This window comes from Companilactobacillus zhongbaensis, assembly GCF_003946515.1.
GTDB lineage: Bacteria > Bacillota > Bacilli > Lactobacillales > Lactobacillaceae > Companilactobacillus > Companilactobacillus zhongbaensis.
On the sequence record NZ_RHOM01000004.1, the window covers coordinates 57,672 to 115,342 of the forward strand.

General features: G+C 38.3%; 63 protein-coding genes, 1 tRNA gene, 1 riboswitch and 1 other annotated feature (1 of these 66 only partly in view). Of the genes, 8 read left to right on the plus strand and 56 right to left on the minus strand.

Translation table 11 applies throughout. The annotated features are described in order from the left end of the window. The 4 genes in view from EKM69_RS02945 to mraZ are tightly spaced (at most 15 nt apart) and all read right to left on the minus strand, a layout consistent with a single transcriptional unit that may run on beyond the window. Positions 1–759, minus strand: the 5' end (the start) of a protein-coding gene (locus tag EKM69_RS02945) for a penicillin-binding transpeptidase domain-containing protein (protein WP_125707963.1). It extends 1,413 nt beyond the left edge of the window; the window shows 759 of its 2,172 coding nt (coding positions 1–759); the start codon lies at positions 757–759; its stop codon lies off the left edge, out of view. After that, positions 756–1,127 carry a cell division protein FtsL gene (gene ftsL / locus EKM69_RS02950; RefSeq protein WP_125707965.1) on the minus strand — a complete coding sequence of 124 codons (372 nt, stop codon included), beginning with the start codon at positions 1,125–1,127 and terminating at the stop codon, positions 756–758. Before ftsL ends, EKM69_RS02945 begins: the two co-directional genes overlap by 4 nt. A gap of 15 nt (positions 1,128–1,142) precedes the next feature. Beyond that, complete coding sequence (gene rsmH / locus EKM69_RS02955; protein ID WP_125707967.1) at positions 1,143–2,093, minus strand: 16S rRNA (cytosine(1402)-N(4))-methyltransferase RsmH; 951 nt, start codon at positions 2,091–2,093, stop codon at positions 1,143–1,145. After that, on the minus strand, positions 2,083–2,514 hold the full coding sequence (gene mraZ / locus EKM69_RS02960; protein WP_125707969.1) for a division/cell wall cluster transcriptional repressor MraZ: 432 nt from the start codon (positions 2,512–2,514) through the stop codon (positions 2,083–2,085). The genes rsmH and mraZ overlap by 11 nt, the downstream gene beginning before the upstream one ends. A gap of 234 nt (positions 2,515–2,748) precedes the next feature. Here mraZ and EKM69_RS02965 point away from each other — a divergent pair, with 234 nt between their 5' ends. After that, positions 2,749–2,865, plus strand: coding sequence for a DUF4044 domain-containing protein (locus EKM69_RS02965; protein ID WP_125707971.1), 117 nt, complete (start codon positions 2,749–2,751; stop codon positions 2,863–2,865). Positions 2,866–3,377: 512 nt separating this feature from the next. Here the strand turns inward: EKM69_RS02965 and thiT are convergent. The 12 genes from thiT to EKM69_RS03025 all read right to left on the minus strand — a co-directional run bounded on the left by thiT (position 3,378) and on the right by EKM69_RS03025 (position 17,138). Further along, positions 3,378–3,944: an energy-coupled thiamine transporter ThiT gene (gene thiT, locus EKM69_RS02970; protein WP_125707973.1), complete on the minus strand. Its 567-nt coding sequence runs from the start codon at positions 3,942–3,944 to the stop codon at positions 3,378–3,380. Between the two features lie 39 nt (positions 3,945–3,983). Beyond that, positions 3,984–4,083: riboswitch (TPP riboswitch) on the minus strand. Positions 4,084–4,085: 2 nt separating this feature from the next. After that, the gene (gene minD, locus EKM69_RS02975) at positions 4,086–4,886 is read right to left on the minus strand and encodes a septum site-determining protein MinD (RefSeq protein WP_125707975.1); all 801 of its coding nucleotides are present in this window, start codon (positions 4,884–4,886) and stop codon (positions 4,086–4,088) included. A 2-nt stretch (positions 4,887–4,888) separates the two neighbouring features. After that, entirely contained in the window at positions 4,889–5,551 is a 663-nt protein-coding gene (locus tag EKM69_RS02980; RefSeq protein ID WP_125707976.1) for a septum site-determining protein MinC, read from the minus strand. Next, positions 5,548–6,090 carry a rod shape-determining protein MreD gene (gene mreD / locus EKM69_RS02985; protein WP_125707978.1) on the minus strand — a complete coding sequence of 181 codons (543 nt, stop codon included), beginning with the start codon at positions 6,088–6,090 and terminating at the stop codon, positions 5,548–5,550. The genes EKM69_RS02980 and mreD overlap by 4 nt, the downstream gene beginning before the upstream one ends. Beyond that, positions 6,090–6,953: a rod shape-determining protein MreC gene (gene mreC, locus EKM69_RS02990; RefSeq protein ID WP_125707980.1), complete on the minus strand. Its 864-nt coding sequence runs from the start codon at positions 6,951–6,953 to the stop codon at positions 6,090–6,092. The genes mreD and mreC overlap by 1 nt, the downstream gene beginning before the upstream one ends. Positions 6,954–7,006: 53 nt before the next feature. Then, positions 7,007–8,008, minus strand: a complete 1,002-nt coding sequence (locus tag EKM69_RS02995) for a rod shape-determining protein (RefSeq protein ID WP_125707982.1) — start codon at positions 8,006–8,008, stop codon at positions 7,007–7,009. 92 nt (positions 8,009–8,100) lie between these two features. Further along, the gene (radC, locus tag EKM69_RS03000) at positions 8,101–8,739 is read right to left on the minus strand and encodes a RadC family protein (RefSeq protein ID WP_225423821.1); all 639 of its coding nucleotides are present in this window, start codon (positions 8,737–8,739) and stop codon (positions 8,101–8,103) included. An 11-nt stretch (positions 8,740–8,750) separates the two neighbouring features. Next, positions 8,751–10,019 carry a bifunctional folylpolyglutamate synthase/dihydrofolate synthase gene (locus tag EKM69_RS03005; RefSeq protein ID WP_125707986.1) on the minus strand — a complete coding sequence of 423 codons (1,269 nt, stop codon included), beginning with the start codon at positions 10,017–10,019 and terminating at the stop codon, positions 8,751–8,753. A 54-nt stretch (positions 10,020–10,073) separates the two neighbouring features. Beyond that, positions 10,074–12,722, minus strand: a complete 2,649-nt coding sequence (locus tag EKM69_RS03010) for a valine--tRNA ligase (protein ID WP_125707988.1) — start codon at positions 12,720–12,722, stop codon at positions 10,074–10,076. Between the two features lie 55 nt (positions 12,723–12,777). Beyond that, positions 12,778–12,964, minus strand: a binding site (T-box leader). A gap of 39 nt (positions 12,965–13,003) precedes the next feature. Beyond that, a complete protein-coding gene (gene thiI / locus EKM69_RS03015; protein ID WP_125707990.1) occupies positions 13,004–14,221 on the minus strand; it encodes a tRNA uracil 4-sulfurtransferase ThiI in 1,218 nt (405 codons plus the stop codon). A gap of 9 nt (positions 14,222–14,230) precedes the next feature. Then, the gene (locus tag EKM69_RS03020; RefSeq protein WP_125707992.1) at positions 14,231–15,376 is read right to left on the minus strand and encodes a cysteine desulfurase family protein; all 1,146 of its coding nucleotides are present in this window, start codon (positions 15,374–15,376) and stop codon (positions 14,231–14,233) included. Between the two features lie 76 nt (positions 15,377–15,452). Next, positions 15,453–17,138 (minus strand): septation ring formation regulator EzrA, encoded by a 1,686-nt coding sequence (locus tag EKM69_RS03025; protein ID WP_125707994.1) that lies wholly within the window; start codon positions 17,136–17,138, stop codon positions 15,453–15,455. 713 nt (positions 17,139–17,851) lie between these two features. Between EKM69_RS03025 and rpsD the strand changes: the two genes are divergently transcribed. Continuing rightward, positions 17,852–18,460, plus strand: coding sequence for a 30S ribosomal protein S4 (rpsD, locus tag EKM69_RS03030; RefSeq protein WP_125707996.1), 609 nt, complete (start codon positions 17,852–17,854; stop codon positions 18,458–18,460). A gap of 500 nt (positions 18,461–18,960) precedes the next feature. On the opposite strand, the gene EKM69_RS03035 is transcribed toward rpsD, so the two are convergent. Next, the gene (locus EKM69_RS03035) at positions 18,961–19,551 is read right to left on the minus strand and encodes a DUF1054 family protein (protein WP_125707998.1); all 591 of its coding nucleotides are present in this window, start codon (positions 19,549–19,551) and stop codon (positions 18,961–18,963) included. A 57-nt stretch (positions 19,552–19,608) separates the two neighbouring features. On the opposite strand from EKM69_RS03035, the gene EKM69_RS03040 reads away from it, so the two are divergent. The 3 genes from EKM69_RS03040 to EKM69_RS03050 all read left to right on the plus strand — a co-directional run bounded on the left by EKM69_RS03040 (position 19,609) and on the right by EKM69_RS03050 (position 21,737). Continuing rightward, entirely contained in the window at positions 19,609–20,895 is a 1,287-nt protein-coding gene (locus tag EKM69_RS03040; RefSeq protein WP_125708000.1) for a replication-associated recombination protein A, read from the plus strand. Between the two features lie 6 nt (positions 20,896–20,901). Then, entirely contained in the window at positions 20,902–21,183 is a 282-nt protein-coding gene (locus tag EKM69_RS03045; protein ID WP_125708002.1) for a hypothetical protein, read from the plus strand. An 83-nt stretch (positions 21,184–21,266) separates the two neighbouring features. Continuing rightward, a complete protein-coding gene (locus EKM69_RS03050; protein WP_125708004.1) occupies positions 21,267–21,737 on the plus strand; it encodes a universal stress protein in 471 nt (156 codons plus the stop codon). Between the two features lie 101 nt (positions 21,738–21,838). On the opposite strand, the gene EKM69_RS03055 is transcribed toward EKM69_RS03050, so the two are convergent. From EKM69_RS03055 to EKM69_RS03160, 22 genes are all read right to left on the minus strand, one after another. Next, on the minus strand, positions 21,839–22,702 hold the full coding sequence (locus EKM69_RS03055; RefSeq protein WP_125708006.1) for a helix-turn-helix transcriptional regulator: 864 nt from the start codon (positions 22,700–22,702) through the stop codon (positions 21,839–21,841). Between the two features lie 97 nt (positions 22,703–22,799). Continuing rightward, positions 22,800–23,093 carry a glycine cleavage system protein H gene (locus tag EKM69_RS03060; protein ID WP_125708007.1) on the minus strand — a complete coding sequence of 98 codons (294 nt, stop codon included), beginning with the start codon at positions 23,091–23,093 and terminating at the stop codon, positions 22,800–22,802. Positions 23,094–23,110: 17 nt separating this feature from the next. Then, positions 23,111–24,313: an FtsW/RodA/SpoVE family cell cycle protein gene (locus EKM69_RS03065; protein WP_164505829.1), complete on the minus strand. Its 1,203-nt coding sequence runs from the start codon at positions 24,311–24,313 to the stop codon at positions 23,111–23,113. Positions 24,314–24,324: 11 nt separating this feature from the next. Continuing rightward, positions 24,325–24,546 carry a DUF2969 domain-containing protein gene (locus EKM69_RS03070; protein ID WP_125708011.1) on the minus strand — a complete coding sequence of 74 codons (222 nt, stop codon included), beginning with the start codon at positions 24,544–24,546 and terminating at the stop codon, positions 24,325–24,327. Between the two features lie 9 nt (positions 24,547–24,555). Then, a complete protein-coding gene (gene yidD / locus EKM69_RS03075; protein WP_125708122.1) occupies positions 24,556–24,846 on the minus strand; it encodes a membrane protein insertion efficiency factor YidD in 291 nt (96 codons plus the stop codon). 5 nt (positions 24,847–24,851) lie between these two features. Next, the gene (locus tag EKM69_RS03080; protein ID WP_125708013.1) at positions 24,852–25,034 is read right to left on the minus strand and encodes a DNA-directed RNA polymerase subunit beta; all 183 of its coding nucleotides are present in this window, start codon (positions 25,032–25,034) and stop codon (positions 24,852–24,854) included. Between the two features lie 8 nt (positions 25,035–25,042). After that, a complete protein-coding gene (mreB, locus tag EKM69_RS03085; protein ID WP_125708015.1) occupies positions 25,043–26,032 on the minus strand; it encodes a rod shape-determining protein in 990 nt (329 codons plus the stop codon). A gap of 209 nt (positions 26,033–26,241) precedes the next feature. Continuing rightward, positions 26,242–27,564, minus strand: a complete 1,323-nt coding sequence (murA, locus tag EKM69_RS03090; RefSeq protein ID WP_125708017.1) for a UDP-N-acetylglucosamine 1-carboxyvinyltransferase — start codon at positions 27,562–27,564, stop codon at positions 26,242–26,244. 28 nt (positions 27,565–27,592) lie between these two features. Further along, positions 27,593–27,823: a DUF1146 family protein gene (locus EKM69_RS03095; RefSeq protein WP_125708019.1), complete on the minus strand. Its 231-nt coding sequence runs from the start codon at positions 27,821–27,823 to the stop codon at positions 27,593–27,595. A 621-nt stretch (positions 27,824–28,444) separates the two neighbouring features. Further along, positions 28,445–28,876 carry a F0F1 ATP synthase subunit epsilon gene (locus EKM69_RS03100; protein WP_125708020.1) on the minus strand — a complete coding sequence of 144 codons (432 nt, stop codon included), beginning with the start codon at positions 28,874–28,876 and terminating at the stop codon, positions 28,445–28,447. A gap of 14 nt (positions 28,877–28,890) precedes the next feature. Next, positions 28,891–30,342, minus strand: coding sequence for a F0F1 ATP synthase subunit beta (gene atpD / locus EKM69_RS03105; RefSeq protein ID WP_125708022.1), 1,452 nt, complete (start codon positions 30,340–30,342; stop codon positions 28,891–28,893). Between the two features lie 20 nt (positions 30,343–30,362). Further along, positions 30,363–31,277 carry a F0F1 ATP synthase subunit gamma gene (locus EKM69_RS03110; RefSeq protein WP_125708024.1) on the minus strand — a complete coding sequence of 305 codons (915 nt, stop codon included), beginning with the start codon at positions 31,275–31,277 and terminating at the stop codon, positions 30,363–30,365. Between the two features lie 19 nt (positions 31,278–31,296). Continuing rightward, positions 31,297–32,826, minus strand: coding sequence for a F0F1 ATP synthase subunit alpha (gene atpA / locus EKM69_RS03115; protein WP_125708026.1), 1,530 nt, complete (start codon positions 32,824–32,826; stop codon positions 31,297–31,299). A gap of 11 nt (positions 32,827–32,837) precedes the next feature. Further along, the gene (gene atpH / locus EKM69_RS03120) at positions 32,838–33,389 is read right to left on the minus strand and encodes an ATP synthase F1 subunit delta (RefSeq protein ID WP_125708029.1); all 552 of its coding nucleotides are present in this window, start codon (positions 33,387–33,389) and stop codon (positions 32,838–32,840) included. Continuing rightward, entirely contained in the window at positions 33,376–33,897 is a 522-nt protein-coding gene (gene atpF / locus EKM69_RS03125) for a F0F1 ATP synthase subunit B (protein ID WP_125708031.1), read from the minus strand. The genes atpH and atpF overlap by 14 nt, the downstream gene beginning before the upstream one ends. A 66-nt stretch (positions 33,898–33,963) precedes the next feature. Beyond that, the gene (gene atpE, locus EKM69_RS03130) at positions 33,964–34,176 is read right to left on the minus strand and encodes a F0F1 ATP synthase subunit C (protein ID WP_048702666.1); all 213 of its coding nucleotides are present in this window, start codon (positions 34,174–34,176) and stop codon (positions 33,964–33,966) included. A 23-nt stretch (positions 34,177–34,199) separates the two neighbouring features. Continuing rightward, positions 34,200–34,910, minus strand: a complete 711-nt coding sequence (gene atpB, locus EKM69_RS03135; RefSeq protein ID WP_125708033.1) for a F0F1 ATP synthase subunit A — start codon at positions 34,908–34,910, stop codon at positions 34,200–34,202. A 90-nt stretch (positions 34,911–35,000) separates the two neighbouring features. Then, entirely contained in the window at positions 35,001–35,630 is a 630-nt protein-coding gene (gene upp, locus EKM69_RS03140) for a uracil phosphoribosyltransferase (protein WP_125708035.1), read from the minus strand. Then, on the minus strand, positions 35,630–36,652 hold the full coding sequence (locus EKM69_RS03145) for an L-threonylcarbamoyladenylate synthase (protein WP_125708037.1): 1,023 nt from the start codon (positions 36,650–36,652) through the stop codon (positions 35,630–35,632). Before EKM69_RS03145 ends, upp begins: the two co-directional genes overlap by 1 nt. Before the next feature lie 4 nt (positions 36,653–36,656). Beyond that, a complete protein-coding gene (prmC, locus tag EKM69_RS03150; protein WP_125708039.1) occupies positions 36,657–37,508 on the minus strand; it encodes a peptide chain release factor N(5)-glutamine methyltransferase in 852 nt (283 codons plus the stop codon). After that, positions 37,486–38,583, minus strand: a complete 1,098-nt coding sequence (prfA, locus tag EKM69_RS03155) for a peptide chain release factor 1 (RefSeq protein WP_125708041.1) — start codon at positions 38,581–38,583, stop codon at positions 37,486–37,488. The genes prmC and prfA overlap by 23 nt, the downstream gene beginning before the upstream one ends. A 17-nt stretch (positions 38,584–38,600) precedes the next feature. After that, on the minus strand, positions 38,601–39,179 hold the full coding sequence (locus tag EKM69_RS03160) for a thymidine kinase (protein WP_125708043.1): 579 nt from the start codon (positions 39,177–39,179) through the stop codon (positions 38,601–38,603). A 146-nt stretch (positions 39,180–39,325) separates the two neighbouring features. Between EKM69_RS03160 and EKM69_RS03165 the strand changes: the two genes are divergently transcribed. Continuing rightward, complete coding sequence (locus EKM69_RS03165; protein WP_125708045.1) at positions 39,326–40,669, plus strand: Mur ligase family protein; 1,344 nt, start codon at positions 39,326–39,328, stop codon at positions 40,667–40,669. Between the two features lie 43 nt (positions 40,670–40,712). Here EKM69_RS03165 and EKM69_RS03170 read toward each other — a convergent pair whose 3' ends face one another. The 3 genes from EKM69_RS03170 to EKM69_RS03180 form a co-directional block, all read right to left on the minus strand. Then, positions 40,713–41,687, minus strand: coding sequence for a serine hydrolase domain-containing protein (locus EKM69_RS03170; protein ID WP_125708047.1), 975 nt, complete (start codon positions 41,685–41,687; stop codon positions 40,713–40,715). A 73-nt stretch (positions 41,688–41,760) separates the two neighbouring features. After that, on the minus strand, positions 41,761–43,641 hold the full coding sequence (locus EKM69_RS03175) for an ABC transporter ATP-binding protein (protein WP_125708049.1): 1,881 nt from the start codon (positions 43,639–43,641) through the stop codon (positions 41,761–41,763). Next, positions 43,634–45,364, minus strand: coding sequence for an ABC transporter ATP-binding protein (locus EKM69_RS03180; RefSeq protein ID WP_125708051.1), 1,731 nt, complete (start codon positions 45,362–45,364; stop codon positions 43,634–43,636). The genes EKM69_RS03175 and EKM69_RS03180 overlap by 8 nt, the downstream gene beginning before the upstream one ends. A gap of 188 nt (positions 45,365–45,552) precedes the next feature. Here EKM69_RS03180 and EKM69_RS03185 point away from each other — a divergent pair, with 188 nt between their 5' ends. Both EKM69_RS03185 and EKM69_RS03195 read left to right on the plus strand, forming a co-directional pair. Continuing rightward, entirely contained in the window at positions 45,553–46,137 is a 585-nt protein-coding gene (locus EKM69_RS03185) for a CPBP family intramembrane glutamic endopeptidase (protein ID WP_225423822.1), read from the plus strand. Positions 46,138–46,412: 275 nt separating this feature from the next. After that, a tRNA-Glu gene (locus EKM69_RS03195) sits at positions 46,413–46,485 on the plus strand. A 386-nt stretch (positions 46,486–46,871) separates the two neighbouring features. On the opposite strand, the gene EKM69_RS03200 is transcribed toward EKM69_RS03195, so the two are convergent. From EKM69_RS03200 to EKM69_RS03265, 14 genes are all read right to left on the minus strand, one after another. Then, complete coding sequence (locus EKM69_RS03200) at positions 46,872–47,210, minus strand: phage head completion protein (RefSeq protein WP_125708057.1); 339 nt, start codon at positions 47,208–47,210, stop codon at positions 46,872–46,874. Beyond that, positions 47,194–47,484, minus strand: coding sequence for a head-tail connector protein (locus EKM69_RS03205; RefSeq protein WP_125708059.1), 291 nt, complete (start codon positions 47,482–47,484; stop codon positions 47,194–47,196). The genes EKM69_RS03200 and EKM69_RS03205 overlap by 17 nt, the downstream gene beginning before the upstream one ends. 488 nt (positions 47,485–47,972) lie before the next feature. Beyond that, positions 47,973–49,490: a phage major capsid protein gene (locus EKM69_RS03210; RefSeq protein WP_125708061.1), complete on the minus strand. Its 1,518-nt coding sequence runs from the start codon at positions 49,488–49,490 to the stop codon at positions 47,973–47,975. Beyond that, a complete protein-coding gene (locus tag EKM69_RS03215) occupies positions 49,480–50,676 on the minus strand; it encodes a phage portal protein (protein ID WP_125708063.1) in 1,197 nt (398 codons plus the stop codon). The genes EKM69_RS03210 and EKM69_RS03215 overlap by 11 nt, the downstream gene beginning before the upstream one ends. Positions 50,677–50,917: 241 nt before the next feature. Beyond that, positions 50,918–52,636 (minus strand): terminase large subunit, encoded by a 1,719-nt coding sequence (locus tag EKM69_RS03220; protein ID WP_125708065.1) that lies wholly within the window; start codon positions 52,634–52,636, stop codon positions 50,918–50,920. After that, positions 52,633–53,094 carry a phage terminase small subunit P27 family gene (locus EKM69_RS03225; RefSeq protein ID WP_125708067.1) on the minus strand — a complete coding sequence of 154 codons (462 nt, stop codon included), beginning with the start codon at positions 53,092–53,094 and terminating at the stop codon, positions 52,633–52,635. Before EKM69_RS03225 ends, EKM69_RS03220 begins: the two co-directional genes overlap by 4 nt. A gap of 134 nt (positions 53,095–53,228) precedes the next feature. Beyond that, positions 53,229–53,576 carry an HNH endonuclease gene (locus EKM69_RS03230; protein WP_125708069.1) on the minus strand — a complete coding sequence of 116 codons (348 nt, stop codon included), beginning with the start codon at positions 53,574–53,576 and terminating at the stop codon, positions 53,229–53,231. A 3-nt stretch (positions 53,577–53,579) separates the two neighbouring features. Next, positions 53,580–53,807: a hypothetical protein gene (locus tag EKM69_RS03235; protein WP_125708071.1), complete on the minus strand. Its 228-nt coding sequence runs from the start codon at positions 53,805–53,807 to the stop codon at positions 53,580–53,582. Positions 53,808–53,824: 17 nt separating this feature from the next. Next, positions 53,825–54,280: a hypothetical protein gene (locus tag EKM69_RS03240; protein ID WP_225423823.1), complete on the minus strand. Its 456-nt coding sequence runs from the start codon at positions 54,278–54,280 to the stop codon at positions 53,825–53,827. Between the two features lie 282 nt (positions 54,281–54,562). After that, the gene (locus EKM69_RS03245; protein WP_125708073.1) at positions 54,563–55,966 is read right to left on the minus strand and encodes a virulence-associated E family protein; all 1,404 of its coding nucleotides are present in this window, start codon (positions 55,964–55,966) and stop codon (positions 54,563–54,565) included. Beyond that, positions 55,966–56,820: a bifunctional DNA primase/polymerase gene (locus EKM69_RS03250; protein WP_125708075.1), complete on the minus strand. Its 855-nt coding sequence runs from the start codon at positions 56,818–56,820 to the stop codon at positions 55,966–55,968. Before EKM69_RS03250 ends, EKM69_RS03245 begins: the two co-directional genes overlap by 1 nt. Then, a complete protein-coding gene (locus tag EKM69_RS03255) occupies positions 56,780–57,040 on the minus strand; it encodes a hypothetical protein (protein ID WP_125708077.1) in 261 nt (86 codons plus the stop codon). Before EKM69_RS03255 ends, EKM69_RS03250 begins: the two co-directional genes overlap by 41 nt. A gap of 154 nt (positions 57,041–57,194) precedes the next feature. Further along, on the minus strand, positions 57,195–57,416 hold the full coding sequence (locus tag EKM69_RS03260) for a hypothetical protein (protein WP_125708079.1): 222 nt from the start codon (positions 57,414–57,416) through the stop codon (positions 57,195–57,197). Positions 57,417–57,474: 58 nt separating this feature from the next. Further along, positions 57,475–57,651: a helix-turn-helix domain-containing protein gene (locus EKM69_RS03265; protein ID WP_125708081.1), complete on the minus strand. Its 177-nt coding sequence runs from the start codon at positions 57,649–57,651 to the stop codon at positions 57,475–57,477. Positions 57,652–57,671 lie beyond the last annotated feature (20 nt).

Below are 57,671 nucleotides of genomic sequence, written 5' to 3' on the forward strand. Positions count from 1 at the left end.
ATAAACATTTGATCCATTAACAGCTTGTTTTTCAACCACTTGTGATTCAGGCAATTCATTACCTTGAGAATCGATTTTAGTGATCTTCTTGCCGTCTTTACCAGATAAAATGTTATTGAAGTATTTTTCGATTCCCATCAAACCACTAATATTTGTGTTGGGATCATTACTGTTATCTTGCTTAGTAATACCAACTTGATTAGTGGCAAAAACCCCGTTGGGATAAGCTCTTGAAGGGAATTCGTCGAATTTTATTCCTTGTAAATGCAAACTCGAGATTTTATTTTTGATCTCGATCGACAAATTTCGGCCTTCTGGACCAAGTTCAACTTGATATTGATTTTTATTCTTAGGAGTTAAATAATTTAATATTTGTTTCTTCGAAAGTGGCAAATATTTTGATAACTTCTTGGCAGTTTTTTCTTTATTTTGAACATAGTCAGGTTTTCCGTCAGAAGTCTTAGACTTCTTCGACAAGACCGCTACGATATTATAAATACTAGAATTTCCCGCGATCATATCGCCGTTGCTGTCCAAAATATCGCCACGACGAGCGTTAACTTGGTCAACACTTTGATACTTCTTTCGCGTCCGTTCAGCTAAATCGACCCCGTGATAACTCTTACTGGTAGCTATTGACGTGAAACGTTGGGTAAAAACGATAAAAGAAAAGGCCGTCACAATCACTATGAAAAAACCTACTAGATAGTGATTGCGTCGCGCCTTATTTTGGAAGATTGTTTTAAAAAAATTTTTCATTTTGTAACGTTCCTTACGTTTTTATTGCTCATTTTGAGATCATGTTTCTTAGCAAAACTAGATAGTCGATCGTAACTAGTTAATTCAGAAACCTCTTGTTGTAAGTTTACGTTATTTGTGTTGGTTTTGCTAATCTTTGTTGTAACGTCGGTAAGATTGTTTTGAGCGACAGTTTGAGAAACTTTAGTCGTTACGAGTGCTGTCATTAGAACAACTGTCAAAACACCTAGAGCCACTAACAAAAATGACTCTGTTTTAGAAATAGCAACTTTGTGGGTTGCAGTATTAGTCTGTGTTTGAACTTGAGTTTGTGGATTTGATTCCGCTGTTTCATAACTTTGTAAGTTTCTGGCTGTACTTTCTAACATATCCTACACTCCATATTAAATCTTTTCGACAACGCGTAACTTAGCACTGTGTGCTCGATTATTTTCGTTTAACTCAGTTTGATTAGGTAATATTGGCTTTCTAGTAATTAACTTGAGAGTCGGTTGAATATCTTTAGGGATCACGGGAAGTCCTCTAGGTACATCGACTTCCGACATTTCTTTAAATGTGTGCTTGACGATTCGATCCTCTAAAGATTGAAAAGTTATAACACTAATTCTACCACTAGGTTTGATTAAATTTATCGCTTGATCAAGAGAACGTTCTAATGACCCTAATTCATCGTTAACAGCGATCCTAATGGCTTGAAAAATCCGTTTAGCCGGATGACCACCAGTTCTCCGTCGAGCGGCTGGGATAGCATTTTTGATGATATCAGCTAACTCCAACGTTGATGTGATCCGGTGGTCTTCTCTAGTCCGTTCGATCGAACGAGCAATTTGCTTTGAAAATTTTTCATCACTATATTTGAAAAAGATCCTCACTAGATCATTGTATGGCCAATCGTTAACGATCTTCTCAGCATCAAGCTCTTGACGCTGATCCATCCGCATATCTAAGCGAGCTTCTTTCTTATAACTAAACCCACGAACTGCATCATCAAATTGTGGTGATGAAACTCCTAGGTCGTAGACCACACCATTAACTTCAGAAATTCCTAAATCATTCAAACGTTCTTGCATATTCTCAAAATTGTCACGAATTAAGACCAGTTGATTATCTCCAATAATTGACTGGTCTTTTTTAATTTCATCGCCAACTTCGATAGCACTCTCGTCGCGATCAAAAGCATAAATCATACTATTGTGAACTCGACTAAGCAATTCCTTAGTATGTCCACCGCGACCAAAAGTTGCATCCACATAAACGCCATCGTCACTAGGATTTAACATATCGATAGTTTCTTTTAAAAGAACTGTCTTGTGTGTAAATTCATTAGAAGTCAAAGTCTGTCATCTTCTCCGAAATTTCCTCAAAGTTTTCCTCGGCCTCTTCACTAAACTTAGCCCAGTTATCAGCATCCCAGATCTCGATTCGATCAGAAACACCAACAACCACACAATTCTTTTGCAACTTAGAAAACTTGATCAAAGGAGCAGATAAATTGATCCGACCTTGCTTATCAAATTCCACCTCAGTAGCCGCAGAATAAAAGAATCTAGTAAAAGCACGAGCATCTTTCTTAGTTAATGGTAATTTATCAAGTTGAGCTTCAAGTTTGTTCCACTGATCCATAGGATAGCAAAATAGGCAACCATCCATCCCACGCGTAACAACAAAGGATTCGCCAATTTCTTGACGAAATTTAGAAGGGATAATCAGCCTGCCCTTGCTATCAATCGTATGATGAAATTCACCCATGAACATCTAAAGCTCACCTCAAATCTTTAACACTTTCTAATTTACCACAATTAACCACAATTAACCACATTAAGTTAAAATAATAACAAATAGTTTAAATTAATTGCCAAAAACACCATTAAATCAAGGAAAACAGCAAGTGGAGACTGGTGGGGGATAAATTCACACAAGTGGGGAGAAGTTGCATAAAAGTCCCATCTGAAGTAACATTTCATTATCAATACGTAGGTGGTGTCACATTTGAACGAAAAGAAACCAAAAAGTACCCTAGCAAAAATAATCCAAGGATTCGTATGGCTAATGATCATCGTAACCATCCTCGGAGTAGTCCTAGGAATACTACCAAGCTTTCTATAAAAAACACGCAACAAAACACAAATACCAAACAACAAAAAGAAGGTGTCCTGGAAAAATCCAGAACACCTTCTTTTTTCCCCCCCTGTTATCGTTGATCATTGCGAGTTTCACCAGCGACCAGGGGGAGCAAGTGAAAGAGCCAGAAAAGAAAAATGGAGTAACAAAAATAATTCGATGATATCCACCAAATAGATAAACAAGATAAATACCATCGTCAAAATCGCAAGAAGAAAGAAAAAGTAGAAATTTCAATAAAAACCAAACAAGTTAGCACAAAAAAACTAAGTACCGTATCCCCACAAGAAAGGGAGTTTTATTCCACCTTAGGTTCTGCGGGGGGATGGAGAAAATTCGCCGTCAGGTGTGAAATTCTTCTTAGCGACGAAGGAGCTTAGAAGAAGGCTCGTATTGGAGATGTCCGAGGTGCACTTCCTCGGATAGCTTCAATCGATGCCCACACCGTTCCACGGCGAAATTTTCGGAATCCCCCCGCAGAACCGGCAATCAACCCCCTAAACAACAATCAGCTTCTTAAATATTGAATTTAAAACAAAACACAAAATCAAAACCATAAAAACATTAGCAATAAAGCTCCCACCATTAATAACCCCAGAATAAATCCAGGGATTCATCCCCTTCGGTGCAAATGCGGCCCAAAATACCCCACCGGCAAGAAAATGGAAAAAATACTTCACAAAAATACCAAATCCACTAAACAGCAAGATCCACCAGACCGAATTTTTGCCGTCGCGGATCACTTGTTTGGCCTTAGCACTTCCGATACCGATCAAGCCGATTGCCGCAAAGGCCACTGGATATTCCAGAAAACCTTGCAATGGATTTAAGACACTACCACTAGATAGTCCTCGTAACAATAAATCCAAAAGTCCCCAGACTAAGCCGGCCAAAAGACCTGCTTTGAAGCCTCGCCTCAGAGCAAAAATTGCCATTGGGATCAAACCATAAACTAACTCGATCGATGAAACTCCGAATGAATGTGGAATGAAGCTTAAGACTTGTGCAGCTGCGGTAACTAAAGCTCCTTCTGTTAAGATGATCAATTTTTGATTTTTAACCATAAAAAAAACTCCCCTGAATTGTCACCACAAGAGAGTTTTTTCGCTAATAAGACACTGTCCCTACGCATGCATTAACATAACAGGTTTTAAGGGTCTGAATAATTTCACTCTCAGCCAAATGGCTCCCCTAGTGTTGACTATTTAATTATTTTTACCAAACATGCGACTCATGAAGCCACGTTTCTTTGGTTGTTCGAATAATGTGAGCGGAACATTTTCTCCCAACATTCTTCGAGCGATATTTTGATAACCACGTCCAGCTTCGCTATTAGGATCAGATACGATCGTCTGCCCAGAATTAGACGCTGAAATCACTTCATCTTCATCAACGATAATACCGATCAAGGGAATACCTAAGTGATTGACGATATCCTCGATCTTCATCGAAGTACCTTCGTTGATCATATTCTTTCTGATCCGGTTGATGACCAAATGTGGTGTGATCGGCATTTCCAAACTTTCCAAAATACCAACTACTCGATCTGAGTCACTGACAGAAGCAATTTCTGGGTTGGTAACTACCAGAGCTGCTTCAGCAGAATTGACCGCATTCTTGAAACCATATTCGATCCCAGCAGGACAATCGATCATGACAAAATCAAACCGTTGCTTTAAATATTCAATAATTGTATTGACTGAATTACTATCAAGAACGTATTTATCAGAAAATTGTGATGCTGCTAGTAAATACAAATTGTCACCAAAGCGTGGGTCACGAACTAAAGCTTGTGACAATACCACTCTTTGTTGAGCAACATCGACAATATCATAAACGATTCTTTTAGTTAATCCTAAAACTGCATCGAGGTTTCGCAGACCGATATCTAAATCGACCATGCAAACTTTTTTACCCATCGAAGCTAGCTCTGTACTGACATTAGCAGTAGTGGTAGTTTTACCAACTCCACCCTTACCGGATGTCACAACGATAGAAATTCCCATAACTACTCGGTCCTCTTTCTTAGTTCATTAATTACTTCTTTATAATTATTCAAGTCTTCAACACTAATAGTGTGCATATCATCAATGTGAGCAAACTTGAAGTTTTGGAATTTGTCGGCATCATCTTCAGTCACAATTTCCACGACATCGGCGATCCGATACTGAGCAGCACCATTTAAATTACCAACGATAGCAGCATTCGTATTGTCTGGATATCCAGCGTGGACGATTCCATGCACTGGTCCTAACAAATAAAATGTCCCATCGGTCGTAATTTGAGCACCCTCATGCAAAGTTCCAAGAAAGATCACGTCACCTTTGTACTCTTTCTTTTGACCACTTCTCACGATGCCTGTTTCAATATTCATCTTATTGTCTTCAATAATTTGTTCAGATTCAGTTTTTAAAAGAACATCGGATTCAATATCTTTCAATTGAATTTGTGGATATTTTTCGAAGACTACTTCGATTTTCTTCAACTGCTCATCGTTAAAAAGCCGATTGCCTGTTTTAACAGTAAATTGGATCGTATCATCTTCTTGAGTTCCGATAGTTTGCTCGACGATCATATTCTTTAATTGTGCTAAAGCATCATCAAACGAACTTGAATCATCAATGACGACTACGAAACCGTCTTTACTCCCCTTTAGAGTGACATCGCTCATTTAGTTCCCCTCCTATATTTAACCAGCCAATCACTCAGATCAGCAAAAGGAACATACAGGATGAAAAACACGACGATATTCCACAATAAAGTTGGGCCAAGAATGAAGGTAATGAAATCACCAACATCAGCAGAAGCTAATCTAAATAATTTTTCTAGTAAGAAAACACCAGCTTGCAAAGTCGTTAAAGCTAAGAAATAAACTGACATTTCATAGCCGACTGACGACTTAGCAAATAAATACTTATAGTGGTCGATCCCGACTAGGATCAATGGCAACAAGATCGTATAAAGACCGATGATGCCAAAATAGTATGAATCATAGATCAAACCAAAGACGATCCCGTAAGTCAGAATGGTCTTACGACTGTCGATCCGGAAAGTTAACAATACTAAGACCATCAACATCAATTGCGGAACGATAGTAAAATTACCAGTATTCATATTATTCAAAAATGACCACTTGATCAGACCGTCCAAGTAAAATGCTAACAAGATAAAAATCACTTGTCCGATCATCTTGCGAGTTTTAAAAGTCATTATTTTTCACCACTTACCGAAGATTTGATAACTGTAACTACGGTGAAATTACGTAATTCAGCTGCCGGTGTAATGTAAACCGAATTAGTCATACCATAGTTGTCCTTTTTCAGACCATGTACTTTACCAATATATAATCCACGAGGTGTTCTACCACCTAAACCAGATGTAATAACTTTTTGACCCTTTTTGATACCTTTAACTGAATTAACGTTTTCCATGACGATATCACCAGTGCTGTCATCGTAACGACTTACCACACCGGTTACATTTGTAGCATTGTCGTCGAGGATCTCCGCAGCAAATTTATCGTTGATCTCGTTATCAGTTGAGACTAATTCAACTTTGGAACTGACCTTGTCCACTTCGATAATACGACCAATCAAACCTTTACCGGACATAACTGGCATGTTCTTCTTCAAGCCACTCGTTTCACCACGATTGATCGTTAAGTAGTTTTGCCAACTGCTTGGACTACGTGTCAAAACGGAAGCGTTGACCGTATCGTAATCTGTTAAAGTACTGTTTAGTTTAAGTTCTTGTTTAAGCTTCTTATTTTCGTCTTGAACGACTTTTAATTTAGCTTGATTTTGAGCTAAATCATCTATTTTTGACTTCAAGCGACGATTTTCTTGATAAGTGTTGTAAAGATCAGAAAATTCTGATGAGGCATTTTTCACGGCATTAACTGGGTATGCAAAGACACCACCCACAACGCTGACCACATCATTGCCGACTTGTTGCACAAAAGGAGGAGTTTCTTTTTTATCTCTGACGTTGACAGATACCGCCAAGAGTCCAAAAGTCACGATAATGATTATCATTAAAATAATTAACTTTTTATTTGAAAAAAACTTTTGCATTTCTTCCTCCTACCTTTAAACAAAAAACAAATAAAAAAGCGGGGCATCCCCGCTTATTTTTGACGACGCATTACATCGATATTCTTGAGTGATTCTCCAGTACCGATAGCTACACAATCTAGTGGGTCTTGCGCGATAAATACAGGCACCCCAGTTGCTTCAGAGATAACCTCTGGTAAATGATGCAATAGTGCACCACCACCAGTAAGTACGATACCATGATCGATCACATCAGCAGCAATTTCTGGTGATGTTTCTTCAAGAGTTTCTTTGATTGTTTCAATGATTTCTTGAACATCTTCATGGATGGCTGTTGCGACATCTTCACCTTCAAGGGTGATAGTCTTTGGAAGACCTGTCACTAAGTCACGACCACGAATTTGCATTGATTCAAGTTCTTTTGACTTCTCAATTGAAGCTGAACCTACTTGCATTTTAACGTCTTCGGATGTTCTTTCACCGATTTGCAAATTAAAGTTTGTTTTGATATATGCTGAGATCGACTCATCAAATTTATCTCCAGCTACTCTAATTGAACGTGAAGATACGATACCACCAAGTGAAATAGTTGCAACATCAGTAGTACCACCACCAATATCAACAACCATGTTACCTGTTGGATCCATAACTGGAAGTCCAGCACCAATTGCAGCGGCAAATGGTTCTTCGATCACGTAAGCTTCTTTAGCACCTGCGTGTTGAGTAGCTTCGATAACAGCTCTCTTTTCAACTTCTGTAACACCACTAGGAACACAAACCATAACACTAGGTTTAGAATTTCCAGTAGTCTTTTCGATGAAGTATTTCATCATAGCGGCTGTTGTGTCGTAATCAGCGATCACACCATCACGCATTGGACGAATCGCAGATATACTGCCGGGTGTACGTCCGATCATTTCTCTCGCATCAGAACCAACTGCTACGATTTCACCAGTGTTGTTGTTCTTTGCAACTACTGATGGTTCATTTAAAACGATACCCTTGCTTTCGACAAAAACAAGCGTATTTGCTGTACCTAAGTCAATACCAACTTTTTTTGATCCTATACCAAACAATTTTTTACTCTCCTTTAATTGCGCACCACATTTACACTAACCAAAATTATATCATATAACGTGCCAATTTAAAGCAACTGAGCTATTGAACATCAAATTAAATCTTGAGCTTTAAAGCTCAAAAATTCATGCGAAGTAACAATAATATGATCAACAAAATTTATTCCAACCAATTCGCAACACTCTTTGAGGCGATCGGAGAACCTCCGATCTTCCGGAGAAGCTACTAAGCTACCTCCTGGATGGTTGTGAGAAATGATCAGTTGGGGAGCTGACAACTTAAGTCCGACTCGCAAAATATCGCGCGGATGGACCGTAGCTGAATCAACTGTACCAATAAAAATCGTTCTCTCCTCAATGACATGGAATCCATTATCTAAATAAACTGCTATTAATTTTTCCTGTGGTGAATTTCCGATTTTTTTAATGAGATGCTTCCCTAATTTCGACATCGAAATTTGTTCTGTAGGAATCGCATCGCGCTCGACTTTTCTGGCACCTAATTCGATAGCTGCCATTAGTTTGCAGGCCTGAGCACTACCTACACCCTTTTGTTGTAATAAAGTATCCAAATTTAATCTTCTCAGATTATCAGAACCGATCAACACGTTAGCCGAAAGCTTCGTGACATCGCAGCCTCTGGTTCCTTTGCCCAAAATAACTGCGATCAGTTCCTGAGTTGTTAATGCGGTTGTACCATGCTTTTGAAGTTTTTCTCGTATATTTATCATCATGTAATAAATTACGATTTAAATTTGTTTTCTAACTCCGAAATTAAATAAAAAGATCCGGTGATCAAGAAAATCTGCTTCGAAGTCTGTTGACTCATGACTTGGTCGATCTTCTGATGGTAGTCCTCAACAAATTCAACGTTATCAAAGCCTTCTAAATCATAATCACTTTCTTTAGCAGCTCGAGATAATGAGAGATTCGACACATATACTGCTTGGACTTTTGGAGCTAATAAAGTTAAGATATCGGCTCTATCCTTGTCCTTCATCCCTGTATACAAGATAATTATATCTTTTTTAGGCCAGTTTGCATTTAAAGAATTTATTAAATTGTCCACGGCAGCCAAATTATGCGCCCCATCCATTATCACTAATGGGTCGTTTTGGACGATCTGTTCCCTTCCTAACAGTCGATGATCATCAATTGATTCTTTGATCAACCGGCTATATGACTGGGTTTGTGACTGCTGTTCCAAAATAAGAAATGCCTTGATCGCAATTGCAGCATTTTGTGAATCCGTTCGTTCAAATCCAAAGACTTGGATAGCTTGAATTGTAACTAATTTTTCATCATAAGTAAATCGATTTTTAAATTCTTTTGTGCTAAATTTTTCTACAAAAAAATCTTTATCTAATTCATACAAGTCACTATCTTGTGTGTTAGCGCGTTCATAAATTATATTTCTAACTTCATCTGGTAACTCACCACAGACAATGGGAATGTGAGGTTTGATGATACCCGACTTTTCTCGTGCAATGTCCTGGATGGTTGGTCCGATAATCTTTTCGTGATCCAATTCAACGGAAGTAATGATCGACAATTCTGGGTTAATGACATTCGTCTTATCATGTTCAGCGCCGATACCAACTTCGATGATAGCGATGTCGACACGATCACGAAAGTACAAGAATCCCATGACGGTCACGAATTCAAACTCGATCAAGTCGATCCCGGCAGTTTTTTCAATGATGAAATTGACTAGTTTGACCACTTCTTCGTCACTGATCATTTGATGGTTGATCTGGATCCGCTCATTGAATTTCACCACATAAGGTGATGTGAACATCCCTACTCGATCATTAGTTTGTTCCAAAAGGTTAGCCAAATAGTTGACGGTCGATCCTTTACCATTGGTTCCCGTCACGTGGACCGTCTTGTATGAATTTTGCGGATCACCTAACCGTTTAAGGGCATGCTTAATATCTGACAAATCATTACGCTTATGCATTCGTGGTAGTCCGTGAATATAATTGATTGCTTCTTGATAAGTTTTGATCATAACATTTCCTTAAAAAAAACATCTAGTCGTCTCGGCTAGATGTTTTTGTTTTTTTTACTTATTTTTCTTAAGTTGTGCGATACGTTGACTGATCTTATCTTGACGTGATTGATAATCTGCCAACTTAGTCTTTTGTTCAGCGACAACTTTTTCAGGTGCTTTGCTGACGAAGTTTTCATTCGAAAGTTTCTTATTAATACGGGAAATTTCTGAATCCATCTTAGCCATTTCTTCTTCTTGACGTTTGATTTCTTCGTCAAGATCGATCAATTCAGCCAATGGGATATAAACTTCAGTTGCATTAGTTACACCAGTCATTGCTAATTCTGGAGCTTTCATATCAGTTTCGATCTTCAATTCCTTTGGATGAGCAAAACGGTCGATGTATTCTTGGTTATTCAAAAGAATTTCTTTGATTTCTTCTGTTTGAGGCTTGATGAAAATATCAATGGCATTAGAAAGTGGAGCATTTGCTTCCAAACGAATCTTTCTAACTGACTTGATCAAGTCGATCAAGACTTCCATTTGTTCTACTGCACTGTCATCCTTAAGTTCATCATGGTTTTCAGGGTATTTAGCGAGTGAAATAGATTTGCCATTATGAGGCATTGATAACCAGATTTTTTCAGTAACGAAAGGCATGATCGGATGCATCAATCTCAACGTTTGATCTAAGACGTAAGTCAAGATCATTCTCTTTTGAGCTTTGGCAGTTTCGTCATCACCAGTTAATGTAGCTTTACTCATTTCGATGTACCAGTCACAGAAATCGTTCCAAATAAAGTTATAAAGATTTCTGCCAGCTTCACCAAATTCAAATTTGTCGAGCAAGCGGCTAACTTCGTTAACTGTTGTATTAAGTTTAGCTAAGATCCATTTGTCAGTTAAGTCATATTGACTGACTTTAGATAGATCATCCATGGCTGGAGTGTCATCGTCCAAGTTCATAATAACGAAACGACTAGCATTCCAGATCTTGTTGATGAAGTTCCAAGCTGAATCCATCTTATCATAACTAAATCTAGTATCTTGTCCAGGAGTTGAACCGACCATCAAGAACCAACGTAATGCATCAGCACCGTACTTGTCGATAACGTCCATTGGGTCAATACCATTACCTAGTGACTTACTCATCTTTCTACCCTGTTCGTCACGGATCAAGCCGTGAATAACAACGTGTTCAAATGGGCGTCTGTCAGTAAATTTCAAACTTTGGAAAATCATTCTTGAGACCCAGAAGAAAATAATATCGTAACCAGTTACTAATGTATCTGTTGGGAAGTAGCGCTTGTAGTCAGCACTGTCTTCATCTGGCCAACCCATGGTTGAAAATGGCCACAAAGCACTTGAGAACCAAGTATCGAGAACATCTTGTTCTTGATCCCAGTTTTCGATGTCCTTAGGTGCTTCTTCGCCAACATACATCTCACCAGTTTTCTTGTTATACCAAGCAGGGATTTGATGACCCCACCACAATTGACGTGAGATAACCCAGTCATGAACGTTTTCCATCCATTGAGTAAATGTATGTTCAAAACGATCAGGAACAAAGTTAACTTTGTCGTCACCTTCTTGATTCTTCAAAGCTAATTCAGCTAATGGCTTCATCTTAACGAACCATTGTGTTGAAAGTCTTGGTTCAACTTGAGCACCAGAACGTTCTGAATGTCCAACACTGTGAGTGATAGGTTCAACATTAAGCATGTAATCTTGATCTTTAAGGTCGGAAACGATAGCTTTTCTAGCTTCAAAACGATCCATGCCGTTGTACTTACCGGCATTTTCGTTCATAGTTCCATCTGGATTCATAGTATTGATCCGTTTGAGATCATGACGATTACCAACTAAGAAGTCGTTAGGGTCATGAGCTGGTGTGATCTTAACCATACCAGTACCGAAGTCTTTATCTACGTAGTGATCAGTGATGATCGGAACTTTACGATCAACTAGTGGAACGATAACTTCTTTACCAACGAGATCCTTGTAACGGTCATCATCCGGATTAACGGCAATGGCAATATCACCAAACATTGTTTCTGGACGAGTTGTCGCAATTTCAATGTAGCCTGAGCCATCAGCATATGGATACTTAACGTGATAAAAAGCACCTTTATCATCTTTATGGTTAACTTCGATATCTGACAAGGCAGTTTGAAGTTCTGGATCCCAGTTGATGATGTATTCGCCACGATAGATCAAACCTTCGTTGTACAACTTAACGAAGACTTTACGAACGGCCTTTGAGAGTCCTTCGTCCAAAGTAAATCTTTCACGTGAGTAATCTAATGAAAGTCCTAACTTACCCCATTGTGATTTGATAATTCCAGCGAATTCGTCTTTCCACTTCCAAACTTCTTGAACGAATTTTTCACGGCCTAAGTCGTAACGAGAAATTCCTTGTTCACGAAGCTTAGCTTCAACTTTGGCTTGTGTAGCAATACCAGCATGATCCATACCTGGTAGATACAAAGTATCGTAGCCTTGCATACGTTTGTATCTGATCAATGTATCTTGGATCGTAGTATCCCAAGCATGGCCCAAATGCAACTTACCAGTAACATTTGGAGGTGGGATAACGATTGAGTAAGGTTTAGCTTTCTTGTCGCCAGAAGGAGTGAAAACTCCTTCATCCAACCAAGTTTGATAACGTCCTTTTTCAACTTCGGTCGGATTGTATTTAGTATCCATATCGATTTGTCTCATAATTTCCTCCATTGCTCTTTATAAATCCAGTAAAACAAAAAAAGCACCCGTCCCTGGATAGGACGAATGCTCGCGGTGCCACCTAAATTAAGGGTAATAATACCCTTCACTTACAGATAACGGATGGCCCGATCATTATGATAGCTCGCAGGTAACAGTTAGTAGTCTTGATCAAGTAGTTTCCAGATACCCTACTCTCTCTGAGATCAAGAATTATTAACACTCCTGTTCATAGCTGTTGAATTGATATTAAAACAAATCTTGTAAATCGTCAAACAATTTTATAGTAAATCATTAATTTCGTCTTGATCTTTTTCCATGAAGTGGTCGCCATGTTCAATCGTAACGATCTTTACGCCATCTAAGGCACGTTGGATCAAGCCATCGATATCGAGAACTTTTTCAAATTCACGAGTCTTTTCGATACCTGGTCGCGTCTTTGGTGCTGGTGGAGCAAAGACAGTACAGCAGTCTTCAAAAGGCTGGATCGACAAGTTGAACGTGTCGATATCTTCAGCTAGTTTGATGATCTCTGTCTTATCCATCGTTGCTACTGGGCGCAAGATTGGTGTAGTTGTGACATCGTTTATCGCTGCCATACTTTCAAGCGTTTGTGATGCAACTTGTCCAACAGCCTCACCATTAAAAATAGCTAAGCCGCCCTCTTGTTCTCTCAACAAGTCAGTCAAACGGAGCATGAAACGACGTTGGATCGTCATCAAATATCCTTCAGGAACTGAAGCTTTGATTGTCTCTTGAATTTCTGCAAATGGCACTTCGATGAACTTGATGTTTCCACCGTAAACCGTCAACTTGCTAGTTAATTCCTTAGCCTTATTCAAAGCTTGTTCTGAAGTGTAAGGAGGACTGAAGAAATGAACCATTTCAATATCAACTCCACGTTTCATTGCCAAGTATCCAGCCACCGGTGAATCGATCCCTCCGGAAAGCATCAACATAGCCTTACCTGCTGTTCCGACTGGTAAGCCTCCAGCACCTTTAACAGTCAAATATGATAAGTAAATGCCGTCTTGGCGTACTTCAACAGATATCTTAATATCTGGACGTTTCATTTCAACTGGAATATCAGGGAATTCTTCACAAATAGCATCCCCTAATTGCAAGTTGATTTGATTAGTATCCAATGGGTATGAATGATCAGAACGCTTAGTAGCGACCTTAAAACTGTCTCCTGGTTGATAAGCTTCATGCATCATCTCAACAGCTTTTTTCTTAACGTCTTCAAAGTCTTTAGAAACTTTGACACTCAATGAAAAAGTTTGGATCCCGAAGACACGCTTTAATTTTTCCATTACGGGAGTTGCATCTGTCCCATTTAATTTAATGTGCAAACGGTCACGATGTGGTTGCAACTTCAAGTCAGGGAAATCCTTCAAAACTTTCGTCACATTACCGTGTAAACGGCCGATGAAACTCTTTCTATTCTTGCCTTTAGTCGAAAGTTCGCCGTAACGAACCATGATTTCAGTATATTGCATTAATTTCTCCTAGTTTAAAATTTGAAAATGATCGTGGATCTCGTCCAAATTTTTAATAAATTCTTTCATTTCTGCTTCTGTATTATTTTCATCTAAGCTGACACGGACTGCACTTGTAGCAATACTCTCTTGGGTATTCATTGCTTTTAAGGTACTCGATTCGAGTCCTTTTTTGGATGAGCAAGCACTCGTTGTTGAAATGTAAATGTCACGGTCTTCAAAAGTGTGGACGATAGTCTCGCCTCTTACACCATCGAGTGTGAAACAAATAATGTGTGGGGCAAAATCGTCAGCCAATTTTGAAAAAATATGAACGTTATCTAAAGTTTCTAGATGCTCAACTAACATTGTTTTTAACTTCAACATTTCGGCTGCTTTTTGTGCTTCATTGTCTTTGAGCAATCGCAAAGCACGAGCCATTGCAGCAATTGCAGGTGTGTTCTCAGTTCCACTCCGTTGACCCTTTTCTTGACCGCCACCAGCCATCAATGGTTCTAGTTGCTTACCAGTCTTCATATAAATAAAGCCGATACCACGAGGTGCGTGGAACTTATGACCTGAGAAAGTAAAGTAGTCTACTCGAGGGTCAATGAATTGTTCATCTAATCCCTTACCGATTGCTTGAGTACCATCAACGTGAAAACTAATACTTGGATAGTCATCCAACACGCGGGCAATATCCGTGATCGGTTCGATCGAACCAACTTCATTATTAACTGCCATGATCGAAACTAAAATAGTATCAGGTCTAATGGCATTTTTCAAATCAGAAACTCTAACGTGACCAGTTTTATCAACTGGCAAATATGTCACGTCAAAACCCAGTTGTTCTAGTTGCGTCATCGTGTTGATAACGGATGGATGTTCAACTGCTGAAGTAATGATGTGTTTTCCGAATTCTCGCTTCTTAAATGCAGTTCCCTTAATGATCCAGTTGTTACCCTCGGTACCACCACTAGTGAAGAAAACTTCGTGTGGTTGAAAGTTCATTAACTTAGCAATATTCTTTCGCGAAGATTCTAGTAGTTCAAAAGCCTTCAAACCTAGTTTGTGTAAACTTGAAGGATTGCCGAAGTATTGTTGACTCGCGACATTATAAGTATTTAAAACCGAATCCTCAATTTTTGTAGTTGCACTATTATCAAAATATATCATAATTTTCCCACCAAAATAAAAAGGCCTTAGCGGCCTTAATTTTTTTACCTATTATAATTTACAACAAAATGTCCGATCATGCACTAATTGTATCTTTTATTCGAGCAACTGATCCTGGTTCAATCGTTTCGAGTGCCTTAGAAATCACTTCTAGTGCTTGTTCATACTCGAATTCTTCATCGAACAATCTTCTAGCTTTCATTAATTGCTCGTTGAAATCAGCTTCATCAGCGTAACGATTAGCATATTGGAGCAGTTTTTCGTCTAAGAGAACATTTTCTTTAAGATCGCGCGTTTTTTCAACTAAGTTATCGAGATCTTCTTGAGTCACGATGACTTGTTTACTAATATCTTCCATATTAACCCGTTCACTATTCAAAGCGTCGTACAATTTCTTGATCTCGTCGGAAACCATGAAGAAATATTCCAAATAGTCTTCCGGTAGACCACCCAAGTTAAGTTGTTCCAAAGACTTCTTCTGTAATTGGATCCGATGAGCGTACTTTTCAACACTCTTCTTTGAAATCTCTTCACTTGAAAGCATCTGATTCAAGTTATCATTGATTGTCTTCTCACGCGACTCGATCTTGTCTAGCTCAGCAACGATTTCTCTAAAATCAGCTTCAGCCTTAGAAAAAATCATACTCTTATCAGCAATGCTTTGAACATCTTGATCATATTCAGTCATGACCCGACTAAGTGTCCGTCCATGAGCCTTAAAGTCATCCATATCTTGTTCATTCAAAATATAATTTTCTTCGAGCGTTTGAATATACTCATCCAAACGATTGTGCTGGAATTTGGCATGGTTCAAATAATCCAAAACTGGTTTTTGTTGTTTCAAAACTTGTCGTTTAGCGTTGATCTCTAAGCTTAAATTATCGTACAGGTCATTAATATCAGCCTTGATCTTATCATTGACTGAATCAACAATATCAAAATTTAAATCGCTCAAGGCTTGGTTAGACTTTGCGATATTTTGTTGAACAGAACTAATCTCACTATCAATATCGATACTAAAACGATATTGTTGTTGGATCAATTTTTCGTAAACCGATTGGATCTCTTCAATCTGACCAGGAAAAACCTTATCGAGATCTTTAAAAAGTGGAACAATCAATTGAACTTGATCTTTGATCATGGAAAGCTTAACTTTAGCATCATCTAAATATTGACGAGCTTCCAAATGATCTCCTTGACTAGTCAACTTCTTTTCTTCGTCTAAAAATCCGGCAATCTCATTTAATTCTGATTCTAATTTTTCAGTCGCTGGACCATAATTGAAGGACTTAGTCAAAATCTCTTTACGCAATTTCTCATAATCACCGTGAAGGACTTCGCTAGTAGAGGCGTTTTGCTTATTACTTTCTACGATCTTAGTAAAAACAGCATCGATATCGTTGAATTGACTTTCAACATCTTCGACTTGAACTTTGATTTTCTTCAAATCAGAAGCAGCACCAAAAACGTTGAAATTCGAATTACGATTGAGAGCATTACTAATTTGCGCCAATAACTTAGGAACAGTCTCGTTTTGCAACTTGGAATAATCTTGCTTCCCTTTACCAAAACTCTCCAAACTGGCCCCTGTCAGCTTCATCTCTTCTAAAGATTCAATCTGATCTTCAAAAATATCTTCTTTTAACTTTTCAGTACGATCCTTAAACAATTGAAGCTCACTATTGTTGCGTTTTTGAAGAAACCACATGTACCACAAAAACATCAGGATCAATAAAATTACTATTATAATAAATACAAACAAAATTACACCCCTAGCTACTTTACCGAGTCATTTATCTCCGTTATTATACCAAAATAGGTATGTTGAAAATGAATTACTAAGGTTTCATAATAAAGATTTAAAATATTATAAAAGCAGAGAGCGGAAGGCGACGGTCAGCTGCTGAGGATTAACGCGGGTGGTCGAACAAGGTGCGGCAAAGCCGCGCCTCGACCACCCGTGTTAACCGGAGGCCGCTGTCGCCTGGAGCTCGTTTCAGCATCCTTGAGGATAAAGATTAAAATCACCATTCAAATTGCAGCAAGTTTAGTCGATAAAGATGATTATATCTATATGTAACCAACAAATCCGTGCCTGCTCCGTCCCAGAACGCGTTTTCGTATCCTCAAGTATAAAAACCAAAATCCAAACCGCATCATATCAAATAGATAACAATACAGATAACCATCTAATTCAATATATCCATACCAAACAGATAAACCACTCCACCGTTAACACCTCTGCAATACGTTTTCACGAAAAAAATGTTTTGACAATAATACCTAATCACGGTACACTAGCCTTTGTGTAAAATATGCAGCAAAGAGCGGCAAGCTCGTCAACAGTTATCGGCTGGATATAGTGCAATTAGTAACCTGCGGCTGCACGAGGTGAAGATTGTAACGATAACTGAACGAATGCTAAACTCTTGTTAAATTATTTTACTCCAATCAAAATTTTTGGAGGACAAATTAATGTCTAGATATACAGGACCTCGCTGGAAGTTATCACGTCGTTTAGGCATATCACTTTCAGGTACAGGTAAAGAATTAGCTCGTAGAAACTACGCACCAGGCCAACATGGTCAAAACCAACGTCGTAAGATCTCAGAATACGGTTCACAATTACGTGAAAAGCAAAAATTACGTTTCATGTATGACGTAAACGAACGTCAATTCCGTAACTTGTTCTTGCGTGCCGGTAAACTTGACGGCATCCACGGTGTTAACTTGATGGTTCTTCTTGAAGAACGTCTTGACAACCTTGTTTACAGATTAGGCTTCGCCTCATCACGTCCACAAGCACGTCAATTAGTTAACCATGGTCACATCACAGTTGATGGCAAGCGCGTTGACATTCCTTCATACGAAGTAAAAGTTGGCCAAGTTATCAGCTTAAGAGAAAAGTCAAAAGACTTGCAAATCGTTAAAGAATCTCTTGAAAACGTAGTTGGCCGTCCTGGTTTCGTTAGTTATGACGAAAACCAAATGTCAGGCTCATTAGTTCGTCTACCAGAACGTGACGAATTAGAACCAAATATTGATGAATCTCTAATCGTTGAATACTACAACCAAATTCTTTAATATTTGTCAAAATCCACTTCGGTGGATTTTTTTTTGTCCAAAAATCCTCCACATCACCAACAACGACACTACGAGAGTGTGAGGAACGAACACGCGAGCAAGAAAAAAACGTATTTTGGGTTTTGGTTTTTCTTTTGGTTTTAAATCTTACAAACCAAGGTAGAAACTGAGATAGACCGCAAAACCCAGGACGCGCAAATAGTGCCAACTTGATCAAAAAAAACTAGGTCCCCACCAAAAAAAATTGTATTGGTGCACCATCTAGACGGAGGGGCCCGGGGATACAGCCCTCAGTGGTGAGATTCTTCTTAGCGACAAAGGAGCTTAGAAGAAGGTGCAGTTTTGAAACAAGCGAGCGGTTTATGCTCGATTGGTTCAAAATGTGCCCACCACGTTCCAGCGGCTGTATCCCCGGGCCCCGGAGTCGGCAGTGAACCGCCACACCAAAATACCACCACCATCCCCACAAAACAAAAAAAAGGCGCCAATGCGCCCAAAAATCATCCACGATTAAACTCAACCATAAACTCACAAAGCTCCATAAACCGATCAAACAACAAAGAATCAAACCCACCAGCAGCAACAACAGAACTATCAGCCATCAAATCAAACCCAATAACCAAATCACTAGACTTAACCGACTTATACCGCTCCAAAACATCAGGAAAAGCACCACTATCCAAAAGCTCCGGAGCAGTATGATCATTAGAAACTCCAAGATCACTACCAACGATCCGATCAGATATACTCTCCAACAAAGGATAAAACTCCTGACGATCATAAACATCGGCCAGCAAACTAAAAGTAACAAAATACCGATCAGGCCAAAGTCCCAACTCCACGTGAGGATTCTTCTTATAACCACGTTTATCTTGAGAAATTGCCAACCAAGTATCTGGAGGCGGATTATTCGTCCGACGTTGGTGCTTGGCAATTTTCATGTAAAACTTTTCTTGATACTTTTTCTCCAAGGCAGCCAACAAGTCAGAACCGATTTTTTCAAAAGAAGGATCGATCTTTTCTTTGATCAAATCAAGTCGCCCGGTCAAAGTATCATCATTAAAAACTAAGAAATCTTTTTGACTAAACATATACATACGACCTTTGATGTAAAATAGTAATTATATATTGATTATAAAGGAGAAAATATGCAAAAACCACTAGCATATCGAATGCGACCGACTAACCTCGATGAAATCGTGGGACAACAACATCTAGTCGGCAAAAATAAAATCATTCGGCGAATGGTCCAAGCAAAAATGCTCAGCTCAATGATTCTTTATGGACCACCTGGCATCGGAAAAACTAGTATTGCTAGTGCTATCGCTGGTAGTACCAAATATGCATTCCGAATGCTAAATGCGGCAACTGACAGTAAAAAGGATCTCCAGATCGTTGCGGAAGAAGCTAAGATGAGTGGCACAGTTGTCTTATTACTAGATGAGATCCATCGACTCGATAAGACAAAACAAGACTTTTTACTACCACTTCTTGAGAGTGGTTCGATCATCTTGATTGGTGCAACGACCGAAAATCCATACATCAACATCAGCCCTGCTATTCGCTCCCGAGTTCAAATTTTTGAATTGAAGCCCTTAGAGGCTGATGACCTGAAGCAAGCGGTCCATCGTGCCTTAAATGACTCAGAAAACGGCTTAGGCAAATATCCAGTCGATATTGATGAAAACGCCCTTAACTTATTAGTTAGCTCTACAAACTGCGATTTACGCAGTATCTTGAATGGATTGGAATTGTCAGTCTTGTCGACCCAACCAGATGAGGACGGAACGATTCATATTTCTTTACAAGTCATTGAGGAATCAGTCCAGAAAAAAGCAATCTCAGCGGATAAAGATGGTGACAGCCATTACGATGTCATTTCGGCTTTTCAAAAATCGATCCGTGGAAGTGACCCCGATGCTGCCCTACTCTATTTGGCACGACTACTAGAAGCAGGTGAATTGACTACTGCTATTAGAAGATTAATGGTCTGTGCCTATGAAGATGTAGGTTTAGCCAACCCACAAGCTTGTTCCAGGGCAGTCCAAGCTTGCCAAGTTGCTCAAATGGTAGGACTGCCAGAAGCCCGAATCCCACTAGCAGACGCTGTAATAGATTTATGTTTATGTCCGAAATCTGACACTGGCATCACTGCCATCGATTCTGCCCTAGCCGACGTCCGTGATGGCAAAGCTTACTCTATCCCTGACGACTTAAAAGATGCCCACTACAAGGGCGCCAGCAAATTAGGACATGGTGTTGGCTACAAATATCCACACGATTATCCTAACGATTGGGTCGAACAACAATACTTACCAGATAATTTGGTCAATCGTAACTACTATCAACCAAAAGAAACTGGTAAATACGAACAGGCATTAAAGATGCGACTAACCCAAATAAATTCACTGAAAAAAAATAAGAAACGGAGTTAATATTATATGATTATCCAACTGTTAATGGTAGTATTCATCTTGTTCCTACTAGCATTGGCGTACAATTTATGGTCTCACTTGAACAAAAAATTTTTGATCTATTCGCCAGCCGACAATTCACGACTTCAAGGTGCGATGAAATTCACATCGATCTTGTTAGTAGTGATATCAGTCGTCGGAATATTGATTTTGATCTTCGGAAGCAAGGAAGCCAACTTCATTACGCTACTATTAGGAAGCATCACAGCCGCTTCTTTTTCAATTTATTTAGGTAATATTCGTGGATAACTGTATTTATTTTCGAAAATCAACTAAAATAAACTTATAGGAAAGTATTATCTATTCAATATTAAAAACATGGGGTGATTATTATGTTACAACAATATAAAAACATTCTTGTTCCTATCGATGGATCTTTTGAATCTGAATTAGCTTTCAAAAAGGCAGTCGAAGTTGCAAAGAGAAACGACGCAAGCGTACATTTGGTACACGTTATCGATACTAGAGCCTTCCAAAATGTTTCCAGTTTTGATTCAACAATGGTTGAACAAATCACTGAAAAAGCCAAAGAAACTGTTAAGGGCTATGTCCAAACTGCCAAAGAAGGCGGTCTAGAAAACATCGACTACAGCATCGAATATGGTGCTCCAAAGGCCATCATTGCAACAGAATTTCCAAAGAAATTAGACGTCGACCTAATTATGATCGGTGCAACTGGTTTGAATGCTATGGAAAGATTGTTGATTGGTTCTGTAACAGAGTACGTAACTCGTACAGCCGCTTGTGATGTATTGGTTGTAAGAACTGACCTAGATAACAAATCAATTAGAAAACCTAAATAATGGTTAATAAAGAGAACATCGTGTGAATTGCACGATGTTCTTTTTTTGTGGAAAAAAAAAAACGCCCTGCATACAAAAACACGTATACAGAACGTTAAATATTAATTGTTAAAAATGTTTAAACTCATCTTGCTGATTTTTGACTTCAAATTATCAAACACGTGCTTATTTTCACTGATGCTTGAAATGACATAAGCTTTGATGTAATCTTCATCGCTCTTTTGACCGTCTTTAGTGCCAGCTTCTGCCATGTAGCAATACATTGAATCTAGTTTGAACAATGATTGTTCTTTTCTAGCAATGTAGATACCTTCGTTAGCGTAGTCGATTACACTTTCATTGTCACCTAACTCGAGAGCTAGTTGAGCCATGTTAGCGTAAATCAAAATGCTATCACGATAATTTTCATCGTTGATCTTTTCTACACTAGACTTGATCAAGTCTTTTGATTGATCGTAGTAAACTTTAGCTTCATCGTCTGAACCCTTGTTTACATAAGCCTTTGCTGTATAGATGTTGATCAAGATATCGTACATGTCTACACTGACAATATTGACGTTCATTGCCCGGTTGAAGTCAAAAATTGCCTTGTCATAATTCTTTTCTACTTCATATTCAACTAATCCGCTAAAGAAGTGGATCAATTTGATTTCTTGCTTATTGTTGATGTTAATGTCTTTTAATTTGTCCAACTTAGCTACGATCGAGTCATAGTCGTCTTGATAAAACAACTTCTTGATCTCACTAATGATTGAATAAATTTGACTATCGTCATTCACAATTACGAGGTTCATTGTGATACACAGTCTTTCACAAATACGAACCAAGATCTCCATTGAAGGAATCTTATCTTTCTTTTCGATCAAGCTTACGGTTGCTTGAGTACAAATGCCATCAGCCAATTCAGACTGAGAGATGCCTCTTAATTTTCTGTAGTGACGAATTTTTTCACCCAAGATTTTCATAAAAACTATCCCCATTCATTTATTGATTTCAAGATAATTTAAACAGTTTTGAAAAAACCTTGCAAGAAATAAGCAGCAATAAAAGAATAAATTAAAACTATTTGTTAACCTCGAAAAGCCAAGCGTCATCTTCTGATCCATTCAATAATTCTGGATCATCGTTAAGTTTGTCATTAACGGTAACAATCTTACCTGATACTGGTGATTGGAGTTCAACTACGGCTTTTTGAGCCTCAACTGAACCTGTAGAATCACCTTTGTTGATTTGGTTACCAACGATTGGTAAGTCAACATACTTAACTTTACCTAATGCTTCTTGACCATCTTTAGTCAAACCGACACGTTTCTTATCTTCTGTGTCTTTTACCCATAAATATTCTTTCTTTGCCATCCTATAACCTACTTTCTCTACCTCTGTTTAAATGATACATTTTCGAACATGTAACTCTTGTGATGGTATCTCATTGACATGACTAGCCCGATACCGATCATATTCCCTAATAAGGCGGAACCACCTTGGGATATGAACGGAAGCGGAATACCAGTCAATGGCAAGAGCCCAACACTCATACCAATATTTTCGAAAACATGGAACAAGATCATCATGATTACACCTGTTGAAACATATGCATAAAATTCGTTCTTAGTATCAAATGTGATTTGTACCATTTGGTAGATCAGCAAGAAATACAACAAAATTAATACACATGAACCGATAAATCCGAAGTTCTCAGCAATAACTGAGAAGATCATATCGGACTCACGAACTGGAACGTAAACATTGGAAACATTAAAACCTTTTCCAAACAATTGACCTGAACCAATTGCTTTCATATTCTGCCATATTTGATAGCCATTTTGCGTTGTATCCATCGAAGGATTCAACCAGCTATCAATACGACTAAATTGGTATGATTTGAAACCTAATTGCATTAGAATTGGGCGTCCCCAATCAGTAGTTGCTAACGTCAGCGCTAATCCACCGACTACCGCAACGATCCCGAAGACCGTCCCAATAATACGCCAATCAATTCCTGATACTAAAACCATTCCACCGAGAATGGCGATAAATACGAGCAAAGTACCAAAGTCGTTTTGAAGTTTAAGTAAAACGATCACCGGTACCGTCCATAGTAGTAGTTTACCCAATAAAATGAAATCTGTTCTTATTGTATGGACGTGATACTCGCTATTATGCATGGTAATGACTTTACCCATCATTAATATGTAGGCGGGTTTCATTACCTCCGAAGGTTGGAACGTTAACGGACCTAAAGCAAACCAACTCTTCGCACCAGTCTGTGTAAAATATGCACGACTATAGAAAATCAGGACTAATAATAAGAGCGCTAGTCCAGCGTAATATGCGTAATTGGCAATCTGCCAAAGTTGTTCTGCATCGAACTGCATCACGATTGCTACGATCGTAGCACCGATGGCATACCAGAGAACTTGCGTAATTACATTCTTCAGTGGATTCTCGGAATCATGGATAGTCGCAACATAAATCGACATTAATCCAATGATCGCCAACATCATTACCGAAAAAATAATTCCATAATCAATGCGTGATTCTAGATCATTTTCTTTATTATTATTCCTCATTTGCATTTTAACACCTATTAATGATTATGTAGATTATATTGCATTAACAATTCGTTAATTGCATCATCTAACTTCACGGATTTAAAAGGTGTATCGTTACTCTCAACGAATGATAAGTAACGATCTCCTTCTTTACGAATTGTTCCAATATATTTCTTGCCATCCCATAATTCATAAGTTTCAGGATCATCACTGATGTCCTTTAAATTAATTTCAATGGGTTTGTTCTTTCTTGCCATTAAATTTTCCTATTCTTTGCTATGAAATTTTTTTGCTATGATCTCATCTTCGTATTCTTCAGGATGAGGATTACGAAAAATCGTAAAATGATCTGGTACTGGATCTACTCCACCACGAACAAAGGGATTGCAGCGCAAAATTCTTGCAGTCCCCATAATCATTCCCAAGATTGCCCCGTGTTTCTTAACCGCGGAGATAAAATAACTTGAACAAGTTGGATAATACCGACAACTTGGTGGCAATATAGGTGATATAAACTTTTGATAGACTCTTACTATCCCAATCAACAATTTCTTCAACATAGCTATCTCAGAAAGTCGAACATGTGGATCCAAGTTCCAGGCCAAAGTACAGCTAATGGATTAGAGCCTCCAAGCCCTGACCCGATCAACATTCCTAAAACGAAAAAAATCAACATGAATAACAAAACCCAGCCGATCTTCTTGAATACACCGTGACGGTATTCTTTTCCAAAATCTCGTTTCATATTACACCTTAATATTTCTTATGTTTTTCAATATTTTCCAGAAGGATTCCTGTACCCAACGCAACCGAATCAAGTGGTCGATCCGTCATTAATACGGGAACTTCTAATTCTTGTGATAGTAGTTTGTCTAAGTTTTTCAGTAAAGCTCCACCACCTGTCAACATGATACCACGATCGATGATATCCGCTGACAATTCAGGTGGTGTTTCTTCGAGGACACTCTTAGCTGACTCAATAATTTGCTTGACGCCGTCGTGGAGTGCCTCTTCGATTTCTTTCTCGTTAAGAGTTATCTCTTTAGGCAAACCGGAAACAATATCAATACCACTGGCAGAGAATGTTTCACTTTCATCACCATCTAAGGCAGCACCAATTTGTTTCTTGATCTCTTCAGACGTACGTTCACCAATGATCAAGCTGTGTGATTGTTTAACGTATGCTTGAATTGCTGAAGTCATCTTGTCACCAGCAAAACGTAATGAACGGCTAGTAACGACGTCACCCATTGACAAGACAGCGATATCACTAGTACCACCACCGATATCGATCACCATGTTACCTTGTGGTTTAAAAATATCTAAACCAGCACCAACGGCAGCAACCTTTGGTTCTAGTTGAAGATAAACTTTACCACCACCGGCTTGTTCAGCGGCTTCGATGATCGATTTTTGTTCAACAGGAGTAACATTTGTTGGCGCACAGATCATAATTATCGGCTTTGAGAAAAAGCTCTTGACGTTTAATTTATCGATAAAATACTGAAGCATTTTTTCAGTGATATTAAAGTCGGCGATCACACCGTCTTTGAGCGGTCTAATAGCCTTAATATTGGCCGGAGTTCTTCCGACCATCTTGTAAGCATCTTTACCAACTGCAACAACATCGTTTGTTCTTGAGTTGATGGCCACGATCGAAGGCTCGTTTAATACGATTCCTTCTCCTTTAACATCAATTAACACATTCGCTGTTCCCAAATCAATTCCAAGATATTTCGCCATACTATATCCTCCAAAAATCTAGACAAAAAAAGTATATCATAACCAACGATTGCATGACATCGATAAACAAAAAAAGTAGTCATAAACCAGCCATCATTTTATACGATAATATAAATTCTTGTTACTTTTTGACGGAAAAAATGACAATATTCTTCTGCGAATATTGCCATTTTGCCATCAATTGCTGAAGTTAAACTAATATTTAAATCCTATGCTAATTTATCTACGCCTGAAATAGTCTTGAAGACTAAACTCTCACGACCATTTTTGTCGATCGATACACGTCGAATATTAGCACCAAGATCTCTTAACTTCTCTGTAAAATTGTAATAACCGCGATCCAAATACTGAAGATTTGAAACACGTGTTTCACCTTCAGCGACCAAACCAGCTAAAACTAATGCTGCTGCTGCTCGCAAATCAGTAGCAGAAACATTGGCACCAGTTAAATTGGCTGGTCCAAACATAATAGCAGAATTACCTTCGATCTTATAATCAGCTTGCATCTTACCTAATTCAGGAAAATGCATAAATCTATTTTCAAATACAGTCTCAGTCATTACAGTTGTACCGTTACTGAGCAATTGTGCTAAAGTCATTTGAGCTTGCATATCAGTTGGGAAACCAGGATGTGGCAATGTCTTCACATCAACTGCTTTAAGATCATCAGTCCCGATAACACGAATACCCTCATCAGACTCGATGATCGAAACGCCCATTTCTTGAAGCTTTGAGATCAATGGCTTATTGTGAGCCACTACGGCATCTTTAATAAAAATATCACCATTAGTAACAGCAGCAGCAACCATGAAAGTACCAGCTTCGATGCGGTCTTGCATAATTGAATGCTCGCAACCGTGCATCTCTTTAACACCTTTAATACGAATAGTATTAGTACCAGCACCAGAAATATTAGCGCCCATCTTACTCAAAACATTGGCAAGATCGACAATTTCAGGCTCACGGGCAACGTTATCAATAACAGTCTCCCCTTCAGCCAAAGTAGCAGCCATCATAATATTTTGCGTAGCACCAACACTAGGAAAGTCCAAATAAATCTCCGCACCATATAATCCAGAAGCGGTAGCATCAATATATCCACCATTTTGGGTAAATTGTGCTCCCATAGCTTCCAAACCCTTCAAGTGAAGGTCAATTGGACGAGAACCAATAGCACAGCCACCAGGCATAGCTACATGAGCCTCACCACAACGAGCCAAAATAGGACCTAAAACCACAATAGAGGCCCGCATCTTATCAACAAGCTCCTCTGGAGCAGTAGTAGAAATACCCTCAGAAGAATCAATTATAATCGATTCATTATTTTCATTAAATTGAATATCAGCATCTAACGCACCAAGCACCTTGCACATAGTGGTAACGTCTGATAAAGGAGGTATATTACTTAAATATGTTTTCCCTTTGGATGCTAACAATGTCGACGCAAGAATCGGCAAAACGGCATTTTTAGCGCCTTCAATTTTAACAGAACCCTCAAGACGCGAAGGCCCATCTACAATAATCTGTTGCAATATATTTACCTCCAAAACGTTAATTTGATCAAATTAATAACGTTAGGTTTTGTGAAACATTAAGAATGCTCAATAAAAATGAGCTAACCGTATAACCTAGCGCAATCGAAATTAGCGCTACAAGTAATTGTAACATTCTTGTGTTATTTTTGTCATAAATCTTTCGCCAATCAATAGCCTGCAAAGCATTATAACTAAGCCAAATAAAAAATAAATGACTAACAATAGTAATAATCGCGTTAATTCCTAAACTATTCATAATCTAAACCTCTTCCATCACCCTAACATGAAACCGAAAACAACGCACACTTGAACACCAGACTTAAAAAAAACCTAAAAAATGACAAAACAACAAAAAATTGAAAGCCAAAATATTCCGAGCAGTATATTATTATTAGATCGGGGCGACCCTTGACGACGAAGGAGTCAAGAAGCCAAAAAGACAAACCAAATACCAAACAAATCGATGATAACGAAAAGTAATAATTGACCAGATAGAAACAAAAAGTCAAAATCACAAAACAAGAAAACATAGATACCACAATAAAAACCAAAACAGTATACCAGGACAAAGATAAGTACCGTACCCCCACCGAAAAAAATAGTTTTGACTATCTTAGATTCTGGGGGGTGGAGGGAATTCGACCGTCAGCCATGAAATTTCACTTGGTGGTTTACCACCTAGTGAAAGACTCGTATTTGAGATCGTCGAAGCGGTCTACTTCGATGAGCTCAAATCGAGTCCATGGCGTTCCACGGTCGCAATTCCCGGAACCCCCCAGAATCGGCAATCAACCATCACCCATCCTATAACCTCAAAAAAACCCAAAAACAAAAGCAAAAAAAATCCAAAGCCACAAACCGGCTTTGGATTTTTATTTTATTTATGTTCACTAACATTAATTCTATTGATAGCCTTCTTAAGTGATACTTGAGCACGATCTAAATCATCAACATTGTTCTTCTCTTTAGCTGATTGAATAGTCTCTTCAGCCTTTTGCTTTTGATACTTAGCACGTCGAAGATCAATATCACGAGCTCTTTCAGCACTGTTAGCAACAATAGAAACTAGATCATTGCTGAACTCCAGAAAACCACCGTTGACGGCGATTGCATCTTCATGATCAGGCTTGTCTATCCGTTTCACGCGAACTTCTGCAATTTTTAATGGGGCGATAATTGGTTCATGACTCTTCATAATACCAATGTCTCCATCAATAGCGCTAGCAACGATGACATTTGCGTGATGATTATAAACGACACCATCAGGAGTAACAATATTGACCGTCATTGGTTGTTCTTGATCAGCCATATTATCCCTCCTTATTAGTTGGCAACTGCTTCAGTTGCGTTATCGTCTTGTTCATCTTCTGGCTTCCAACCCATCTTCTTAGCCTTGTCGATAACGTCAGAAATTCCACCGACACCATTAAAGGCATCTTCAGGAATATCATCGTATTTACCATCAAGAATTTCTCTGAAGTCTTTAACTGTTTCTTCAACTGGAACGTATGAACCAGGAAGACCAGTAAATTGTTCAGCAACTGAGAAGTTTTGTGATAGGAAGAATTGAATACGTCTTGCACGAGCAACAATAGTCTTTTCTTCGTCAGATAATTCATCCATACCAAGAATTGAAATGATATCTTGTAATTCACGATATCTTTGCAATACTTGTTGAACTTCAGTAGCAACAGCATAGTGTTCTTTACCAACGATAGCTGGGTCAAGAGCAGATGATGATGATGCTAGTGGATCAACGGCTGGATAAATACCCATTTCTGTTAAACTACGCTCCAAGTTAGTAGTTGCATCCAAGTGAGCGAATGTTGTAGCAGGAGCAGGGTCAGTATAGTCATCGGCAGGAACATAAACGGCTTGAATTGAAGTAATAGAACCCTTTTGAGTTGAAGTGATTCTTTCTTGCAATTGTCCCATTTCTGTAGCCAATGTTGGTTGGTAACCAACGGCTGATGGCATACGACCAAGCAAAGCTGAAACTTCTGAACCAGCTTGAGTAAATCTAAAGATGTTATCGATGAACAAGAGCACATCTTGTCCTTCAACATCACGGAAGTACTCAGCGATTGTTAATCCTGTTAAGGCAACACGCATACGAGCACCAGGAGATTCATTCATTTGTCCATAAACCATGGCTGTCTTTTTCAAAACACCTGATTCTTTCATTTCATAATAAAGGTCATTACCTTCACGAGTTCTTTCTCCAACACCAGTAAATACTGAAATACCACCATGCTCTTCGGCGATATTGTGGATCAACTCTTGGATAAGAACGGTTTTACCAACACCGGCACCACCGAACAAACCAACTTTACCACCACGAACGTATGGCTCAAGCAAGTCGATAACCTTAATACCTGTTTCCAGGATTTCTGTAGAAGTATTTAATTCATCGTATTTTGGAGCTTCACGGTGAATACTATCTCTTCTAAAATCAGCAGGGAATTCTTCCCCACCATCAATTGATTCACCTAAAACGTTGAACACACGTCCTAGGGTTTCTTTACCAACAGGAACGGTAATTGAACCTCCTGTATTGATAACTTCAGCACCTCTTTGAAGTCCGTCAGTTGAACCCATAGAAATAGCACGCAAGGCGCCATCACCAAGTTCCAATGCAACTTCAACGGTGATTACTGATCCGTCACTCTTTTTAATTGTAAGAGCATCGTTTAATTCAGGTAGATCTCCATCTAATGGGAATTCCACGTCAACGACAGGACCAATAACTTGAATAACTGTTCCTTTGCTACTCATTAATTTGGCTCCTTTCTAAACTATTCTAGTGCCGCAGCACCGCCAACAATCTCTGTGATCTCAGTAGTAATTTGTGCTTGACGGGCACGATTGTAGTGCAATGACAATGAAGAAATCAAGTCATCAGCATTATCGGTCGCACTCTTCATAGCTGTAACTGAAGCAGCATGCTCTGCTGTCTTAGCATCCATCATGGCACCGAAGACAATGCTTTCGATATATTGTGGGACAATTGCTGAAAGAACTGTCTCAGGATCTGGATCTTTAATATATTCGCTAGCAATGTGTTCTTCTTCTAAAGTCACGTCTTCAGGGGCGTCTAGTGGAAGAAGTTTTTCTTCCGTAAATCTAGATACTAGTGAGTTAACGTGGTGGTTGTGACAAATGAAAATCTCATCAAATGAACCTGCTTGGTACAATTGCAAGACTGACTTAACAATTGGAGTAATGTCTTCAACCGCTGGAACATCGGGTAACCCACGATATTCATAAGCAATGTCGTAACCACGAGCTTTAAAAAATTCTGTACCGGTATTACCTAGTGAAATAATAGTAAATTTACTCTTGTCATTGTTGTACTTCTTTTTAAAGATGTCCATCATGGCCTTCAAAATATTACTATTGTATCCACCAACTAATCCACGATCACTAGTCAACACTACATAGGCTGACTTTTTAACATCACGAACTTGAAGGATATTGTTAACACTCAACGGATCGGCAGTATTACCTGAAGGAACGTCTTTAAAAACGTTCCCTAGCGTTAAGTGACGAACGATATCTTTTACTTTATTTGCATAAAGTTGATAAGCAACAGATTGTTTTTCAATACGAGAAAGTTTAGCACCAGAAACCATTTGCATGGCTCTTGTGATCTGACCGGTTTTTTGAGTAGAAGTAATTCTTCTTTTAATGTCCATTAGGGACTCAGCCATAATTTAAACCTCCAGTATTTTATTTAGCTTGCTCATCTGTGCCCTTTGAAGCTAAGTAGTTTTGTGTAAATTCATCTACACCGGACTTCATAGCTTCTTCATCAGGAAGAGCACCAGTTTCTTTGATTGTCTTTAAGAGATCTGGGTGATTTGCGTCAAAGAATTCAGAAAGTGAAGCTTCGTATTCAAGGATGTCATCAACTTTGATCTTATCCAAGAATCCTCTTGTTAAAGCAAATAGGATCAAGACTTGTTTTTCAACAGGCATTGGTGAGTGAACTGGTTGTTTTAGAACTTCAACTGTTCTGGCACCACGATCCAATTTAGCCTTAGTAGCTTCATCAAGATCAGAACCGAATTGAGCAAATGATTCCAATTCACGATATGAAGAAAGGTCTAGACGAAGTGTACCAGCAACTTTCTTCATCGCTTTGATCTGAGCGTCACCACCAACACGAGAAACAGATTCACCAGCGTTGATAGCTGGACGTGTACCTGAATAGAATAAGTCACTACTCAAGAAAATCTGTCCATCAGTGATGGAAATAACGTTAGTAGGAATATAAGCTGAAATATCTCCGGCTTGTGTTTCAACGATAGGCATAGCAGTCATCGAACCACCGCCTAGATCGTCACTCAACTTAGCAGCACGTTCTAGTAAACGTGAGTGCAAGTAGAAAACGTCACCAGGATAAGCTTCACGCCCAGGTGGTCTACGAAGCAATAGCGAAATTTCACGATAGGCATTAGCTTGTTTACTTAAGTCATCATAGATGATCAAGACATGCTTGCCGTTATACATGAAGTATTCACCCATTGCACAACCAGCATATGGGGCAAAGTACAACATTGGAGATGGTTGTGAAGGACCAGCTTCAACAACGATAGTATAGTCCATAGCACCATGTTCTTTTAATGTTTGTACTTGGTTTCTAATAGTTGATTCTTTTTGTCCAATAGCTACGTACACACAGATCATATCTTGATCTTTTTGGTTAATGATTGTATCGATAGCAATTGATGTTTTACCTGTTTTACGGTCACCGATGATCAACTCACGTTGTCCACGTCCGATCGGAACTAATGAGTCAACAGCCTTCAAACCAGTTTGTAGTGGTTGGAAAACTGATTTACGTTGCATAACACCGGGTGCAGGAGATTCAATAGGTCGAGTCTTATCAGTTTTGATTTCACCAAGTCCATCAACTGGTTGACCCAAAGAGTTAACAACACGTCCGATCATTTCTTCCCCAACAGGAACTTCCATGATACGACCAGTTCTTTTAACTGTATCGCCTTCACGAATTTGATCATAGCTACCCAAGATGATGATACCAACATCATCACTTTCAAGGTTTTGAGCCACACCATAAGTTCCGTCTTGGAATTCAAGTAATTCACTCGCCATAGCATTTTCAAGGCCATTAGCACGAGCAATACCATCACCGACGTATGTAACTGTACCTACTTCATCAACTGAGAGTTCATTCTTATAGTTCTTTAATTGTTCTTTGATTAGAGAACTAATCTCTTCAGTTTTGATGCTCATTCTTTTCACCTCTACTTATTTTTAACCAATAGCAAATTCTTGATAGCAGTGTAACGTTTGAGCACACTACCGTCGATTACTTGATCACCAACACGGATAATAACTCCACCGATGATTGAAGGATCTACTATTTTTGTTAAGTTTGCTTGTTTGACCGAGAAGCGTTGTTGAATTACAGATCTTAATTGATCTTCTTGTTCAGCAGTCAACTCGATCGTAGAAGTTACTGTAACTTCCACAATACCGTTATCGGCATCATATTTTTCAATGTATGCATCTGCAATTTCCTCAACACAATCCAAACGTCCCCGTTCAAATAACATTGATAAGAAGTTTTGCATTAGCTCATCAAAAGGCTTCTTTAAATTGTCGACGATCTTTTGCTTTTCGCTAGGTGCGATCGTCCGACCTGAAAAGGCAACGACTAACGTTGGATTTTCTTCATAGATAACTTTAAGTGCCTTAAGATCGTCAAGAATTTCTTTTACCGAATTCTCTTCTTGAGCGACTTCATAAAGAGCTTTACTGTAACGTTTACCTACTTGAAATTTACTTAGTTTCATTGTTTACAGTCAACTCCTTAATGTAAGAGTCGATCAAAGACTTTTGATCGTCAGCATTAAGCTCTTTAGAGATAACTTTAGATGCGATCTCTAATGACAAGTTAGCAATATCATTTTGTGCTTCGTTCATTGCATCTTGTTTAGCTTTTTCTGCATCTGACTTAGCTTTTTGTCTTACTGATTCAGCTTCACTATGAGCTTGTGAGACAATAGTTTTCTTTTGTTCGTCACCATTGTCTTTAGCTTTGTTCACGATCTCAATAGCTTCTGCACGTGAATTCTTGAGTGCATCTTCACGTTCTTTCTTAAGCTTTTCTGCACTTGCACGTTCAGAATCAGCATAATCAAGGTCACTTGTGATCTTGTCTGATCTGGCGTCCATCATCTTTGTAACGGGACCCCATGCAAAATGCTTAACTGCCCAAGTTAACAGGATGAAAGAAATAAGAATAAAAAGCATGTCACCTAAAGCTAGTTTACCTGCTCCAAGTACTAAAATACCTGCCATTTTCTCAACTCCTTCCCTTCATATAAAACATAAAAAGGCGATCTTTCATCGCCAAAATTATAGTTTCTATACGAAAAGAATAACGAAAGCAATGGCGATGGCGATGATAGGAACAGCTTCGATCAAACCAACACCAATAAACATAGTACCTCTTAATTGACCAGATACTTCTGGTTGACGTGCCATACCTTCAAGTGTTTTTGAGATAACGAGTCCGTTACCAATTGATGCACCAAAAGCTGCTAAACCAGCTGCAATAGCTGCGGCGATTTCCTTCATAATTTAAAATCCTCCAATAAAAGTTATTCTTTTGTCATTTTGCGTGAAATATAAACCATAGATAATGTGGTAAATACGTACGCTTGGATGGCTCCAATAAATACTGAGAACCCTTGCCAGATCATTTCAAGTGGTATTGCGACCACAAACGATACAGCACCAAAGCTCTTAGCAACAGTTCCAATAAGTGCCAGAAGTACTTCACCGGCAAAAATATTACCGTAGAGACGGAGTGACAACGTTAAGAAGTTAGTGAACTCCTCTAGAAGGTTAACTGGCGTTAAAAATGAAACAGGTCTTGCAAAATTGGCTATATAGCCGCCAAATCCGAATTTCCTGACTGAATAATAATGCGCAAGTAGCAATGAAACTAGTGCTAATGACATCGTTACGATCGGATTTGCAGTTGGTGACTTCAAGTATGTGAAGCCGTCAACTTTCACTTGCAAAATCAAACCTAGTTGGTTCGAAATAAAGATGAATAAAAATAATACAAATGCATAAAGACTAAATCTATTACCAGATTCTCCTGGAAAGGCAGATTTAACAATGCTATTTGTGAAATCAATCATCCATTCCAAAACGTTTTGGGCTTTACCAGGTTTCATCGTGACTTTACGCGATAAAGCGAATACCAAAATGAAGACTAACAAAGCTACAACTAATGCAGATAAGCAATTGGCGACATTGAACCGAAGACCAAGGAAGTCAATAAACTTATATTTATCATCCAATAATAACCCCCCTTTCTTCGCTTATTGAAAAACATATTGATACTTCAAAAATGATACCACTTAAAAATGTTTATTTAAATAGTGATTTTTTTATTTAGTACCAAATAATCTGTCTCCAGCATCACCTAGACCAGGGAAAATGTAACCACTGTCAGTAAGCTTCTCATCAAGTGATGCAGCATAAATATCAACGTCCGGATGTTCTTTTTGAACTTCCGCTACACCTTCAGGCGCAGCAACTAGGACAACGAGACGCATATGCTTGGCACCACGCTTCTTCAATGCTTCAATGGCCATGTTGGCTGATCCACCTGTTGCTAACATTGGATCAACGATGAATAATTCACGTTGGTCAATGTCACTAGGTAGTTTAACAAAATACTCGTGAGGTTTTAAAGTTTTTTCATCACGGTACATACCGATGTGTCCTACTTTAGCAGCAGGGATCAATTGCAATACTCCATCGACCATGCCTAGTCCGGCACGAAGGATCGGAATAACTGCCAATTTCTTTCCGGCAATCATCTTTTGAGTTGATTTACCCATTGGTGTTTCGACTTCAACGTCTGCCAATGGAAGGTCGCGAGTGATCTCATAGACCATCAATTCAGCGATTTCGTTAGCAACTTCACGAAACACCTTAGTTCCGGTGTGTTTACTCCGGATGATCGTAAGTTTGTGTTGAATTAGAGGATGGTTCAGTACTTGAAATTTTGGCATTATTTTTCTCCTTGTGTTTTGAAATGTTGTTGACCTGCTGATTTGTTTAGCCGGTTGCCATAAGCAGCCCCGTGTCCAGTTTCTGGAAAACCTTGGGCCAATATGATTGGTACTTGTGTATCATCCAGTGCTCTTAAGCCTGCGAATAAATGCTTAGATGCAGAAATGACGTCTTCGCCTAACGAGTAAGTTTTGAAGTTACCTGAAAGTTGCTCTAGAACTGGATCTGTTGCCAATATCCCGATCGTATCAGCTTCATTTTGATATTGTTTGATAGCTTTCGGGAAGTCTTGCACATTATCAACAATGATGACTTGTGCATTAGGTGCATAATGCTTATATTTCATCCCTGGAGCCTTTGGGATCTCTTTTTGACTTACCTTATGGTGATCACTGGCAACGTCGCCCAAAACGTTCATAAGCTCATTTTCAGTGATCATTCCTGGGCGCAAAATAGTCGGTACTTTGGCGGAAAGATCGATTACAGTCGATTCGACACCGATCACAGTCGGTCCATCATCCAAAATTGCCGCGATTTTACCTTTTAGATCATGATAGACGTGTTTCGCCTCGGTTGGACTGGGCTTTCCACTAGTATTAGCAGATGGGCCTACGATTGGTTTACCGAAAGTCTTGATCAAGTCTAAGGTCGCCTGATTATTCGGCATCCTAAACGCCGCTGTTGATAATCCACCGGTCACCTCTTTAGAGAGAGCCCCTGGTTGGATCGGCATAATGATCGTTAACGGTCCTGACCAAAATTGATCCATCAATTTTTGGGCTTGAGTTTGATAACGATTATCAGCGTATTGCCAAACCATTTCTGGACTGTCGACGTGCACGATCAATGGATTGTCACTCGGTCGTCCTTTGGCAGCATAGACATTCTTGACCACATCCGGTCGCGTTGCGTCGGCTCCTAAGCCATAAACGGTCTCGGTCGGGAAAGCAACTAATTGACCATCTGCTAAAAAGTCGGCAGCACGTTTGATCTGATCATCTTTTAAAATTAGAGTCTCCAACGTTTTACACCTTCTTTCTTTGAGCTTTTAAATATCGATAATTACCACTAATATCCTTATAGAATTTTACAACATATTGCGACATGTTTTTACCAAATATTTGCTGAATTTGATTTTTTTGATGATATCCAAATTCCATGTACAAATTTCCACCGTCAGCAAGATGATCGTCGACTACTTTTGAGATGCGTTGATAGATCTCTAGACCTTCATTTTCACCATAAAGTGCCAAATCTGGTTCGTACTTTTTCACACTATCATCCATAACATCTTTTTCAGAGCCCGCAATATAAGGCGGATTTGAAACGATGACATCAAACTTTTGATCACCTAGGTTATCAAACAAATCACTCTGTACAAAAGAAATGTTCGCACATTGGAAGATGTTAGCATTTTTTGAAGCGACACGTAATGCTGCTTCAGAAATGTCTGATGCGATAATTTGACTCTCTGGAAAAGCCAGTGCCAACGAAATCGCAATGACTCCTGACCCAGTTCCGATGTCTAAAATTTGTAAATCTTTCCTATTATTATCGTTGATCGCTTGATCAACCATTTCTTCGGTTTCCTGTCGTGGAATCAAGACATTTTGGTCAACTAAGAACTTTCGTCCCATAAAATAAGCTGAACCCAAAATGTATTGGACTGGTTCATCATGTAATAGTCGCTTTAAACCATTGTCAAACTGCTCTTGAATATCATCAGGCACTAGTTCGTTGCGATGAATTTGTAGCTGAGTGTAATTGAATCCTGATAGTTCTTCCATCAGATACTCGGCATCTTCAGGAAACTTGTCAGATTCTTTCAGCATTAAAAAAGCCCTGTTAAGGGCATTAGAATAGCTTAGTCTCTCCACTTTCGATTTGCTCCAACTTCTTAGTTTGATCAAATACGACTAATGCGTCGATGATTTCGTCTAATTCACCGTTCATGATCCGATCGAGCTTGTTCAATGAAAGTCCGATTCTATGGTCAGTTACACGATTTTGTGGATAGTTGTAAGTTCTGATCCGTTCGGAACGGTCACCAGTACCTACAGCTGACTTACGTTGTTCATCATATTCACTTTGATTTTGTGATTCATAATAATCGTAAACACGTGAACGCAAGATCTGCATCGCTTTTTCACGGTTTTGTTGTTGTGATCTTTGGTCTTGCATGGCCACGACGATACCAGTTGGTAAATGGGTCATACGTACAGCTGATGAAGTTTTATTGATATGTTGTCCACCGGCACCAGATGAACGATAAACATCGGTTCTAATATCGTTAGGATCAATATCAACGTCAACTTCGTCATACTCAGGCATAATTGCAACAGTAGCAGTCGATGTGTGCACACGACCGGCTGACTCAGTTGCAGGAACTCTTTGAACACGGTGAGCTCCATTTTCATACTTGAGTTTTGAATAAACTCGACTACCAGTGATCATGATAGCAACATCCTTGTAGCCACCTACTTCGGTAGCATTCTCGTCGATGATCTCAAAGTTCCAGCCTTGTTTTTCAGCGTATTTTGAGTACATACCCAAAAGATCTCCGGCAAACAAACTAGCTTCATCTCCACCAGCTGCTCCACGGATCTCCATGATAATGTTTTTATCATCGTTAGGGTCTTTAGGAAGCATCAATAATGTAATGTCGTGTTCGACCTTCTCGAGTTCTTCCTTTGACTCGTTTAATTCATCTTTGGCTAAAGCTTGCATTTCTGCATCATCAGTTTCACGAAGGATCTCGTCACTGTCAGCAATGCTCTTCTTTAGTTCTTTATATTTCTTAAAGGCAGCTACGACATCACGCATGTCGGCTTCCTCTTTAGAAAGTTTCATGTATCGTTTAGTATCATTAATAACTTCCGGGTCACTCATTAATTCTTGTAATTCGTTATATCGATCCAAAAGTCCTTCAAGTTGATCAAAAATTTTATCCACTTTAAGAATCCTTTCTCTTACTCATTTAACATTGGAGGGTGGTTATAGTGACGACGACAAACGGGATAATACATCTCGTTACCGCCAATAGCTATTTGGTCTCCCTCATAAACTGGCTTGCCATCTGACATTCGCATATTCATTGTAGCTTTTTTCTTGCAGAACCAGCAGATTGTTTTCATCTCTTCTAGTTTATCAGCATATAACAACAAATACTTGGATCCTTCAAATAATTCATTTCGAAAATCATTTTTTAATCCAAAGGCCATCACTGGAATGTGTAATTCGTCTACGACTTGGGTAGCCTGAATAACTTGTTCTTTAGTCATAAACTCACATTCGTCGATCAAGACGCAAGCAGCGTCAGTATTTTCCTCTTTAACAATATCATAAACGTTTGAATTATGTTCTAATGCGATCGCATCTGCATCTAATCCAATTCGGCTCGAGATCTTTCCTTTACCAGATCTGGTATCTATTATACTAGTCATCAAAATGACTGACTTACCTTGTTCCTTATAATTGTGGGCTACTTTCAAAATTTCAATTGATTTCCCACTGTTCATTGCACCATATTTAAAAAATAGTTGAGCCAAATGTCCGCCTCCAAAATTATTTCCTTGAAAATTATACCCAAAACGACCAGTAATTAATATACTTTCATGTCATTCCGGTACAAAATCAGCTAAAATATTATTTATGTGTGCTAAGATATTTCTATTAAAATAATTGAGGTTCGACAATGACACTTAAATCAAGTATTGCAACACTTACTGGAAAAAGTTCTTATTTCATCTTGAGTACCTTCTTCAATGGAGGCTCATCATACCCTGGCAAGATCGCTCACAAGATCGATCCTGATATTTTAGGTTCATTAGGTAAAAACTACGAATTGATCGTCGTTACTGGTACTAACGGAAAAACTTTAACGACTTCCTTGATCAACAAAATGCTTACTCAAAAATACGAAGACGTGTTAACTAACCCTACCGGTTCAAACATGGTCCAAGGGATCGTTACTAGCTTTTTGACTCATCACAAGAAGAGTAAAAAGCCTCTAGCAGTCCTTGAAGTCGATGAAGCTAACGTTGAGATCATTTGTCGATACATTAAGCCAAAGTACTTCGTTCTAACTAATATTTTCCGTGATCAAATGGATCGCTACGGTGAGATCTACACGACTTATCAAAAGATCCTCAACGGTATCAAGTTAGCACCAGAAGCTACGATTATCGCCAACGGTGACGCAGCTATTTTCAGTTCAAAGGATCTACCTAATAAAGTGATTTATTATGGTTTCTCTGATCAAGGCTTTGAAGATGTCGACATCAAGGCACCTACTAACACCGATGGAGTGTTATGCCCTAAATGTAATCACATCTTGCACTACCACAAGATCTCTTACGCTAACTTAGGAAGCTACTTCTGCCCTAACTGTGGCTTCAAGCGTCACGAGCTCGACTACCAAGTTACCGATATCGAAACTTTACTACCTAATAAAACTAAATTTTCGATCGATGACAATCAATTCACGATGAATATCGGTGGAAAATACAACATTTACAATGCCTTGGCAGCTTATGCCGTAGCTTCTGAACTAGGCATTACTAACGAACATATCAAAAAAGCCTTCTCCTACGACGAAAAAGTCTTCGGACGTCAAGAGACTATCAACGTCGATGGCAAAGACGTCAACATCATCTTGGTGAAAAACCCAGTTGGATTAAACCAGGTGATCGAAACTATTTTGAGTGACAAATCTGATTACTCCTTGGCTTTCTTGCTCAACGCCAATTATGCGGATGGTATCGACACTAGTTGGATCTGGGATGCAAACTTTGAAGACTTCGACTATGATAAACTTCCACTAGTCATCACTGGTGGAAAACGGGTCAAAGATGTCACCTTCCGTTTCAAGATTGCCGGATTAGACATGAATAAAAACATCGAAACAACTGAGATCGAAGATTTTGTCAAAGCTTTACCAAAAGTACCAACCGACAAAATTTACGTCTTGGCAACATATACAGCCATGATGAGTCTTCGAAAAGTTTTAAGCGAAAAAGGCTTCATCAATAAAAAATAAAAATAACGTACATCGATTGAAATTTTCGATGTACGTTATTTTTTTACAGTACATGATCTTCTTCTAAAAAGCTATCAAGGATCGTCTGACGTCGCTCAAGAAAAATCTGATTGTGTTCGATTGGATGAACTCGATTGGTCAAAACGACCATTGCCGTTTGATTTTGATAGTCTAAGGCGATGAAATGCCCTGTATAACCAGTATGAAACAAAACTTGGCCATTGGCATCCGGTTGGATATCCCAGCCTAAGGAGCGGCCCGGATTCAAATCGGTGTAGTTATGATAAAGAAATTGATATTTTGGTTGCAACATGATCTCCGCAAACTTCATCACATCTTCCAAGGTCGAAAACATCCCTGCTGAGCCACAATGTTCCTTTAATTGCCGAGCCTTAGGATCATTCGGGATTCCCGTTAAAAAGCTGCCATCGACTCGATAAGTGGGAACACAACGACTCTCAACTGGAGTAAAAGTCGTATCTTCTAACTCCCAAGGCTCAAGAATTTCATCGACGATAGCCGTTTGGACTGGTTTTTGATAAATCTTTTCAATGATCAATCCTAAAAAAATCAGTCCTGTATCTGTATATTTAACTACTTTGTTGAAATTCTCGGTGACTGGTAACTGCAGTAAAGCATCGATCAACTCTTGGGCATCCAATTTATCGCGGTCAGGAATGTAGCCATCGATGCCCGATGTATGTGTCAATAAATGGATCAACTGAACTCGATTGTCCTTAAACGCTGGTAAATACTGACTAACGGGATCGGTCAATTTGATTCGTTTATCATCGACTAATTTTAAAATCAATGGGACTGTCCCCATAATCTTGGTTAAAGATGCTAAATCGTGGAGTTCATCCCCCACCAAAGGTTCTCTTGTTGGCTGCCAAGATTTGTCTCCTAAAATATGAGTTTCACTTTTTCCATCTTTAATAAAACCAAAACTGACGCCAGGGACTACTTGCGAGTTTACTAGGTCTTCGATCTGAGCTTTTGTTTCAACAAAAATATTCACGATCACATTACCTCTCTATTTTTAGGCATTAAAAAAAGACATGCTTAACATGTCTTTAATTATAACAAATTTTCTACATAGCTACGTTTCCGGCGAACTGACTGTTGTAAAGATCAGCATAGAAGCCATCCTTAGCCATCAACTCGTCATGATTTCCGGTTTCAACAATGGAACCTTCATTCATCACGATGATCTTGTCGGCATCACGAATAGTCGAAAGACGGTGAGCAACTACGAAACTAGTCCGGTTCTTCAACAAACGTTGCATAGCATGTTGAATGTGGACTTCAGTTCTCGTATCGACCGATGAAGTAGCTTCATCGAGGATCAAGATCTCAGGATCAGCAACAAAAGCACGAGCAATCGTGATCAATTGACGTTGACCTTGAGAAATATTTGAAGCTTCCTCGTTCAAGACTGTATCGTAACCGTCAGGCAATTGACGGACGAAACTATCCACGTGAGCGGCTTTAGCAGCTGCAATGATCTCTTCATGCGAGGCGTCTTGATTACTATATTTCAAGTTATCGTAGATCGTACCTGTGAAGAGCCAAGTATCTTGCAAGACCATGGCATAATGACTTCTGACGTCATCACGAGTCATGTTTCGAATATCTCGACCATCGAGTTTGATAGAACCACCTTTAACTTCGTAAAAACGCTCTAATAAGTTGATAACGGTAGTCTTACCAGCACCAGTTGGTCCAACGATAGCAATCATTTCACCAGGCTTGACGTTCAAGTTGTAGTCTTGCATCAAGAGTGGCTTACCTTCATATCCGAAGTCCATGTGATCCAAAATAACTTTATCGTCTGTTTGGATATCTGGAATATCGACCGGATCATCGTTCATTTCTGGTTCGTCGATAACTTCAAAAATACGTTCGGCAGAAGCGACCGTTGCTTGGATCGTATTAGCTAAGTTAGCTAATTGCGTGATCGGTTGCGAAAATTGATTCATGTATTGAAGGAAAGCTTGAATATTACCTAAAGCAATTCCTCCGTTGGCAACTTGAATACCACCAAACATGGCGATCAAAACATAACCTAAGTTATTGATCAAAGTCATCAAAGGCATGATAATACCAGAGATCATTTGTGCTTTCCATGAAGCCTTATACAAAATTTCATTTTCTGCATCAAATTTTGCGATAGCATCTTTTTCATGATTGAAACTCTTAACAACCACGTGTCCAGCATAGTTTTCTTCAACTTGGTTGTTCAATAAACCAAGCGACTTTTGTTGCCGAGCAAAAAACTTTTGTGACGATGGTGCTACTAAACCTACGACGATCAAACTTAGCGGAATAGTTGCTAAGGCGATCAAAGTAAGCTTCCAACTAATACTGAACATCATCCATAAAACACCGACGAAAGTTACCGTACTAGTTACGACTTGGGTAATACTTTGTTGCAATGTACCAGCGATATTATCCATATCGTTGATGGCACGTGACATGATATCACCGTTTGAGTGTTGATCATAATAACTGATCGGCAAACGTCTCATCTTCGACTTCAAATCACGTCTAAGTTTATAAACAGTTCTTTGTGAGACCCGAGTCATCACGAATTGTTGAATGAAACTAAACAATGCTGAAGCCATATACATAAGAAATACTACAAAAATAATTCGTTTGATTGCTTCAAAGTCGATCGGAAATTGATCAACTTGGATCCCGGCTTTTTGCTGAGCAACACCGGTCATAAATCCTTTATAGATCTCGGTTGTAGCTTGTCCTAATACCTTTGGAGTCATTACTTGGAAGATCGATGCCAAAATAGCTAAGATCAAAACAATGATGATCCCCCAAATATAAGCAGACATGTACGACGCTAAGCGTCGAACAGTTTTCCAGAAGTGCTTGGCTTTTTCTGGTTTGGGACCAGCGTTACCGTGTGGACCTTTTGGTCCAACTGGTTTAGAAGATACAGTTTCTTTATCTTTAGCCATCATTGCCCTCCCTTATCTGAGACTCAATAATTTCTTGATAAGTCTTATTATTTTCTTTTAATTCATCGTGAGTTCCGAGTCCGACCATGTTTCCATCATCGATAACTAAAATCTCATCGGCATCAGCCACGGTAGAAATTCGTTGACCAACGATCACTACAACACTGTCTTTGATCTTCTCGTCAGCTTTTAAAGCAGTCCGTAAATTCAAATCAGTCTTGAAGTCTAACGCTGAGAACGAATCATCAAAGACGTAGATTGAAGCATCTTTGACTAAGGCTCTAGCGATGGCTAGTCTTTGCTTTTGACCACCGGAGAAGTTGTCTCCTCCTTGTTCAACCGGAGCATCCAATTGTTTTTCAAGGTCTTTAACAAAGCCGTCAGCTTGAGCAATTTCTAGTGCGTGCCAAATCTCATCATCTGTGGCATCGTCCTTACCATAAAGCATGTTGCTCCGGATAGTTCCTTTAAACAGCACGGCTTTTTGTGGGACCATGGAAACTTGACGATTGATATCTTCGGTATTTAAAGCTTTGACATCAGTTCCATTGATCATTACGGTACCTGTTTCGGAATCGTAAAATCTTGGGATCAAGTTGATCAAAGTAGTCTTACCTGAACCAGTACCACCGATAATCGCCAACGTTTGACCTTTGTCCATCTTGAAGTTGATATTCGTCAGTGCTAATTTCTCAGCACCTAAATATCTAAAGTTAACATCGTCAAACTCTAGTGAAGCTTCACCTTGTTTGATCTTGGCAGGTTTAGCAACTGTATCGATTTGACTTTCTTTAGCAAAAACTTCTTGAATACGTGCTGCAGAAGCTGAAGCACGAGGGATCAAGACGAAGATCAATGATAAGATCATAAAACTCATTAAAATTTGCATTGCATAAGTCATGAACGCAATTAAGTTACCAACTTGCATCGTTTGATTAGCAATGTAGTGGGCACCTAGCCATGTAATACCAATGTTAGTACCACTCATGATCAAAGTAACGAATGGGACCATCATTGCGACAATCGTATAAACTTTGATAGCATTGTTTGTGTAATCGTCGTTAGCATCTTTAAAACGATTTTGTTCAAAGGTATCTTGTCTGAAGGCACGAATTACTCGTACACCTGTCAAACCTTCACGGAAGATCAAGTTCAACCGATCAGTCTTTTTCTGCATAGCTTTGAACAGTGGAACGGCGAAGTACATTACTCCACCAACAACAATGATCAAGGCAGGTATCACAATCAAGAAAATCTTGGTCATTGGACCATTTTTTTGATAGGCCATAAAACTAGCCCCAATCAACATGATCGGTGCCATGATCATCATTCTAAGCATCATGACGATAACATTTTGAATTTGCATAACGTCATTAGTAGTTCTAGTTGTCAGCGATGAAGTATCGAAAGCATCGAACTCATCGTGTGAGAAATACAAAACTTTTCTAAATAAGTCTGAACGTAATCTTTGCCCTAAGCCTTGTGAAGCTTGAGAGGCTAGAAAAACATTCCCAACAGAAGCTAGCACAGTCAGTACGGAAACAAAAATCATCTTCATACCGGCATTGATAATGTAACCAGTTTCTCCTTTGGCAATACCGTTATTAACGATATCTGAAGTAATGTTGGGCAAATATAATGAGGCAATAACTTGGACGATCATAAATAAGATCGAACCAGCAACTTGCCAAATGTTTAATCGTCCTCGAACTATCTTAAACATTCATTCACTCCCTTTTTCTTTGACTAAACAGTCATTCTAGTATTAAATCACTAAATGCGATAAAATTCTATAAATAGAACTAATAAGGTGGTCTTGCATTGACTAATAAAAATAATGAACCGCAAATATTTAAAAGTCTATTTCATATTATAGCCTTTATTCTGCTATTTATAGTGGAACAAATTCCATTGAGTATTTTAGCACTCCCTAAAGCTAGTTTAGGAAGTAGTTATCAATCCTATATCAAAATAGCTCCGATCATTTCTTTAATATTGATGCTGATTGTCGGTGTGATATTGTACTTCACTTATAAGAAGTCAAAACAATTCACGACCCAGCCATTTAATATCAAAACTTGGATCACGATCGGTGCTGGTATCGTCGTAGCTCTGATCGTCAACTACGGATTGATCCCATTCATGCGGGAACAAAATACTAATGTCGATACACTCAATATGATCGGCCAAAACAGCCAACTAATCTTGATCTTTTCAGTTTTAGTCACTGCACCGATTTTTGAAGAATTACTCTTTCGTGGCTTGATCATGAACTGGTTCTTTGTCAAACGACCAATGATCTCCATCTTAATTTCTGGAGTAGTCTTCGGATTCGCTCACGCACCGATCAGTAGCGACACTGATTGGATCTATGCCCTTTCTAAAATCTTATTAGGGCTAGTATTAGCCGTCGTTTACTACAAAACGAAAAATATCAAAGCAAGTATGACTGTTCACTTTTTAAACAATTTCTTATCAATAGCACTGGCGATGTAAAATGAATAAACAACAAAAGAAACTAGATCAAACATTTCAAAACACTATTCGCAGCATTTTGATGTATGCCATTTTAAGTTTAGTATTACTAGCAACTGGTGCAATTTTGCATTGGCAACTTTTTGAATACGTGGCCATTGCATCTGCCATAGTTGCACTAATTTACGTAATTTATTTAGTGTATTTGATTATTCTTAAATTCAGGTTAAAAAAATAAAAAAAACCATATTGACACTACAACACATTTCACGGTATAGTTATTTGTGTTGTTTGATTGCCCGTTGGTCAAATGGTTTAAGACGCCACCCTCTCAAGGTGGAGTTATGGGTTCGATTCCCATACGGGCGATAATTGAGTTTTACAGGTTGTCATGGGTCGTCAAAACCCTTGATAAATCAACGTTTTATAAATTGAGTTCTTCACTGGTCATCACTTATTTACAATAAAGCGGAGCCACGACGGAGCCACGAAAAAAACATTTAAGTTTGTACGGCGCTAAGACATCGATAAACGGTGTCTTTTTTTATGTACAAAAAAACTCGACGCTTTTTACGCCGAGCCGAGAATTAAGAACGTTTATGACACATTCGATGAAAAATGTTCATTGCAAAATTAGATATCCTATCGTGACCCCAGAAGAAAACCACATATACATAAATACATATAGACGGACAAGATACCACAATTCTTATAAATTTGGTAGATAATTACTTATCTACCATACCTATATTATATCATGATTTAAGGCTACAAACCACGGTATCATACTGTTTATAGCTATTATCTTTCAAAATATTTTCGATGGTATATTTGTCATTTTTCCAATAAATACCCATTGAAGTATCTATTTTTTTTGGCTGATCATGTCGGATAACGAACGATGTTTTACCACTCATCATATTTCCTGCATCTATTTTATAGTCTTTCAGTAGATCGCTTAAAACTTTAGTCCAAGTTGTGAACAAAATTCTTTCACTGTCTACCATCACACCATCATCAGTAATGTATGGTTCCTCACTATAAAACTTAATGACTTCATTTAATTCGCTTGGATCGCTAACCAGCTGTTTCATCTGTCACGCGCCCCCTTAATTGCTGAATCATAGCTAAAACTTCAGTAGGGATTTGTTTATCAGTATCAACATTTCTAGTATTGTACCAATACTGTGCTAGTAAACTAATAGCAAAATCGAATTGTTTATACTTACTATAAACGTCTGCTGACACGTTGTTATTGACCGCGTTCACTACATAATCCCGTGCAGTGTCTATATAATTCTGTAAAAGTGTGTCATCTAGCCCGTGCGTTACGCGCAAACTGTTTTTTACATCTTGTAAATTTACCATTTAATTGCTTCCTTTCTGATGCTGGGCTGTTATTTTAACAGTCTAGTTTTTTATGAAGAGTTGCCATCTAATAATATTCGCAGCTCGATATTGAGCCACCACATGACTAGTATGCCTATAATTGCGCAACCTCACGTTTTATAATACGTGTCGCCAAAACTGGCTACACCTCCCCAAAATTGGGGATAACTTTCTTACTCTTATATATCTATCGCCCTAACTCAAGGTGGTGGTTTAATTTATTACCTAAACATGTAACTTATACCTAGCCCAATTTTCAGCTACCCTCCCGTTAATTGATACAAACTCGCACGCCAAAAACGGATAACCACAGTCATATTTTCCTGTACTCTTAACAGGCGTACACCACATAGGCGAAAAACTACGCTTATTTTTTTCACGGTCGGATTTTCGACGGTGAAAGATCATTCAGGCAATATCTATATGAATAAAAAAGGCATCGGTAATATACCGATACCCATTTAAATCTAGGCTGTCTTTTCAACGGTTGCAGGGGTTACTTCAACATATCTTGCTGAATCATCATCGATTTTTTCATAATCGTTTCTGATGATTACCGATAAGCCTTGTGAGTAGCTATCGAATTGATCCCATTGAACTTGTACTTGATTTCTACGAGCAATAAACACTGATTGAGCAATGTCACCAATTACCATTGGCAATGCTCCAGTTTTTGAGTTAGGAAGTAACTTATCACTAATTACAATTACATCTGATCCGAATAATTGTTTGCCACTCTCTGCTGTGATACTTGGTTGTAAAATATATCTTCCATCTGAATCTTTTAAAGTATCAAGCCAGTTGAAACCTGTTTGATTAGTTACCACACTCTTATCAAGTGCTGGGTCTAGATCAACGTTATAAACTTTCTTCAAGTCATCAACACTCGATGCAGTAACCTTGGTAAAGCCTGTGAGTAATGAAACGATATTTTGGTTATCAGTATTGTCTACCAGTTTTTGTAACTGTGCTTTAACTTCTTGAACAATATTAACTTCTGAATCCTCCACAAGTTCATTAGACAAGTATACTTTTCCTGCACGTGTCACTACTTTATAATCAACACCCTTAAACATTTCGGCATCTACATCAGCAATTTCCGCAAGTTCTGCCTTTGTTGCTAGAGTTGCAGTTTGATTTGTTGCCACTGGATAAGTACCCACTGCAGTACCAACATTCTTAACTGTAGCATATTGAGCCAAGTTATATTTACTTTGTTTTAGATCAAAAACGTCATTAATTACTTCTGTAGGAACAACAACCTTTGCTGATTCGGTAGTTAATCCATCACGTTGTTCCCCTTGTGATCTAATGTAGTTTTCAAAACTTCTAGTTTCTGAATTTGTGTTATCAATAATTGTTTTTTCCATTTTTTTATTATCTTCTTCCTTATTAAATGATCTCAAAAAATCTTCATATGAACGCTTATCAACTTGAACATTAGCATCATCATATGCAGGGATAGCCACAACACTAACATCAAACAATGACTTAACTTGTTTGATTGTCCGTACTACTTTCCCATCATCGTTTTTACTAAAAGTATCGCCGTCTTTAGCCACTGCAAAACTAAAACTCATGCTTGAAACATTGCCATCTTTAACGTTTTCATATGTATCTGATGCCGTTGTTGTTTCTGGTAGTTTTGCTTGGAAATGTAACCCTTTGTCGTCAACATTGAGTTTTAAAGTACCAGATTTAGTACTTGCTAAAACTTGGCTTAAATCATGATTGTTAACCATATACACATCTGATAGATCAACACCGTCAAGTGCGCCCTTATCAATAACTTCTGTAAATCCCCCTAGATCCTTGCTAGGTGTTCCGAATACAATGGCATACCCACTCAAAGACTTGCCTTCTTTGGTTGTGTTATTATCATCATTAGCGCTTGAATCAGTGCTATTTTTTCCATCTTCTTTGGTAGGTTGAGCGGATAAATTGGCATCTGTATTCAAGCGTTTTTCTTTTTCATCATTGTTCATTTATATTAGTTTCTCCTTTACCGTCTTTATTATTTTGGTAATTATCCATATTATCCAAGTGAACATAATTCAAGCTGACAAGCAATTGATCGCCACCATCGAGCGGTGATAAATTCATTTTTCGTCTTGCCTCATTGATTGTAATAAGTCCGCCTTGAACTGCTTGTATTGCATTCTTTGTTGCCGTTTGAGGATCAACACTAAATAAACTATCTGTATTGAACCTGAAACTTTGCTTGTCAGTGTTGCTTAACAACTTAAAATCAAGCTCTGCACTAAACACATTGAAGTAATGGCTTAACGTTCCATTGATGTAATTCAAATTCGTCTGGCTTACACTAGAATGATTTTCTTCTACTCCCAGTTGATAAGTAGATAACCCGAATACTTTCGCAATCTGCTTACTACTCCAATCATTGGAATTTACCAATTTTAATACGTCCGCATTAATTTCTAACGGTGTGTAATCCATAGAACTATCCATCACGATTGTTCTGGAACTGTTTTGCGATCCAGCGTTTACCTTTTCAAACTCATCTCTAATATGATTCTTTGCATCAGCATCTAAATCTGATTTATTGACCTTTAAAACACCGTTGGAACTAATTCCGTTCTTATAAAATCCCATCAGCATTTTATTCCCAGTCTTTTGTAAATTTAGCTCATCGCGCAAGCTCATTAGAGGACTGACACCAGTCACACCATCTTGACTAAAATATTTAAAGTGCAAAATGTGGCTAGGTTTGACCCGCCTTGTTTGATTTTTGGAGTTAGAAATTTCATAAATCAATGCACCACTATCTTCATCTTGTTTTACAGTCATACTGGAATTTTTAACAAACTTGATTTCTCTCGGATTATCGACATCATCAATTTCAGCATAAGCATTGCCATTTAATAGAAGGTTAGCCATGAGGGCAAATTTCAGATGAAACCCATCTATTAGATCATTCGGTTTTTTGTTTAACAAATTAAAATACTTATCCTTAACTGCTAATGTCTCACCGCGTAACAGTTGGATTGGACTACTTGCCACATCACTAGCCAGTATTCTAATTGCACTGAAAACATCACTGTTATTGATAGCATTAGCGCCATAGTACACGCTTGAATCATCAGTCTGCATACTTACAACCGCATCTAAAAATGCATCACTTGGATCTTTCTTTACTGGTTTAAAAAACATTTATTTTCTCACCTTCTTTCTATTGAGGTTGTACCACTCACCCGAAACGGGGTACTGGTTTTGTCCTGTGTTGGTGATCTAGGACTTCCCATATTTCTAGCTCCCTTTATCAATTATCACGGCGTTTATAATCGTACATATTGCAAGTGACATCAGCGCCCATTTAAAGCCAAACAACAAAAATATCGATAGAATTAACAACACCATTCCGATACATAGCAAAAATGTGGGAAGGTAATTTTTAAAAACTAAAATCATCTGATTTATAAAAGTCATTGTTTGCCCGTCTCCCTTCAATTTCTTTAAAATACGTTCTCCCAATTGTCCATGCATCTAAGAGTGCTGCTAACGGATCAATACGGGTTTCATATTTTGTTTTATCAAGTAAGACATTGTTTAATGAATCATATCTAAGTACAGCATTGTTAATGGAATACTCTAAAAGTTGGTTATTGGTGTGAACAACTTTCTTGTTATAGATTGCCTCTTGTAACTCACGGATAGGAACTGACAAAGTTTGAGCGCCTTGCCGTACTTCTATCATTGGATAACCCTGCTTTTCAAAATCAGTCAGTAAAGTGTTCATATTCCAAGGATCGTAACAGATTGCCTGTAATTCTAACTTGTTGCTTTCTATCAAGGTATTTACAAAATCATAAATTTTTGAATAATCTATCACACCACTATCAAGGGTTGTAATGTCACACTCGTTTCTATCTTGTAGTTTTGTATAGCTGATATTATCGCGCCGTTCCTTGCGGTCAAGCCCTCCCTTGGTACCAACAAAGCTAAAACTATCTATAAAGAATTCCCCATCGTTTAAAGGAATCAACCAACTAACACTGGATAAATCACCAGTTTTAGATAAATCTATGCCAATATATACGGGCTTTCCTTTAATATTCGGCGTGACATGTATCTGTGTCTTCTTCCAGTCTTCAATGGTCAAAAATTGGTTAGTCTTGGCATTTTGCCATGTATTGAAATTCTTAACCAATACGCTCGCAATATTTTCCTGCTTAATGGCTAGTTGTAAATCATCACGGATCGTACTTGTCATGGTTTTTCTAACACTTTCAACTTCAAACAATGGGTTCGCCTTAATCCATATTTCTGGGTGATCTAGTAAAGTTTCTGTGTCCTCTGGGTCAATCTCCCATATAGCTATAAAGTAGCGGTCTGCATGTTCTTTGCCTTCAAGAACTTTACTTACAAATTGATACTCGGAATACATAGGCACGTTGGTATCATCACCACTGGTACTAATAATTACTAATGTAGCGTTTTCGTTTTTTATCATTCCTGTTTTTAACGCTTCTAAAACTTTGGTTGTCTTGGATAAGTGGTATTCATCACAAATCGCTAACTGGGCACCGTAGCCATCGAGTGTGGTGGTGTCACTTGATAAAGCCATTGCAAAACTATTGCTATCCTTATCAGTAATCTGCATCTTTCCAATTTTTAAACGTTGCCTTATATATGGTGATGCTTTTACCACTTGTCTTAACTCACTAGCCATCATGTCATAAGCCAATCTAGCTTGTTTATAGGCGTTTGCAGTAAACAGCACCTGTCTACCCTGCTGTGGTTCATCTTCCATTAGAAGTGCTATTATCCCCATTGTCGAGGCTAGATAAGTTTTACTATTCTTTCGCGCCATACTAATGAAAGCGCGATCGAATCGTTTATTACCAGTTCCAGTTTCCCGCCAAGAATATAGTTGTGATAGGATCCATTTTTGAAATTGTGCGAGATGCAACTTTTTTCCGTCCGTTGTTGGTAGCAACTCAACAAATGCAATAATTTTCTTCTCTATTTTATCGTCAAAATAATATGGGAAGTCTTTTGTATTTTGTCTGGCTAAATCGCTTTTGAATCTATTGCAGGCTTGTTTGATTTTCTTACCTGCAATGATTTCACCAGTTAAAACTGCATCAGTGTATTGTTCTGCATAACTCATGCAAGTAACTCCTTAAATTTATCATCTGGGGTCGTGTTTTTGGCTTTGCTGTATTCCAATTTCACACGGCTCTCAATCGTTAACCCCAAACTAGTAGCAAAACCCTTTAGATCCCTTTGCGCTTGCTGTTGAGTAATAAGAAAATTTGTCTTTTTCCCATCGTCTGTAAAGGCTCCAGCCTTATTGATTTCTTTTTGACAATCAATAATTAATGCACTGGTATTGCAGTAGCTTATCAGCGTGTTGCGATCTAGTTCACTGATTGCACTATCCTTTTTTAACAATGGAACAAGGCGATTCCATTCACTTCGTGCTGTTCCCTTTAGCCAAGTTGGGGGCGTGCTGTTCAATTGCTCATATGTAAATAATTGTTTCTCTGCTTGTTTCTTTTCGGCTTGCGTTTCCTTTGTAGAATCGCCTGTATAGCCTGTCAGTTTTGGTTTTCCGCCTGATGCCATCAAATCATTCCTTTCTGCTTTAAAAAGCTCTTAAAACGGTGTTGGAGCCTATTTTTTATTTAAATATTTACGTTTAAAAAAGTTGTGTGCGTTCATCTTCGTTTAAAAATGTGAGGGGGATAAATATTGAAGGGCTAGTGATACTGCTCATATCTTGTTTTAAGGTTGTGGTGGTAGTGGCATAGGGGTTGCCAGTTATTCCAATCCAATCTTTTTTGCCAATTTTCTTTTAATGGAACAATATGATCTACCACATCAGCCTTCTTAACGATTCCATCATTCAAACATTTAATACAAAGATTGTTTTTTAATAAAAATTGTTTCGATTCGTTAATCCATTCCTTAGAGTGATAGAACCTGATGTACCTACCCTCGTATGACTTTCTCCAATTGTATTGACTTTTATGCTTGTCACAATACGTTTTATCAAAGTCAATCAATGTATTACAACCAACGTGTGAACATAGCTTTTTAGGTTTCATAAGTCATTCATCACCATTATCCATATCGATAAAATGGGTTTGAGTTGGGAAGTGTAGAATTTCATAATTACTTGAATGGATAGTTTTATATACTTTCTCCCCATCGTCACAAGTTCGATGGTAAACATTTATATTCCCATCGTTATCCATTAGGTAGCGTTGACCTTGAGAATCGTCAATGAATTCTTTTCGAATATCCTTACCATCAAAATATTTTATAATTGATGTCATTTTTTTACTCCTTTGCATTATTCTGTTTTCACACTGTTAGCAACCCCGATGGGGTTATTAGCTTGGATAGCAATAATGTGGGACTTTGTTTTATACAGATTGGTAACACTTCTTTGTGATACATTGAAGTTCCAGTTTTGTTTAGAAACATCTGCAACTCTAAATTTAGCTATGATCATTGCGCCTTTCATGCAACCATTTGTAATATAAAAACCACAAGTTGAATCACCAAAAAGATGTTTCAAACTATATGAACTTTCTCGATTGTTGATTCCCTGACTTGGTGCAAGTGTGTTGAGTACCCAACTTATCAACTGGGTCTGCTGAAATGGTGATAGGTCTAAGAATCTAGTGGGATCATCGTAACCATCGGAATCTAATACCCAGATAGTGGGGGGTAATTTATTCTTAACCAAGTGGTGTCGTTGTTTTATCCACCTGTATAGTCGGGTGTAATTATCTTGTAGTTCCATTTATTTATTCCTTTCATTTAATTGAGACATGATATAGTAGCATGTCTCACACATGTATCATCTCTGTAACCCTTGTGCCACTTGGTATAGGGACTATTATCATTCAACGTGAGACGTGAGACATGTATGTTTTAAAACTTCAAATAAAGCACTGTTACACACTTAGTAATACTTTTTTTAATACTTTGGTATTTACATGTCTCATGTCTCATTATTCTTGTAAGCCTTGATACTATTGGGATAAGGGGTGATACATATCATGTCTCTATCATGTCTCATGTCTCATCTTCGTTTATATCCACGTCCGCGTTTGTTCTTGCTAATTCTTACGTTGTGACTTCTTTGCCAGGTATCTTGTAAGCTATTCATAACATCAGAAATCTGTTTACCAACATTTCCACGTGATGCAGAAATCAGCTGATCGTTACTAATATGAAAAGCAACTTGTAGAATTTCATTGGTGGTTACCTGGTCAATGAGTGTAGTTTCCTTAACTGGCTTTTTGTCCATGTCAACACAAGTACGATCGTTCATATAATCGTTAAAATAATAACGTTTGTTTTCAGTAGGATATTCATTCCAATTGGTTGGTACTGGCATATCAAGATAAGATAATATTTGTTCCTCGCTAGGATCTTGAACCATAGCATCTTTTTGATATTTCTCTGCAATCTTCTGTAAGGAATCTGTTATAAAGATTTGTCCACCATTGTTATATAAAACTTTGGCTTCTGCCAAGACTTGCAGAATATCAGCATCATCTATATTGAACGGATCTTTCTTCTTTTCTTGAACATTACATTCAATAGGAAAAAAACGTCTGTTTCCTGTCTTATCCTTCAAGAATTCTGGTGGATTTGAAGTACCAATAAAAGCAATCTTACGTGGGTGATCTGTCGTGTAGCGTCCGTACGACGGTCTGTAATTGTCAAACTGTGCTGATATAAAAGACTTGACGTGATCTACATCAGTTCTACGCATGGCTGACAATTCACCAATTTCTACAATCCATTTACCTTTTAGTTGCTGGAAGTCGTCCTTAGTTTTACCCATGGACTCTAGCTCATCTAAAAAGTAATCACGGTATATAGAACCTACTAGGGTACTTTTACCAATACCTTGACCGCCAAATAAGATAGGAACAATTTCAAACTTCACACCAGGGTTATAAACTCTAGCGACTGCACCTGTTAACCAACGTTTACATATCTCACGTGTATATTCGGTATCTTCTGTACCTAAGTAGTCTATGAAAAAAGTTTCAACTCGCTTCACACCGTCCCATGTGACGGATTCAATACGTTGCTTGACGGGGTTAAAAGAGTGATCCATAGCAAACTTTACAATTGCATCACTGATAGCATCTTTAGTAGGAACGTAATTGTAATTATCCTCAATAAACAGCTTGAGTTTAGAATCATCACTATCTAGCCAGTCACCTGGTTTAGTATCAAGTGAGTAGTTAGGCTTCAATTTTTGAAGCTGTTCTGAAAACTCGTTGTATTGAAGTAGGTCTTTCAATCTGGCATCATTTTGAAGTATTAAGAATACATTTTTGCTTGAACTAGATCGCATCGTACCTTTATCAGTTTTAAGGAATTGTTCCTTCCATAGATCAATAACGTTATCCGCATTAGTTTGCACTTGTGACAGTTCTTTAATTTTGTTTTTAAGTCCTTCTTCCATTAATTCACCTTCAATCTACGCAACTCCCTTGAAACAACCGAACTGTAAACAGTGTCCAGCTCTTTCTGTGGTAAAGGTGGGGATATAAAATTTTGATTAATAACCGACAATAATTCATAAACATTACTAGCACTGGTACCAACTGCTAGCATTGAACCTGCAATACTTGTAATGAAATTGTTGCGTTGTCCCTTGGTGGCTCCTTTAACAATCTTGTCTAGTAATCTACCTGTGTACTTCTTAAATCGTGGCGTACCAGAACTAACATTATTAGCTGGCTTATCCTGGACAAACTCTAGTAACCAGGTGGGAGCTTGTTTTATATCATCAAAAGTCCCGCTTCCATTAGTGTAGCTAACTCCGTCAATACTGCTTGGAGCTATTAAGACGTTGCTTGTCATTAGATCAATACCAGAACCATCAAAAAAGGCATTGACGTTGTTTGTTAAGTCTAAATTTGCAGGCACTTTAAAAAACCAGTGAGTTCCGTTCCTTGGAGTTTTTTCAACTAGAGTATCGTTAGGAAGTGCCCCATATTTTTCCACAATAGTGGCAAGACTGTGAAGCCCATTGCCATTTCCGTGCATATCCACATCAACAACGATCAAACCCGATTTTTTTAAATTTACACCGATATTATTGTTAGTCCCATCGAACCATTCGCGCGCCATCGATTCATCATTTACTGCATCATTAAAACCATGGCTGTTTTTCAATCCGCCTTTACCGTCAGGAATAGCAGGATAATAATAGATTTTTCTTTTAGCAAGTTCTAATGCCGTTTCGTACGTATTCAAAATCTCACTTCCTTTATTAGACGTTTTCTTCTTTCTTGCTGTTTTTAAGTTCTTCATTTACCATGTCGTATATCCGCCCATGTGTATCTGTCAATTTGTCCTCAATTACGTTGGTAAGTGTCACTAGTTGAGGGGCTACTATCCTGATTTCTTCAGCTAATAAAATGGCTGGTTCTTGTTTATTTTCATAAGAGATCCTTTCGCCATCGATTCGCTGAATACTGTCAGATAATAGTCGTACTAAATTGATAATGTCGTACACTTCAATTCCAGACATCTCTACATCATTTACATCAAAACTTTTTATCATAATTGAAAATCTCCCTTAAATAATTTATAATTAAGGCAAGAAAATATTTGCTATCTCTAGGAATTACTAACTTTGGTCGGTCTGGTAACTCCTATTTTTTTTTGCCTTTTTTTGTAATTCATTACTGTAATAAAATAGCATTACTGATAGCTTTAGCATCTTGAGCAATTTCATCTGCTAATACGATAGCTGGTACAACTACTTTCTTTTCACCATCGTTCACTGTGATCGTGCTATTTCCTTTTAAAGCGTCTAGGTTTGTTTCAATGTTGCGAATGTGTGCTTGGATATTTTCATCTTGTGCTTCAAGGAAATTCATTTCTTCTTCGTCACTTTCAAACATAATTATTTCTCCCTTATTAGTTAGTAAACTTATAACTGTGCGCCGTGCAAAGCTACTGTTATATTTTTTTAGATTCTAAGAACTTATCACAATCTACTTGATCTATTCTTTTAACACCACCAACAATTGAAACTTTAAGACCCTGGTCAATGTATTTGTACAATGTGTTGTAACTTCCAATATTCAAATACTTTAAGGCTTGACCAAGTTTCATATATCTTGGTAAATCAGTCATAATTTTTCATCTCCTCTCAT

Bases quoted from the DNA above. Each gene is read 5' to 3' on its own strand.
- ftsL (WP_125707965.1), bottom strand. From the start codon at position 1,127: ATGTTAGAAAGTACAGCCAGAAACTTACAAAGTTATGAAACAGCGGAA.
- mraZ (WP_125707969.1), bottom strand. From the start codon at position 2,514: ATGTTCATGGGTGAATTTCATCATACGATTGATAGCAAGGGCAGGCTG.
- thiT (WP_125707973.1), bottom strand. From the start codon at position 3,944: ATGGTTAAAAATCAAAAATTGATCATCTTAACAGAAGGAGCTTTAGTT.
- minD (WP_125707975.1), bottom strand. From the start codon at position 4,886: ATGGGAATTTCTATCGTTGTGACATCCGGTAAGGGTGGAGTTGGTAAA.
- EKM69_RS02980 (WP_125707976.1), bottom strand. From the start codon at position 5,551: ATGAGCGATGTCACTCTAAAGGGGAGTAAAGACGGTTTCGTAGTCGTC.
- mreD (WP_125707978.1), bottom strand. From the start codon at position 6,090: ATGACTTTTAAAACTCGCAAGATGATCGGACAAGTGATTTTTATCTTG.
- mreC (WP_125707980.1), bottom strand. From the start codon at position 6,953: ATGCAAAAGTTTTTTTCAAATAAAAAGTTAATTATTTTAATGATAATC.
- radC (WP_225423821.1), bottom strand. From the start codon at position 8,739: ATGATAAATATACGAGAAAAACTTCAAAAGCATGGTACAACCGCATTA.
- EKM69_RS03005 (WP_125707986.1), bottom strand. From the start codon at position 10,019: ATGATCAAAACTTATCAAGAAGCAATCAATTATATTCACGGACTACCA.
- EKM69_RS03010 (WP_125707988.1), bottom strand. From the start codon at position 12,722: ATGAGACAAATCGATATGGATACTAAATACAATCCGACCGAAGTTGAA.
- thiI (WP_125707990.1), bottom strand. From the start codon at position 14,221: ATGCAATATACTGAAATCATGGTTCGTTACGGCGAACTTTCGACTAAA.
- EKM69_RS03020 (WP_125707992.1), bottom strand. From the start codon at position 15,376: ATGATATATTTTGATAATAGTGCAACTACAAAAATTGAGGATTCGGTT.
- rpsD (WP_125707996.1), top strand. From the start codon at position 17,852: ATGTCTAGATATACAGGACCTCGCTGGAAGTTATCACGTCGTTTAGGC.
- EKM69_RS03035 (WP_125707998.1), bottom strand. From the start codon at position 19,551: ATGTTTAGTCAAAAAGATTTCTTAGTTTTTAATGATGATACTTTGACC.
- EKM69_RS03040 (WP_125708000.1), top strand. From the start codon at position 19,609: ATGCAAAAACCACTAGCATATCGAATGCGACCGACTAACCTCGATGAA.
- EKM69_RS03045 (WP_125708002.1), top strand. From the start codon at position 20,902: ATGATTATCCAACTGTTAATGGTAGTATTCATCTTGTTCCTACTAGCA.
- EKM69_RS03050 (WP_125708004.1), top strand. From the start codon at position 21,267: ATGTTACAACAATATAAAAACATTCTTGTTCCTATCGATGGATCTTTT.
- EKM69_RS03055 (WP_125708006.1), bottom strand. From the start codon at position 22,702: ATGAAAATCTTGGGTGAAAAAATTCGTCACTACAGAAAATTAAGAGGC.
- EKM69_RS03060 (WP_125708007.1), bottom strand. From the start codon at position 23,093: ATGGCAAAGAAAGAATATTTATGGGTAAAAGACACAGAAGATAAGAAA.
- EKM69_RS03065 (WP_164505829.1), bottom strand. From the start codon at position 24,313: ATGCAAATGAGGAATAATAATAAAGAAAATGATCTAGAATCACGCATT.
- EKM69_RS03070 (WP_125708011.1), bottom strand. From the start codon at position 24,546: ATGGCAAGAAAGAACAAACCCATTGAAATTAATTTAAAGGACATCAGT.
- EKM69_RS03080 (WP_125708013.1), bottom strand. From the start codon at position 25,034: ATGAAACGAGATTTTGGAAAAGAATACCGTCACGGTGTATTCAAGAAG.
- mreB (WP_125708015.1), bottom strand. From the start codon at position 26,032: ATGGCGAAATATCTTGGAATTGATTTGGGAACAGCGAATGTGTTAATT.
- EKM69_RS03095 (WP_125708019.1), bottom strand. From the start codon at position 27,823: ATGAATAGTTTAGGAATTAACGCGATTATTACTATTGTTAGTCATTTA.
- EKM69_RS03100 (WP_125708020.1), bottom strand. From the start codon at position 28,876: ATGGCTGATCAAGAACAACCAATGACGGTCAATATTGTTACTCCTGAT.
- atpD (WP_125708022.1), bottom strand. From the start codon at position 30,342: ATGAGTAGCAAAGGAACAGTTATTCAAGTTATTGGTCCTGTCGTTGAC.
- EKM69_RS03110 (WP_125708024.1), bottom strand. From the start codon at position 31,277: ATGGCTGAGTCCCTAATGGACATTAAAAGAAGAATTACTTCTACTCAA.
- atpA (WP_125708026.1), bottom strand. From the start codon at position 32,826: ATGAGCATCAAAACTGAAGAGATTAGTTCTCTAATCAAAGAACAATTA.
- atpH (WP_125708029.1), bottom strand. From the start codon at position 33,389: ATGAAACTAAGTAAATTTCAAGTAGGTAAACGTTACAGTAAAGCTCTT.
- atpF (WP_125708031.1), bottom strand. From the start codon at position 33,897: ATGGCAGGTATTTTAGTACTTGGAGCAGGTAAACTAGCTTTAGGTGAC.
- atpE (WP_048702666.1), bottom strand. From the start codon at position 34,176: ATGAAGGAAATCGCCGCAGCTATTGCAGCTGGTTTAGCAGCTTTTGGT.
- upp (WP_125708035.1), bottom strand. From the start codon at position 35,630: ATGCCAAAATTTCAAGTACTGAACCATCCTCTAATTCAACACAAACTT.
- EKM69_RS03165 (WP_125708045.1), top strand. From the start codon at position 39,326: ATGACACTTAAATCAAGTATTGCAACACTTACTGGAAAAAGTTCTTAT.
- EKM69_RS03175 (WP_125708049.1), bottom strand. From the start codon at position 43,641: ATGGCTAAAGATAAAGAAACTGTATCTTCTAAACCAGTTGGACCAAAA.
- EKM69_RS03180 (WP_125708051.1), bottom strand. From the start codon at position 45,364: ATGTTTAAGATAGTTCGAGGACGATTAAACATTTGGCAAGTTGCTGGT.
- EKM69_RS03200 (WP_125708057.1), bottom strand. From the start codon at position 47,210: ATGAAACAGCTGGTTAGCGATCCAAGCGAATTAAATGAAGTCATTAAG.
- EKM69_RS03205 (WP_125708059.1), bottom strand. From the start codon at position 47,484: ATGGTAAATTTACAAGATGTAAAAAACAGTTTGCGCGTAACGCACGGG.
- EKM69_RS03210 (WP_125708061.1), bottom strand. From the start codon at position 49,490: ATGAACAATGATGAAAAAGAAAAACGCTTGAATACAGATGCCAATTTA.
- EKM69_RS03215 (WP_125708063.1), bottom strand. From the start codon at position 50,676: ATGTTTTTTAAACCAGTAAAGAAAGATCCAAGTGATGCATTTTTAGAT.
- EKM69_RS03220 (WP_125708065.1), bottom strand. From the start codon at position 52,636: ATGAGTTATGCAGAACAATACACTGATGCAGTTTTAACTGGTGAAATC.
- EKM69_RS03225 (WP_125708067.1), bottom strand. From the start codon at position 53,094: ATGGCATCAGGCGGAAAACCAAAACTGACAGGCTATACAGGCGATTCT.
- EKM69_RS03230 (WP_125708069.1), bottom strand. From the start codon at position 53,576: ATGAAACCTAAAAAGCTATGTTCACACGTTGGTTGTAATACATTGATT.
- EKM69_RS03235 (WP_125708071.1), bottom strand. From the start codon at position 53,807: ATGACATCAATTATAAAATATTTTGATGGTAAGGATATTCGAAAAGAA.
- EKM69_RS03240 (WP_225423823.1), bottom strand. From the start codon at position 54,280: ATGGAACTACAAGATAATTACACCCGACTATACAGGTGGATAAAACAA.
- EKM69_RS03245 (WP_125708073.1), bottom strand. From the start codon at position 55,966: ATGGAAGAAGGACTTAAAAACAAAATTAAAGAACTGTCACAAGTGCAA.
- EKM69_RS03250 (WP_125708075.1), bottom strand. From the start codon at position 56,820: ATGAAGAACTTAAAAACAGCAAGAAAGAAGAAAACGTCTAATAAAGGA.
- EKM69_RS03255 (WP_125708077.1), bottom strand. From the start codon at position 57,040: ATGTCTGGAATTGAAGTGTACGACATTATCAATTTAGTACGACTATTA.
- EKM69_RS03260 (WP_125708079.1), bottom strand. From the start codon at position 57,416: ATGTTTGAAAGTGACGAAGAAGAAATGAATTTCCTTGAAGCACAAGAT.
- EKM69_RS03265 (WP_125708081.1), bottom strand. From the start codon at position 57,651: ATGACTGATTTACCAAGATATATGAAACTTGGTCAAGCCTTAAAGTAT.